The following is a 56,366-nucleotide window of genomic DNA, read 5'->3' on the forward strand; positions in this document are numbered from 1 at the left end:
ATTGGTTGATGCGTTTTTCGAGCGGTACGGCATCCCGATCCTCGTCGTCTACGGCGCGACGGAGTTCTCCGGCGCGGTGGCCGGGTGGACCGTCAAGGACTTCCACGCGCGATGGGCCGACAAAAAAGGCAGCGTCGGGCGTGCCTTTCCCGGCGTGCGGTTGCGAGTCGTAGACGAGGACGGCGCCGTCCTTGGCGCCAACGAGGGCGGCAGGCTGCAGGTCGCCACGCCGCAGGCCGGTCAAGCCGGTGACTGGGTCACCACCAGTGACCTGGCGCATCTCGACGAAGACGGTTTCCTCTACATCGACGGTCGCGCGGACGACGTGATCGTGCGGGGCGGTTTCAAGGTGTCACCCGAGACCGTGGTCCGGGCGCTGCGTGCGCACCCGGCCGTCGCAGATGCCGCCATCGCGCCCGTGCCCGATCAGCGGTTGGGCCAGATTCCGGTTGCCGCAGTCGAATTGCGTCCCGGGGCGGCCATCGAAGGCGAGGAGCTGCGCGAGCACTGCCGGGCGACGCTGACGCCCTATGAGGTGCCCGCTCGCGTCTTCGTAGTCGACGAGTTGCCGCGCGGAGCGGCGCTCAAGGTCGACCGGCGCAGGCTGCTCACGATGTTCGACGAGCTCGGCGCGAGCACTGTCCAACCAGCCGGTGCAGGCTAAAACGCCTATCAGGCAACCATCGACTTGGAGAGGAACCGTAGTGACCGAAACTGCGACCGACGTGGCGAGCTTGGCGGCCAGCGTGGAGCTGCGCGGCAACGTCTCGTTGATCACCATCAATCGGCCTGACGCGCGCAACGCCGTTAACGGGGCGGTGAGCACGGCCGTGGGTGACGCGCTCGAGGAGGCGCAGCGCGATCCCGAGGTGCGGGCGGTCGTCATCACCGGTGCCGGCGAGAAGTCATTCTGTGCCGGAGCCGATCTCAAGGCCGTCTCGCGCGGCGAGAATCTCTACCACGCGGAGCACCCTGAATGGGGCTTCGCCGGCTACGTGCATCACTTCATCGACAAACCCACAATCGCCGCAGTGAACGGCACCGCGCTCGGCGGCGGCTCAGAGCTCGCCCTGGCCAGCGATCTGGTGATCGCCTGCCAGAGCGCAACTTTCGGGCTGCCCGAGGTGAAACGCGGCCTGATCGCAGGGGCGGGCGGCGTGTTCCGGATCGTCGAACAGCTGCCACGCAAGGTCGCGTTGGAGCTGGTGTTGACAGGTGAGCCCATGTCCGCGGCCGACGCGCTGCGGTGGGGCCTGATCAATGAGGTCGTGCCGGACGGTACCGTCGTGGAAGCCGCCCTGGCACTCGCCGCGCGGATCACCTGCAACGCGCCGTTGTCGGTACAAGCCAGCAAACGAGTCGCCTACGGTGCAGACAACGGGATCATCGGCGCGGAGGAACCCAAGTGGGAGCGCACGACTCGCGAATTCACCGAGTTGTTGAAATCCGAAGACGCCAAGGAGGGCCCACGGGCCTTCGCTGAAAAGCGTCTCCCTGAATGGAAGGCACGTTGAGCATGGCGGAGAGCGTGGGACGCGTAGCAGGAAAAGTCGTTCTGATCACCGGGGGCGCCCGCAGCCAGGGCCGCAGCCACGCCGTCAAGCTGGCAGAGGAGGGCGCGGACGTCATCCTCTTTGACATCTGTCACGACATCGACACCAACGAGTACCCGCTGGCGACATCGCGCGATCTCGAGGAAGCCGGTCTGGAGGTGGAGAAGACCGGTCGCAAGGCGTACACCGCCGAAGTCGACGTCCGCGACCGGGCGGCCGTGAGCCGCGAACTAGCCAACGCGGTGGCCGAATTCGGCAAACTCGACGTAGTCATCGCCAACGCGGGCATCTGTCCGCTGGGTGCTCATCTGCCGGTTCAGGCCTTCGCCGATGCCTTCGACGTGGACTTCGTCGGCGTCGTCAACACGGTCCACGCCGCGCTCCCGTATCTGAAGTCGGGAGCGTCGATCATCACCACCGGATCGGTCGCCGGCCTCATCGCGGCCGCACAGCCCCCCGGGGCGGGCGGCCCGCAGGGCCCCGGCGGCGCAGGCTACAGCTACGCCAAGCAGCTGGTGGATTCCTACACTCTGCAGCTCGCCGCGCAACTGGCGCCCCAATCCATCCGCGCCAACGTCGTTCATCCCACAAACGTGAACACGTCGATGCTCAACAGTGCGCCGATGTACCGGCAGTTCCGGCCGGACCTCGAGGCGCCGAGCCGCGACGACGCCCTGCTGGCGTTCCCCGCCATGCAGGCGATGCCCACCCCGTACGTCGAAGCCTCGGACATCTCGAACGCGGTGTGCTTCCTGGCCTCTGACGAGTCCCGTTATGTGACGGGCCTGCAGTTCAAGGTCGACGCCGGCGCCATGCTGAAGTTCTAGGAGGACCGATGACCACCACCCAAAAGCCCGGTGCTGACGCGGGGGCGAGCGAAGCGACCGGGGATGATCTGGCCGCCGAAGAGGGCCGCATCACCGACGAGGACATCGAACGCGCCAAAGGGCAGATCGGAATTCCCGTTCACCAGCGCGACGAAGCGTGGCACAAGCTGCCGTCAGCCGATGCCATCACGCACTTCGCGTTCGGCTGCGGTGACGACAACCCGCTGTTCTACGATCCGGCCTACGGACCGACCACGCGCTGGCACGGACAGATCGCATCGCCGACCTTCCCGATAGCGACGGGCCTGGACCAAACCCCGAAATTCACCGACCCGGAGCGAAAGAAGCTGTTTCGCGGTCTGTTTCGCGGGACCGGGAAGTACTACTCGGGGGTGAAGTGGACGTGGTACCGCCCGATCTACGCGGGTCGGCCGGTGCTCGCGGAGAACTACACGCTCGACGTTCAGGTGAAGGACAGCGAATTCTCCGGTGGGCGTTCGGTCAAGGAGACTTACCGCTACCTCTACGTCGACATCGATGGCAACCCGATCGCGACCCGCGACGAGTCCTACATCAACGCCGAGCGTCACGGTTCGAAGAAGTCCGGCAAGCTCAAAGACATACAGCGCAAGCACTGGACTCCCGAGGAATTCGCCCAAGTCGAGGAAGAGTACGAGGCAGAACGACGGCGAGGCGCCGATCCGCAATGGTGGGAGGACATCTCGGTCGGCGACGAACTTCCCGGAATCATCAAGGGGCCGTTGACCGTCGTCGACATCATCTCGATGCACATGGGGTGGGGCTGGGGCGGTTACGGCGTGGGGCCATTGAAGTTTGCCCACCAACTGCGCAAGCGGATGCCCGCCTTCTACCAGCCCGATGAATATGGCGTCCCCGATGTCGTGCAACGACTGCACTGGGATGCCGCACGCGCTCAGGCCCTGGGTATTCCGGCGCCCTACGACTACGGACAGATGCGCGCAGCATGGGTGAGCCATTTGATCACCAACTGGATCGGCGACGACGGTTGGCTGGCCGAAATGGACCTGCAGCTGCGTGGCTTCAACTACCACGGCGACGTGCACCGGTGCACCGGCACGGTCACCGCGAAGGGTGACGGGCCCGATGACTTAGTGTCATTGGACGTCTTCGCCACCAGCCAGCGGAACGAAACCACCACACGGGGCACCGCCAAGGTGTTGCTGCCGTCGAAGACTTCCGGTGCGGTGGTGCTGCCGATCCCGGACGCCGACCTGCGAAGGCGGGGCGCGCAGGTCGTGTCGCGAGTGTTCGGCAAAGTCGGTGAAGAGATGCGACGACTGTATGGAGAGTGAGACCACCACATGAAAAGACTCGTTCTGGAGCCCGAGCACGAGGCGTTCCGCGAGACGGTCCGGCAGTTCATCGAACGTGAGCTGGTGCCCAACGCCGAGAAGTGGGAGAGTGACCGCATCGTCGACCGCTCGGCGTTCGTCGCCGCCGGCAAGTACGGCCTGATCGGTTTCAACATGCCCGAGCAATACGGCGGCGGGGGAGTCGACGACTTCCGGTTCAACGCCGTGATCGACGAGGAGATCGCCCGCTACGGGGGGCCGTCGCCGTCGCTGAGCTTGCAGAACGACGTTGTCGGCCCGTACTTCTCGTCACTGGCCAACGACGAACAGAAGGAGCGCTGGCTGCCGGGCATCATCAGCGGCGAATTGATTGTCGCTGTCGCGATGACCGAGCCTGGCGCTGGCAGCGACCTGGCCGGTATCCGCACCTCGGCCGTCCGCGATGGCGACGACTGGATCATCAACGGCGCCAAAACATTCATCTCCTCGGGTATCAACGCCGACCTGGTGGTGGTGGTGTGTCGTACCGACCCGGACGCCGGCCACAAGGGCTTCACGCTGCTGGTGGTCGAGGCGGGCATGGAGGGTTTCAGCCGCGGACGCAAGCTCGAGAAGATGGGATTGCACTACCAGGACACCGCCGAGCTGGCCTTCGAAAACGTGCGGGTGCCGTCGGCGAACCTGCTGGGCAAGGAGGGACGCGGCTTTTATCATCTGATGCACAACCTCCCGTCGGAGCGGCTGTCCATCGCCATCTCAGCGATCGCCGGTGCGCGCGAGACCTGGCGGCAGACATTGCAGTACGCCAAGGACCGCAAAGCCTTCGGCCAGCCGATCGGCAGTTTCCAGCACAACCGGTTCCTGTTGGCCGAGATGGACACCGAGCTCGAAATCGGCGAGCAGTACATCGACCGGTGCCTGCAGGCTGTGGTCGACGGTGAACTGACGGCGGTCGAGGCGTCGAAAGCCAAGTGGTGGTGCACCGAGACCGCGAAGAAGGTCATCGACGGCTGCGTGCAGTTGCACGGCGGATACGGCTATATGACGGAATACCGGGTTGCGCGTGACTACCTGGACAACCGCATCATGACGATCTTCGGCGGCACCACCGAGATCATGAAAGACATCATCGGCCGCGATCTCGGCTTGTGAACCCGTTGTCGTGAATGGCATCTCCGAGCGCGACGGCACTGTGCTGCGGATCCGGCTGGACCGGCCGGAGAAGCTCAACGCCGTCGACACACCGATGCTCGATGAGTTGTCGGCGCACATCCGCGGCGCCGGGTCGGATGACTCAGTTCGCGCGGTGCTGCTCACCGGCGCCGGCCGAGCGTTCTGTTCCGGTGGCGACCTCACCGGTGGTGATACCGCAGGCGCCGCCGAAGCCGCGAACCGGGTCGTGCGGGCGATCGTCGGGCTGCCCAAGCCCGTGGTTGCCGGCGTCAACGGCGCTGCAGTGGGCTTCGGATGCCCACTCGCGCTGGCCTGTGATCTGGTGGTGGCCGTACCCTCGGCATACTTTCAGTTGGCCTTCACCCGGGTCGGGTTGATGCCGGACGGCGGTGCGTCCGCGCTGCTGCCAGGGTTGATCGGGCGAGCACGCACGGCGCGCATGGCGATGACGGCTGAGAAAGTTTCCGCGGCAACGGCATTCGACTGGGGAATGATCTCCTATTTGACTGGCGAAGACGACTACCAGTCTGTGCTGGCCGACGTTCTGCGGTCGGTCTCCGGCGGTCCGACGTTGGCGTTTGGCTGGACCAAGCGCGCGTTGGCCGCAGCGACGCTCGGCGCACTCGAGCCGGTGCAAGCGATCGAAGCCGAGGGGCAGTTGGCGTTAATCGAATCTGCCGACTTCAAAGAAGGTGCGCGCGCCTTTCGGGAACGACGGCACCCCGAGTTTGGCGGACATTGATGCAAGGAGAACCGACGTGACGACCAAGAAGGTACGAGTCGACGGCTTGGACATCGAATACACCGACGGCGGAACGGGTCCGACGATCCTGTTCGTGCACGGCGTCTTTGTTACCGGCGCAGTGTGGAACGACGTCGTGGCTGAACTGGGGGATGGCTTCCGCTGCATCACCCCCACTTGGCCGCTGGGAGCCCACCGCACGGCCACCGACGGTGCCGACCTCGGCGCTGAGGCGGCCGCCCGTCGCATCGTCCACTTCATGGAAGTCCTCGATCTGACCGACGTCACTGTGGTGGCCAACGACACCGGCGGCGGCCTGGTGCTGGCGTCGCTAGGTGATCCAACGCTGGACACATCCCGGATCGCCCGCTTGGTGCTCACCAATTGCGACAGCTACGAACACTTTCCGCCTGGCTCGTTCGCGCAGATCGTCAAGCTGTGCCGTTTCAGCACCGCGCTGGGTGGTGCCGTTGTACGCATGCTGGCCAGCGGACCAGGGCAGGCATTCTTCCTCAAGGCGGTGTGCAAGCACCCCCCCGCTCCTGAGCGGCAGCGGGAGATCTTCGGAGCCTTTGGCACCAGTGCGGCGGCCCGCCGCGACGCCGTCACGGTGACCGCCTCATTGGACCCGGTTCTCACACTGCGCGCCGCGCCGGCGATCGAAGCTTTCGACCGACCCGTCACCTTGGCGTGGGGCACCGAGGATCAGCTGTTTCCCCTGGGTCACGCTCGACGACTACGCGACGCGTTCCCGCATGCCACGTTGATCGAGGTCCCCGACTGCTCAGCCTTTGTCATGATTGATGCGCCCCGGCAACTTGCAGCAGCGATCCGCAACGGATGACCGCCTGCAATGAACGTGCCGCCACGCTCACTCGGAGCGACGCAAGAGGTCGGCGAAATCGGTCAGTGCCTCAATCGCCGTCGTCACCGCGCCCCGGACCTCCATGGTCCGCGAAATGTGTGCACCGCCAAAGCCTTTCGGCGCGGCCAGCCCAGGGACGATGAAATGGCGAAAGCGACGCCGAACCTCGTCGACGGACCTATCGATCTCCTCGGCGGCGAGGTACGTCTGCTCCACCAGAAAGTCGACCATTTCGTCGGTGTCGATGTCGGTGCGTATCTGGCCGCTACGTTGGCCGTCGTCCAGCACCGGACCCATCACATCCATGGCAACCTGGTGCACCCGAGGGTCGTGCACGCTGGCTGCACCCCGGGCGATCAGAGCGGAAATCGACGGATCTGACGGTAATTCCTGAGCCGTATACACAAGAGCGGCTTCCAGTTTGGCGAAGACACCGGTCTTCGGAGCCATCAGCGCCTCTACCGCCGCTACGTGTCGGCGCGCTCGCAGCAGCGCGACCTGCACCAGCATCTCCGAGACGCTGCCGAGTTGGCGGAATGCGGTGGCTCGGGAGACGCCCGCATTCTTGGCGACCACGTCCATCTGCACGGCATTGATGCCGCAGGCGGTGATCTCTGCGTCCGCGGCGCGGATCAACCGATCCTTGACGCTGCCCTTGTCGTCGAGGGTCGTCACCAAAGGGGCGGCCTTAGGTGATGGCACCGGCGATCTTCAATTCGATGAGGCGCTCGTCGTCCACCCCGAGTTCGCGGAGGACGTCGTCGGTGTGTTCGGCGAACTGGGGGGCGCGTTGCAGTTCGGCAGGGTCGTCGTCGAACCGCACCGGATTTGTCACCAAGTGTTGCGGATTTCCCTCGACGTCAACGATGTGGGCGATCCGACCGTTGGCGGTCAGTCCTTCGTCGTGGGCCAATTCCCAGGCGTCCTGGACCGGTGCCCACTGTCCGGTGCCCCGGCTCAGTACCTCCTTGCACTCGGCGAAAGTCAGCTTTGCGATGGCGTCGTGGACGATGCCGTAGGCGAGATCAGCGTGCTCGGCCATCGCCTGCAGTGATTCGAACCGCGGGTCCTCGATGTATTGGTCCAGGCCCATCAGCCGGCAGAACTCCGGCCAGTACCGGGTGGGCTGCAGCATCGACAGCTGGACGAACCTCCCGTCTGAGGTGCGGTAGGCGCCGGTCAGAGGATTGCCCGGAGCTTGGGTGCGGCGCTCGATCTTCGGTAGCGGTCCGCCCATCAACATCGCCATGTTGACGCTGAACTGGGTAGCCCAAGCGCCGACCGCGAGCAGGGAGACGTCGAGCACCGAGGCCTCACCGGTGACGTGCCGGCCGTACAGTGCCGCTGCCACACCCCCGGCGATGGTGATGCCGCCGATGTTGTCGCCGTAGGCGCCTGCGGGCATGAACGCCGACTGATCGGCATCTGGTGGATTGAGTCCGTCGGCGCTGCCGCCGCGGGCCCAGAACGCTGTCGCGTCATAGGCGCCCGCGTCGCGGTCGGGTCCGTTCATGCCGAATCCGCTGCCCGCCACGTAGATGATGTCGGGGTTGACCTTTCGGACGTCGGCGACGTCGATGTGCAGCTTCGTCCGTGCTGAAGGAAGGTAGTTGGTGAGGAAGACGTCACTGCGGCGGATCAACTCGTCGAACTCTGGGCGCACGTCGGCGTTGTCCAGTGCCATTCCGACGCTGCGTTTTCCGCGATTGGGCGCTTCCATGATCGGCGCGAAAGTCGATCCTGGTTTGGTGGCCGCCGCGCCGAGCACCTTGACCAACCCCCGTTGTGCATCGCCGGTCACGGGATGCTCGATCTTGATAACCTCGGCACCCCAGTCGGCGAGTACGGCTCCGGCGGAGGGGACGTAGGTGAACTGCGCGACCTCAAGCACGCGAACTCCGTCGAGCGGCTTGCGCATCAGATGTCCCAGACCAGCGGAAGGCTCTCCAGTCCCAGCTGGCTGCCGCTTTCGAGCATCTGTGCGTCCGGAGCCACCCGGTAGTTAGGGATCCGCTTGTGCCATTCCTCCAGGGCAATTCTGAGTTCCTGACGGGCCAGGTGTGAGCCGAGGCATCGGTGCGGGCCAGCGCCGAACCCGATGTGGTTGTTCGGTTTACGGGTGATGTCCACCGACGTCGCGTCGGTGAAGGCGGCATCGTCGCGGGTCGCCGCGGCCAGCGGGATGTTCACCATGTCACCGGCCTTCATCGGGCAGCCCTGAATGTCGATGTCCCGCATAACCTTGCGGGCGGGGATCACGATCGCGTAGGCACGGACGAACTCCTCGACCGCGCTGGGGATGACGGCCGGCTCGTTCACGATCCTGTGCCGGTCGTCGTCGTTGCGGGCCAGATGAAGAAACATCCAGCCAAGAGTGACCGAGACGGTGTCCAAGCCCGCCATGAACATCAGCAGGCAGAAGGACAACAGATCCTGGTCGGTGACCGGCTCGCCGTCGATCTCGTAGGTCAGGGCCTTGCTGACGATGTCGTCGCGCGGTTCTTCGCGACGCTCGGCGATGACCGTTGTGAACCGGCCCATCACCGACATCATCGCGGTCATTTGCGTGCGCAGCTTCTCCTCGTCGCTACCGCCGGCGTGCAAGATGTCGTGTTCCCATGCAAGGAACTCGTCGAGTTCCTCGACAGGCAGTCCCATCATTTCCAGAAAGATCGTGGTGGGGAAGCGGGCGGCGAAGTCGGCCATGAAGTCGCAGGAGCCGCGACTGACGAGGCCGTCGATGAGGTCGATCGCGCGCTGGCGCACCGTGGACTCGAGCTTCTCGACTGCGCCAGGGGAGAACAGCGGACCTAGCTGGCGCCGCCACTGCCTGTGCTCCTCCCCGTCCAGCATCTCCGGTATCCACTTGATCGGTGGATTCGGATCCAGCGCGGTAACCACGCTGTTGGAGAAGGCCTCCGGGTTCTGCATGATCTGCAGGATTCCCTCGTAGTTGCAGACCGTCCAGAAGCCAGGCCCAAATTCGTTTCGGTACCAAGGAAACTGAGCGCGCAGCTCATCGTATTTAGCGAACCACGTTCCCTCGGGCTCAGTGGTGGTGTAGTCGAAGGTGACGACCGGCACCGTCGCCGCCTGCTCGCTCGTTGTCACGTTTCCTCCGAGGTCCTGCGATTATCGTCGATTGATGGCGCATTCCTGCGACTGGACGAGTCGAGAGTATCAGGCGCAGTGGTGCTGGGCGAGACCCAGGTCACAGCTGGCTCGACGTTGGGTCGGCCATCGGATCGGCACAGTCCAGAACGTCGCTGAGCCCGGTGCTGGATGTGTTTTCGTTGCGGTCGTGTCCCACAGGGCCAATTCGGCCGCCAATCATCCTCGGTCAGTCCTGTTTTGGCCTCGCTGGAGTGGCGAGCTCGCCGCCCAGTGAGGGCCGACGCCAACGGTTACATGGTCTACTTAGTAAGATACGTTGCTACAAAACGACAGCAGTGCCGCTGGCGACGTGCGATGCCACGAGCGGTCGAGCTGCGACGGTCGCAATTGATCGGATGGCGACAGGGCGAGCCCGTCACCGGGTGGAGGAATCACAATGGGTTGGCCGATGAAAGACGTGCCGGAGGATGACTCGATCGATCCGGATGCGCCCTTCGCGAACCAGCCGAGTGAACGACCTGCTCGCGGGCCGGAAATGATGGACCGTCGCTACCGGTGCGACGCGGCGGCCTTCTCGGTCGGTTCTCGCGATGGCACTATCGGCCGGGTCGATTCCGTCCGCAGCAGCTGGGAAAAGTTGAAGAGACGGCAACCCCGCGAGTTGGCAATCCTCATCGACAGGGCCGCCGCTGTGCGGCTGTGGCTCGACAGAAACGGGTCGGAGCCGCGTGTCATCCTCGAAGATCTCGAAACGGGCGATTACGTGTCGCTGAACGCCGTCGAGTTGTCCGACCTGATCATTGACCGCCAAGAGCACGAGGAGTAGCGCACCCATTCGAACCGGCTCGGCGATCGAGCGTAATGAGGCCGAGCCAGTCGCGGACGCTGCATTCCCAAATGCGCAGTAGCGTAAGCGCATTGACGTACATGTCGTGCGTGCCGGTGGCGCGAGCCCAGTCGGCGCTGTGGTCCGGTCAACAGCTCGCGTTCGTCAGTCCAGATCCAACACCACCCGACAGCCAGCCAGAAAAGTCATCGTCGCCTCCTACCTGCGGACGGCTGGCGCCGACCTCGGTACCATCAATGCGCCGTCCACCCGCCGTCCACGGTCAGCACCTGCCCGGTCATGTATGTCGAGGCCCGCGACGCCAGATACAGGAGGGCTCCGTCGAGCTCGTCGGGTTCACCCATTCGTCCCATCGGGCACCCCGTGCGCAGATAGCGCCGGCTTGCTTCGTCCTCCATCATCGGAGCCGAGCTTTCGCTGGGGAAGAAGCCCGGCGCCAGAGCGTTGACCCGTATTCCATGTCGTGCCCATTGGCATGCGAGGTCACGGGTGAGGCTGACCAGGGCTCCCTTCGAGGAGCTGTACGAGGCGTCCGGGATCGGCCAGGCGGCGACGAGACCGAGGATCGAGGAGACGTTGATGATCGAGCCACTTCCCGTGGCGATCATCGGCACGGCGGCCAGCCTGGCGAGATGAAAGGCGCCGACCAGATTGACCTCCAAGGTGCGCCGGAAGGCATCGATAGGTTCCTCAACCGCTGGTTGGGGGGAGCCGAAGCCGGCATTGTTCACAACGATGTCGAGCCGGCCGTAGCGCTGCATCGTCTGCGGGACGATCTCCTCGACTGCGGAGTCGTCGGCTAGATCGGCGGTGACCGGGAGCACGCGATCGAGTTCGGCCGCGAGCGCGGCGAGTCGATCCGAGCGCCGGGCCACGGCGACGACCGAGGCACCCGCGGCGTGCAGCACACGGACGAACCGGTCGCCGAGCCCGCTGGACGCTCCGGTCACGACGGCAACCTGGCCGCTCAGATCGAAGAGCTCGCCGGGAGTCTGCAGAGACGTCACGCGGACCTCCATGTCGGGCATTGCCACCACTGCGACGCGTCCGGCAGCCGGACTCGGTGCCAGACGGGATTGATCTCGACGGATCGCACTTATCAAACCTAGTTGACCATATACTCAGCCACGTGGATGGCCTGTCGGGGAAAGAGGCGTTGGTTGTCTGGCGGGGGTCAGCGCATGACTGACTGGCGCGGCGCTCCGCTGGCGCGTACCTGGATCATCGCAGCGGCAGAGCTCGTCGGCGGACTCGTGCTGGCCCGCATCTTGGTCTGGACCGACCGCCCTGCGGGGCACCGCCATGAGCAGGGCATGGCACCGACGCACGGTATGGCGCCGATGTCAGACGTGCCGAAACCGTCTGCGCCACATCTGCATTGGACGTGGCCGGTGTTCACTGTCGGTGTGCTGGCCGTAGCCGCGTTCATCTGGTGGGTGTTGCGCCGACAAATCATCGTCACCGTGGTGGGCGCCGCCGCCGCCATTATTTGCATGGCGTCTCACCCAGTTCGTGTGCTCGCTGCGCAGTCGCATTTGGTCGGCATGATTGTTCTCGAGGTGCAGTTGGTTGCGGTCCCGCTCTGGATACTCACGGTCCTGCCGTCCGCCGCAGATACGGGGCGCACCGGTTGCCGCCGTGCTGGTTAGATCTTGTTGAGCGGGGGATCGGCGCTGGCTTACGCGGCACTGCTCATCGCGATCCACCTTCCGGGAGGACATCACCACGGAGGGGCAAGGAATGTCGTGCCGTTGTGGCTCGCCATTGGCGCATCGATGATCGGCATAGCGTATTGGTTTGTCGTGCTTCGGACAGCCGCAGTCCTTCCGTTGAAGATTCGTCGCATCTCGTTACTCGCAGCGCAAGAAATCGCCGCGCTCGTCGGGCTGCTGTCCGTATTCGGTGCGTGGGGCGGCCCGGGCGCCGCTGGCCCGCTGAAGATTTCGGTCGCCTGGGATCAAGCGCTCGGCGGGCTCGTCATGCTGGTGACGTGTGCAGCGGTGGCCATTCCGATCTCCCAGGCTCTGCACACCGAATCTCGATAGGTCAGAAGACAGTCTTCGTCGGGGCTTAACTCGCTGCAAAGTCCGCTACCTCCTGGGGATCCCAGATTCGATACCGGTGGTACATGCGGCGCCGTTGCGGATACGCCTTGCCAAGGACGCTGATCTGGGGGATTAGGCCGTGAACCAGCGCGTCGGGGCGAGACATACCTTCGCTGTCAGGTCCGACACCCCGCCTCGGCGGTGACGTTGCCGATCGTAGGTCCTCGCCGAGCCGGTTCTCGGCGATCAGCCGGCTGAGGATCTCAGTGAAGGTCCACGGGGTGTTGAGCACCCATGAGTGATAGGCCTTGGGCAGCGTCACCAACAACGCTCCACTAAGACGTGCCGCATCGACTGCGGACGCGAGAGGGACGATCTTGTCCTGCTCGCCGTGGAAGATGACGACCCGAGCCTTGGCCCTACATAGCGCTTTCAGCGCGTTCGCGCTGTCGTCAGCCCGGGCAACTGCTCTCGCCGCGGAGGCGAATGTCGCCGGATGGGCGGCCGTGTTGAAGAACAGTTTGCTCAGCGTGCGCATGTAGCGGACCTGATCGCGACGGCGTAACCCCACCCGGTCGACGATTGTGTCGCCGACCGCCGCGGCGAGCGCAGCGCCGGTTCGCATCGGTGATGCGATGCGCACCCGTGACGCGTCGAAGGCCGCGCCGATCGCGGGATCGATGAGGACTACCGCGAGCGCGCGTTCCGGATGTCTCGCGGCCAGTTCTGCGGCGGTGCGACCACCCATGCTGTGACCGACGAGAACGGCCCGCTCGATACCGAGACCTTCCAGAATCCGTTCCGTGACTGCGATTCGGTGGGCGAACGTGTGCTCGCCAATTCTGGGTGCGAACGTCTCCCCGTGCCCTGGCGCATCGATGGCGACTACCAGAAATCCCAGCTGGGGAAGCCGGCTGAGCAGCTTCATGTACACGCGCCGGTTCATCCCGATCCCGTGGAAGAAGACCAAGGGGACACCGTGGCCACCGACCGAAACTCCGACGCGCCGACCGTCACCGAGTTCAATGAGGTGATGTGCGAACCTGATACGGGAGCCCGGAGGCACCTGTGTCCGATTTGTGGCCGCCATCACCATTCGGGCACCTCAACTTGGTATATCACTCTCACTGTCGGTGCAGCCAGCGCTGTACTAGTCTCGGTCGAAGCCCGCCGATGCGGTCGGCTCATCTTCGTGTTATCTGGGATCCCGCGCAAGGCAACCCTTCTCGGTGGCTGTCGAAGCGAAGGCGCGACTCGCCTCAGAACCGTGGCGCGACAGGACGAAAAGGAGACGCCGGTGGTCAATGCGCTTCGCGACGCGCTGATTCGTCGACTCGTCACCAACGCCGCGACAATCGCAGGCGGGTTTCCCCGGGGTTTGGTGCTCATGCCGTGGCGGCAGTTACTGGACGGCCCAGATTTCGCCGGCTGCGGACCCCTAGAGTCGGCCAGTAACGCTACTTCAGCTCTTGATGGCACTTGGCGTGCTGCCAATACAGAGGCTCCTTTGTGGATGTGGTGGACGGACTCGCCGAGCACTAACTCTTGACCTTGTTGCGTTGTGCGACAGCAGCCTTCGTCTCGCGGCGGGCGGCGAGACCAGTGCGTTGGTCCGAACCTTGCGCTGGAGCGTTCAGCAGCTCCGACAGATGCCGATGCACGCCCTTGACGATTGTTTCCGGGTCCGGAATGAGGTCGGCCAGCGCGGTGAACCCGAAATCAAGGCTGTCGCCGTAGCTGAGGCAGTGGATGAATAGACCGATGCCTGCTCCCACCATGGTCCGTCCGTACATGTGAGTGATTTCGGCCCCTGCGATATAGAGCTTGTCCCTCGGCCCGGGAATGTTGGATACCACGAAGTTCGCGATGGGCGGGACGGCTTCGACGGCCGGAGAATTCACCAGCTGACCCAATGCCAGCCATGCGCCGGTTGGCAGTGCGTCGATCAGCTTCATCACCTGGCTGACGGTGCCGGTGGGTTTGCGGTTGGTGCGCGTCACTGTGGCCCCGGAGCTGGCGCGTGCCGGCTTACGTTTGGCTGTCAAAGCGGACACCGTGCGGATGCGTTCTACTGGGTCGGCGATGTCAGGTACCGGCACCATCATGAACGCGAAGTGGTTGCCGCTGGCGGATTCGGCGGCTTCATCGCGAACGTTCACCGGCCCAGCGATGCGCAACGGCTCGCCGGGCAACTCGTCGCGGTCCCGAAGATAGTCTGCAACGGCGGCGCTCGTGATCGACAGCACGACGTCGTTGAGCGTCACCCCGAACCGATCCTTGGCCCGCTTCACCTCCGACATCGACAGGGACGCGACGGCAAGCGAACGTTTGGGGCTAGACGTCAACCGGTTCAGCAAGTTTCGGGATGCGGCGGGGGAAGGGCCGGTGGGCGACTTCTTCTCCGGAGGCGATGCTTCGTCCACGTCGGGCTTGGCAGTGGTTCGGCCCGCCGAGGAGGCGCGGGACAGCAAACCCTTCAACAGCGGGATGGCGATGGGAACCGAGCGCTGAGCAAGCTTGACGGGTATGAGCATCTGATCCGGAACGGAACGGAGCAGCATCTCCACTTGAGACGGCACCCGCTCCCCGTTGACTCTGTAGGCTGCCAGGTCAGGGTCCATCGGCAGGGGTGCCCTATCGAATAGCTCACTCAGCATCTCGGTGCCACCGACGCCGTCGATCGCGGCGTGATGCAGTCGGAGCAGGATTGCTGCTGACCCGTCGGCAAGTCCGTCGACGTAGTACATCTGCCAGAGCGGACGGGTTCGGTCCAGTGGTTCATCGGCGAGGGATACGGCCAACTCGCACAACGCCGACAGATCGTACGGGGCGGGGGCGCCGAGGTGTTTGAGGTGGCGGTCGATGGTGAAATTCGGATCGACGATCCAGTGTTCGTGGCCGGCGCCGAAGGGTGCGGACACCGCACGACGGGCGAACACCGGGATCTTGGGCAGTCGCGCCGCCATCTCGGCGCGAAACCTGGCGAAATCGTGCCCGTCGGGTGCGGTAGACGGGTCCAGCATCAGGATGCCGAACATGTCCATCGGCAACCTCGCTGTCTCGACATTGATGAACATCCGGTCGAGCCCATTCATCTGCTTCACGGTGAAATCCCTTCCTTTGCAGCCGCGCTGGCCTGGGTTGCCCGTGCCACCAGATGCGCGGGCAGGCGCGCTTGGTCACCGATGCGGGCCAGTAGCGTGCTGTGTTCCGCCATATCCAGAATCAGCTGCCGGCGAGCAGCCGCTGTGGGCCCTTCTTCCGTCCTGCCCTCCAAAACGAGCTGCTCGATATCGCGGACGACGCGGTCTACTTCGTCTGCGTAGGTGCGCCGCAACAGGATTGCGCGCAGTGGACCTACATGTTCGGTTGAACCGGGAGATACCCGCCAGGGCAACGTGACAGTCCTTTTGCCCAAGGAGACCACGCCGTGGGCGGCGCGAGCCATGTCCTCGAGGGCGGCCCTGCTCGACCACGCGCAGGTGAACCCCCACTCGTCGTGGAGTCGGGTGGTGTCGACGATCGGCATGTACAGCAGGCCACCGATCTCGCCGGGCGCCAGCTCGCTGACTCCGAGCTTCCAGGCCGCGCTGATTGCCGTTCGAAGGGCCCGCTCAGGGACCCGGATGAGCGGCCGGTCGATGATGTGTGCGATCTCGCGCATGGTGAGAGTGCCTGTGCCGGTGATGTTGACCGCACCGGTATGGGTGTGCGACACCGCCTCTGCGGTGAAACGCGCAACGTCGTCGGTGTGCACGAACTGTTGGTGACGGTCTGGGTCGGGAACCGGCAATGCCGGACTGGAGAAAAACCGGAAGATGGTGTTGTCGACGTCGCGTCCGGCGATGATGCCCGCACGCACTATCACCGCGTCTACCCCGCTGCGGTCGATCAGGTCCTCGGCCCGCTTTTTTGTGCGCTGCGTAGAAGTGCTCGCGAGGCGGTCGCCGCTCGTCGGTCTCGGTCAGCGTCGGTGGATGACCGGGCACGGCTCCGTACGCGAGCACTGACGATGAGAACACCAGCCGTTGACAGCCCGTTGCGGCCATCGCGTCCAACACATTCTGGGTCCCGCCGAGATTGATCTCCTCGGTAGCGGCCTCGGTCCTGAGTGGAGCGACGACCCACGCCAAATGCGCGACTGCGTCACATCCAGACACCGCGTCGGTCACCGCACGGGCGTCACGGACGTCGCCGGCCGTGAAGGCGACACCGTCAACAAGAGTCTGCGGCCGGTTGCGAGCCATGGCGGTGACGTCATGGCCTGCGGTGACCAGGCGCCGACACACGGCACGGCCGAACGGTCCCGTCGCCCCGGTCACCAGAACTTTCATCTAACGCACCCTCCGAATTCCGGCAGTGCTCAGCGCCGCCTTGTTGCCGGTCGGGTCCGGCCGCACCACGATCGGGGCGCCGATCGGTTCGCCGTCGATGAGCAGGTCGAGAAGGTCCTGGTCGCCCTCACCGGGGTTGGCCAGGAAGCGGCGGTCGTCCGCATCGACGCGGCCGACGACGATGCCGGCGGGACCCGATTTGGTGTAGCGAACCGTGTATGTCTCGATGCGAGCGTCTCCCTCCGGGGCCTGTGCCACCTCGGCGACGGGCCGAGCTTGCAGCTCTGACTGGAGGGCGGCACTTCGGTCGGCTCGCCAAGTACGAGGAGTCGTCGAGTAGATGCCGACCGAATACTTCGACAAGGTCCCGCCATTGGCGCCGACCAGCCCGTGCGAGCCCGGGCGTTCGCGCATCGCACGGACCGTCTCGGCGATGGCGTGCATCGAATAGTTATTGCCTGCGCCGCCGAAGTAGGGCAGCCCACCAGTCAGAGTCAATCCCCGAGGATCATCAGCCGAAAGACCGAGTCCCTCAAGCACATTGGACACGGCGATCGGGAAGCAGCTGTACAGGTCAAACGTAGCTATCCCGTCCACGTCGATGTCGGCGACACGCAGTGCTTCCAGCGTTGCCGCCACGGCCGATGGTGCCCGACTCAAATCAGGTCGCTCCAGCAGAACTCGTTCGCGTAGGTCTGCGTGTCCATGCAGGAACACCCAACGATCCTCAGGCACACCGAGTTCGGTGGCGGCGCTCACCGTCATTACGAGCACTGCGGCACTCTGGTTCACCTGGTCGCGGGCCACCATCAACCGCGGGTACGGGTCGGCGATCAAGCGGTTGGACGGGGTGATCGTGGCCACCTCGGTGACACTGCGTTCGACCGGCGACGCCGCGAACGGGTTTCTGGCGGCGACGGTGCTGAGCGGAGCGAACAGCTGAGCCATCTGTTGGCGGTACTGCTCGCGAGTCAACCCCAGCCGCGCCCGGCGGGCATTCTCCAGCAGTGCGTACTGCGACGCCGCGTCGACCAGCCCGTGGGCGACGAATTCCGCGCCGCTCATGCCTTCCAGTCCGTATCCGCGGTCGTTCAATTGTCCGTCGACGACTTCGGAGAAATCGGGCTTGTCGTCAGCGGACGCCAGATGACGGACAGTGGAGATGGCTTCAGACCCCAACAACAGAACGACGTTTCGCTCGCCGGCGGCGATGGCTGCCGACATTTCGTTGACGAGGTGCTGGGGGCTCTGGCCGCCCACCACCTCCAGGATGGCGTCGGCGGGACTCGCCCCGATGCGTCGCGCGACGGACCGCGGGTAGTTCGTGGCCTTCCCCAACGGCGCCGTCGCCCACGGGGTGGAGATTTCGAACTGGCGCACTCCGGCGATTGTGTCGATCCGGCGAGCAGCAGCGGTCGCGTCGGCACCGCAGTCGCGAAGTGCGGCACGCGCGGCCTCGCTGGCCAGCTCGACCGCCGACAATCCCCGGTAGTCGGGATCATCGATCCGCTCGCTGAATTGACCGACACCTACGATCACCGGTGTGTGGGGATCGATGGAATCGCTCATCCCGTTGTCCCTTCGGACAATTCGAGGACGCCCTCCCGAGCAAGCTGATCTATCTCGGTGTCACTGAGTTTCAGCACGGCATGGCACACCGATCGGGTGTCTTGTGCCATGGTTGGTGCCGGGTTCAATAGCGGTGGCGCGATCGAATCGAAGAGCGCGATGCCGGTCTCGACAGTGAGCGGCTCGTCCCAACCAGGCTGCCGCAGTTGGCCCAGCGCGTGTCGATGCGCAAGCTGCGGATCGTCGAGCAGGTCCTTGACGTGCACAGCCGCGCCGGCCGCGACGCCGACAGCCTGCAGTTGTGCGGCGGCATCCCGGGGATCGAGCGGCAACGCCCACTGCCCGACGGCTCGATCGAGCTCCTCGCGGTGAGCCAGCCTGCCGTCGGCTGAGCGCAGGTCGTCGCGACGGGCGAGATCGTCTCTACCGATGGCCGCGGCCAGATTGATCCAATCGGCATCGCCGTCGACCCCCACGACGCAGTAGGCGTCCTCACCGTCGCAGCGATATACCCCGGACGGCGCGTCGAACTCACCGACGTTGCCCCGGGCGGTCATCGTGCCTGGCTGCAGCGATTCGCGCAGATAGTCGGTGCACAACTGGACGAAAACCGTCTCCATCTGCGCCACGGTGATTTTCGTGCCCTTGCCGCTGCGTCGGCGGGCCACCAGGGCGGCGATGATGGCTGCCACAGCGACCCGTGCCGCGGCGTGATCGGGGTAGACGGTCATGTCGTCGCCGAACCCTTCGGGTGCATCCGGGTGCCGCCACAGGGTGGTCAGCCCAACTGCCGCCCGCACCAGCGGGCCGTAACCCATACGCTTGCTCCACGGTCCGCTGCTGCCGAACGCACTGCTTTCAACCACTACGATGGCGGGATTCAGCTCGCGCAGAGTGTCGTCGTCGAATCCCAGAGACTCCATCGTGCCGGGCTTGAAGTTCGTCAACAGCACATCCGACTTGGCGATCAGGCCCCGCATCAGTTCGGCACCACGCGGATCCCGCAGATTCAGGCCCAAGCTCAGCTTATTTCGGTTACCCACTGAGAAGGCATGGCTAACCCGTTCCGGGGTGTCGGCCTGACGCGCCCCATCCATGAACGCCCGGTTCTCGACCTTGATGACCTCGGCCCCCTGGTCGGCGAGCAAGCGTCCCGTTTCGGCGCCTACCACAATCACCCCGAGGTCCAGGACGCGAAGCCCTTCCAGCGGGCGCAGGCTGGCCGCAGGCGAAGGTGAACTCGCAGATCCAGCCGGCACACCGCCACCGACACCGCTGAGCACTTCGTCGGTGTGCTCACCCAAAGTGGGTGCCCGAAAACGGAATCCAGCGCGTTCGCCACCGAATTCCAGGTAACCGTTGGCCATCCGACCGACGAGCCCGGGTGCGACTTCGGCATCGACGAACGCCCTGCGGCTCGTGGCATGATCGCTGGTTGCGGCTTCGGCGGGCGTGTTCACACTTGCGATGGGGATACCGAGTTCGCTTGCCCGCGCGACGATGTGATCGCGAGTCTTGTCGGCGAACAGGTCGGCGATCACTTTGCGGAGTGTGTCCCAGGACGTGAACCGGGTGATGAGTTGCTCGAACGACGGGTCCGCGAACTCCTGGGGCTCTCCAAGCCAGATGAACATCGCCCGCCAATGCTTGGGCGCAAGCATGCACAGCCGTACGTGGCCGTCGGCGCACGCGAAGATCGGGTAGAGCATTCGCGCGTCCGGTCGCCCCGGTGGAAGCTCGGAGATCGGGCGGCCCATGGTGGCGGTGCCGGCCATCCCAAAGCCCGGGTCGAGCCCTTGCACGGCCATGTCGTGCAGGGCGCAGTCGACGTAGTCGCCGAGGCCGGACTCGAGCGCGCGATAATAGGCGATCAGCGCGGCGTACGCCGCCTGCACGGCGCCGGCCTCGGTGGCGAAATCGCCCGGCGGCAATAGGGGCTCGCGATCCGGAGCGCCGGATCGGGTCAAGGCGGACGACATCGCCATCTGCACTGCCTCAGTGCCTCGCCAGTCGCGGTAGGGGCCGGTCTGCCCGAAGGCGGTAATCGACACCACGACGAGTGCGCGGTTGCGCTCTCGCATGACACTGGGCCCCACGCCAAGGCCGTCCAGCGTTCCGGGAGGCAGGGATTCCACGACTATGTCGGCGCGATCCACGAGCGACAGCAGGGCGGCGCGACCCCGGTCGGTTCTCAAGTCGAGGACTACGCCCCGTTTGTTGGCATGTGCGGTGAGAAAAGGAAGTCCGAGACGGTCATGTTGCGGGTGTGCACGTCGTGACGCGAGTCCCTCAGGCGGCTCGACGAGCACCACGTCAGCGCCCAGCTCGGCCAGCAGCCGTGTCGACGAGGCGGCGACACCATCCGTCAGGTCGATGACCCGCGTCCCACTCAGGGGCAACTCGTGCCTCGGACCATCACCCGATGGTGTCGACATCGTCGTCCGTCTCCATGTCGTTGCGCCTCTTTCGGTCTGCGGTCGGAATTTGTCGAACATCTTGACCCGATAGTAGACCTCGACATTGCTTACCTAGTAACCTATGTTGGCACTAGGCGGCGCGGCCAGCAGGACAGAGGTGAACGGGTGCAGAAGCCGATGACCGGTGTGCGCGTCCTCGAGGTCGCGCAATTCACCTTTGTGCCTTCTGCGGGAGCGGTCCTTGCCGACTGGGGCGCCGACGTCATCAAGATCGAGAATCCGGTCACAGGAGACGCGCAACGGGGACTCGTCACCGTCGCCGGCCGCTCCGCCGCCACACCGGGAGTCTCGTTCTCACCCACGGTCGAGGCCCCCAACCGTGGCAAGCGCAGTGTCGGACTGTCTCTGGCGTTGAAACAGACACGGCCAGTGTTCGAAGAGCTCGTCCGGCGCAGCGACGTCTTTCTGACCAACCTGTTGCCGCAGGCGCGGGCGAAGCTACGGATCGACCTCGATGAGGTACGGCGTATCAATCCGGCGATCGTTTACGTGGCGGGCAGCGGATTCGGGAGCGAAGGGCCTGACCGTGAGACGCGCGCGCGCGACGCAACGGCGTTCTGGGCGCGGGCCGGCAACGCTGATGGGGTCACGCCGACGGGATCCGAGGTGCCGACGGGCATGCCGGCGGGTGCCTTCGGCGACAACATCGGCGGCATCACCATCGCCGGCGCCGTCGCCGCTGCCCTCTACGGCAGGCAGACGACCGGGCAGACGTCCGTCATCGACGTATCGCTGCTGGCGGTCGGGGCGTGGGCCAACCAGTCCAGCGTCAACCTCGCGATGCTCTACGGCTGCCCGCTGCCAAAGATCGACCAGCGGACCCAAACCCTGGGCAACCCGCTCACCGGCGCCTACCGATGCTCGGACGACCGCTTCATCCAGCTTTCGATGCTCCAGCCCAGTCGGTACTGGGCATCCGTCTGTCGACTCTTCGGACTCGACGCAGCCGCCGCGGACGAGCGATTCGCTTCGCTCGAGTCGTTGGCGACCCACGCCGATGACGCCGCCGCGCTGCTCGCAGACGCGATCGGATCGCGGACCTTCGACGAGTGCACGCGACTGCTGAGCCTTCTCAAGGGCCAGTGGTCTGCGGTGCAGGACGCCTGGGAGGTCGCCCACGACGAGTCGTTGATCGCCAACGGCCGCATCGCCGACCTTCGGGATGCCCAGGGCAATCAGCAACGGCTCGTGGCGAACCCGGTGAAGTTCGATGAGGCGGCGGCCCACCTGACCCGGGCGCCGATGTTCGCCGAGCACACCGATGAGGTGCTGCGGGAACTCGGCATGAACGATCACGACTTGATCGAACTGAAGATCGAGGGCGCCATCACCTGAGCGCTGGTCAGCCCAACACTATCGACGGTGGTGGCGTGAATCCCGGGTTCGCCAACGCCGTTGCCATACCGCTGCCGATGGGTCCTTTGTCGTCGAATAGCGTCGCCACGCCGGTGGCGACCCCTGCGTGGCTGTAGTGCGTCATCGACGCCAACCCGATGTAGACGCCTTGCGGCAAGCGACTGAGCGTGACGGTGTAGTCGGCGTTAATGAACTGCAAGCCTTCAGTGCCCCAGTGGGTTAACGAACTGGTGACGTCCCCGGCCATGACGGCGCGGGTGAAGGGCGACAGTGGCTCGTCGTCGACGAGCAGCTTGGTCTCCCGCAGCCAGACGAACTTCTGCCCATGGTGTCGCCATTCGGTGACTCCGACACCAGGACTGCCCGCGACCGGGTCCCGGCCGAACGAATGCAGCACCATGGGGACATCGTCGGCCAACGCGTCGGGTTCCGCCGGTACTGAGGGCATGCTGATCGGCGACGTCCACACCGTGTCCACGGCATGCTCGCTGCGGCGAAGGAACAACGCACTGGCGCGGGCCACCACAACGTCGTTCTGAGTCATGACCGCGTCGACCGCGCGAAGTCGCCGGCCCTCGCGCACCACCGACGAGTGCATCTGCAGGGGCTGCAGCGCCACCGGCCTCAGCAGATCCACCGTCAGCCGGGCGGGCTGCATGTCGGCGTCGTCGACTTCTTGCTCGACCGCTCGCGCCAGCAACCCGCCGATGTAGTTACCGCTGATTGACGGACCCCAGGGTCCTTGCGTCAATCGGGTTGGTACGTAAGCGTTTCCGTCGGTGACGAAGAAGCAGGTCGGCGCGGCGTGGGCCGGCTTCGCTGATGAGTCCTCCACTTGATCCCTACCCCCGTAACCGGCATCGCTCGATAAGTATCTGCGCCACACGTTCCGGATCGCTGAACATCAATTCGTGGCAGGCATCAACGGGGATGACGGTGTCCACCCCGCCCAGGGCGGCGATGCTTGCATGCTGCGATGCCACGGACAGGGCCCGGTCGCGGGTGGTCAGTATCCAGGTGCGTGGGACGTCGGCGGGTAGTCCGCTACGGTCCACCGGCTCACCGGGTATCCGCGCCGACTCGGCATGCAACTTCGACATCGCCAATCGGCGCTGCGCGGGGGTCATGCCGTTGCAGAACGCCCAGCGTGCCGCCGGCGTTGGAAGCTTCATGGGTCTGCCGATACGGGCGGCGCGCCGAGCGAAGAGCGCTAGCGGCCCACCGAGTGTGTCCGCGATGGCCGAGCCCTGAGGCGGAACGAATGCCGTTGCCAGAATCATCTCCCGGACTCTGGAGGAACCGAGCTTAGCGACGACGCCGGGGACCGTTACCCCCGCCATCGAGTGGCCCACGATCACGATGTCACCTAGCCGCGCTTCCTCGATGTCGGCGATGACGGAGTCCACCCACTCGGAGATCGTCACGGTCGCGAGGTCACCTGGCTTGTTGCCGTGCCCGGGCAGATCCACCGCGAGAGTGCGCAATCCCGGTTCTCGACGGTGTATTTCGGCGACGACGAGATCCCAACAGTCGCCGGCGTGCTCGCCGCCATGGACGAGCACCAGGTCGGGCAGAGTCATGGTCGGACCCTCATCAGTCGATCAACCGGGAGCTCAACGTGTCGATGTCGGCGCGGAAGTCGGTGTAGCTCCTGCTGGCCGGCTCGATGGTGATCCACGTGACGCCCGCCTCGGCGTAGGCATCCAGCCGGGGCCGCACCGCGGCACAAAACCCGGTGCAGTCACCGCTGGCCAGCAGGTCTGCTTCGAACGGGACGAAGGCAACGTCGGCAGCGTCGCGGCCGGACTCCGCGCGCTGCTTGTTCACTCTCGCGACCCACTCGCCAAGCGTCTCGATGTCTTCCAGGGGCCGGGAGCGGGTGATCGCAGCCATCTCGCCCGAAGCGGCCATCGGCATCCAGCCGTCGGCGACCTCGATGACCCGGCGCTGCGCGGCCGCGCCGTTTCCGCCGATCCAGATCGGCGGACCGCCCGTCGTCAGCGGCGGTGGCAGCGCGACATGTCCGCTGACCCCGCACTCCGGCCCGTCGTGGTCGACCCCCGCCCAGGTCGCCCTCCAGGCGGCGATTGCCTCGTCGAGCAGCGCGCCGCGCCGGTCGAAGTCGGCTCCCAACGCCTGGAATTCGGCCTTGAGATAGCCGGCTCCCGTGCCTAATGTGAACCGACCACCTGAGAGCAGATCGAAGCTCGCTGCGGCCTTTGCCGTCAGGTAGGGGTTGCGATAACCCGACACCAGGATGTAGGTCATCAATCGGATGCGGGTGGTGGCGGCCGCCGCGAAACTCAGCGACACGAACGGATCGAAAGCGTGGTGGCCGCCGCGAGCCAACCACTCCCGATCGGGATATGGGTGTTCGGACATCGAAAAGCCGTCGAAGCCTGCGTCTTCCACCAATTGTGCGACATCGCCGATGCCCACGCCCTCGCACCACCTGTTCCAGTGCTTGACGGCCCGCATCGGGAACATCAGGTTGTAGCGCACTTCGGCCCCTTTCAGCTCCATTGTCGCAGCGACTATTTCACCAGTGATCGCGCGATGACTTCGCGCTGCACTTCGGTGGCGCCTTCCCCGAGCCGCTTGACCCGAAGGTCGCGAAACCATCTTTCCAGCGGCAGTTCGGTGGAGATTCCCAGGGCGCCGTGAGTCTGGATGCAGCGGTCCAGAACTCGGTAGGCTGCCTCGGTGGCGAACATCTTGGCCGCCGAGGCGTCTACTCGAACGTCGCGGCCGAGGTCGGCGTTCCAGGCGGCCTGGTAGATCAGCAGCCGGGCGGCCCGCAGGTCTACCTCACTGTCCGCAAGCATCCACTTGACGCCCTGCTTATCAGCAAGTCTGCCGCCGAAGACATCCCGGTCCTTGGCCCATTGGCAGGTCATGTCCAATGCGCTCTGCGCGATGCCGATCGGGCCGGCCCCGTACACGATGCGGCCGTGTACCAGGAACTCGTTCGCCAGCGAAAGACCCTGACCCTCATCACCGATCAGTCGGTCCGCGGGTACCCGCGCATTATCGAAGTGCAACTCATACGGGGCAAACGATGCCATCACAGGGATGCGGCTGAACGTGACGCCCGGGGTGTCCTTCTCGAGAATGAATGCCGAGATACCCTGGCCCCCCTCACCGGTGCGGGCGTACACCACACCCCAATCGGCATCAGGGGCGTGCGAAATCCACATCTTCGAACCGTTGAGCACGTAGCCGTCGCCGTCACGCACCGCCTTGAGTTTGATCGCCCGCGCCGGATCCGACCCACCTGAAGCCTCGGTGATCGCGGTGTACGCCTTGGACATGGTGCCGTCGATGATGGGCCTGGCGTATCTGTCGAACTGCTCCGCAGACGCCTTGAACATGATGTTGGGCGGGTTGCCGCCGAACGCACCGAGGGCCGGAAAGAAGGCTCCCATACGGCATTTCGCGGCTTCTTCGGCGACCACGACTTGGCCGAGCACGCTGAGCCCGGCGCCGCCGTACTCGGCCGGCGTCTGCAGCGCCCACAGTCCGAGCTCCCTGGCTTTCGCCTGAAACTCCACCAGCTGTTCGCGAGGTAACCCGACCGCGTCGTGTTCCAGCTTCTCTTCGAGTGGATGCACCTGCGCAGCCATGAACCGCCGCACTGTGTCGCGCAGCATCACCAATTCTTCGGGCAGCTGCCACGCGCCAGAAGGCTCTTGGGCCATTAGACCCGTGCCGCAGCGGCAGCCCGCAGGTCCCGCGCGCTCTGCAGCTGCGGCTCGTGATTCGCCTCGTATCGCTCGATCCAGTCGGGTGGCAGTTTGCCCCACGCTTCACCGATCCGCAGCCGCTGCGCGGAGCTGAACACCTCCGCGGCCACGACGTCGCCGACGAAGATGGTGTTCTCATCATTGTCCAACGATCCGGTGATGCGGCACTCCACGTAGCTGTGGGCATCGAGCAGGATCGGCGCGCCAGTCACACCCGGCTTGGTGCGCAGCTTCGACATCTTGTCGCCATCGCGGCCCGAACTGCCGCCAAGTGTCATCAGGATTTCCATGGACTTGTCGATCTCGTCGGGACCGGCCGACAGCATATGCATCACGAAAATGCCCGAGTTGACCAGCATGTCGTGGGTCTTGTTGTATTTGGTCAGGCTGACCGTAGCGCGTGGCAGTTCGGGCACGATGCTAGCCGAGCCGGCCGACAGCGACATCAGGCCATTCAAGAATGGGGGGTCAACGCTGTCGTCAATCGTGGTTACTGCCACCGGAAATGGCCGTAGTCCGGCCAGTACCTTGTCGGCGGCCGCGAAGTCTAACGTCATGTCTTTCGCCCCTTTTGTCGTTTCAGCCGAGCGTGAACGGGTCGCGGGTCTCCCCGGACAGCTCGACCCACACCGCCTTTGTCTCGGTGAAGTCCTTGACGGCGTCGATGCCGTTCTCCCGCCCGATGCCGCTGTAGCCTATGCCGCCGAACGGAACGTGCGGCGCGACGACGCGGTACGCATTGATCCACACCGTGCCCGCGCGCAACTTGGCGGCCACCCGGTGCGCGCGGTGAACGTCCTTGCTCCACACCGCGGCGGCCAATCCGAACTCGGTGCTGTTGGCCGCGGCGACGGCCTCGTCCTCGTCGGCGAAGGTCATCACCGCCAGTACGGGTCCGAAGATCTCCTCAGCGACGGCACGCATCGAGGGGTTGACGCCGGTCAGCACGGTCGGCTTGACGAAGTAGCCGCCGAGGTCACCTGCCGGCTCGCCGCCGTAGGCGATCGTGGCTCCCTGTTCACGTGCGGAAGCGAAGTGCGACAGCACCTTCTCGTACTGCGGCTGGTTGGACACCGGGCCCATCTCGGTCGTCGGGTCCTTCGGGTCTCCCAGTTTGATGGTCGCCGCCCTGGCGACGATCTTGTCCACCAGAGCGTCGGCGACGCTGTGATCGACCAACAGGCGCGAGCCCGCCAGACACGTCTGGCCGGTGGCGGCGAAGACGCCGGCGATCACCCCGTTGGCCGCGGCGTCGAGGTCGGCATCGGCGAACACCACCTGCGCCGACTTGCCACCGAGTTCGAGTGAGAACCGGGTCATGTTCTCGATCGCGGCCTTACCGACCTCGATGCCGGTGGCCGTCGAGCCGGTGAACGCGATCTTGTCGACACCGGGGTGCGACGCCAGCGCAGCACCGGTCTCCGGACCCCAGCCGGTGACGACATTGATGACACCTGGCGGAAAGCCCGCCTCGGCGAACAGCTTTGCGAACGCGAGAGTCGACGTCGGGGTGTGGTTGCTGGGCTTGACGACGAACGTGCAGCCTGCGGCCAGGCCGGCGGCGAGTTTCCACGTCAACAGGAGCAGCGGTGAGTTCCAGGGCGTGATCGCGCCGACCACACCGACGGGCTCATGGCGCGTGTAGACGAGGTAGTTGGGTTTGTCGACCGGTATGACATCTCCTTGCAGCTTGTCCGCCAGCCCGCTGTAGTAGCGGTAGTAATCTGGCAAAGACCGCATCTGGCCGACCATCTCGCGAACCAGCTTGCCGCCGTCGCGCACCTCGAGTTCGGCGAGCTGCTCGGCCTCGCGCGCGATGATCTCACCGAGTCGCCCCAGCAGCTTGCCACGGGCGGTCGCGGTGAGCGCACCCCACGGTCCGTTCAGCGCGGCACGAGCGGCGGCCACGGCGCGATCCACATCGGCAGCCCCGCCGTCGGGCACCCGTGCCCAGGGCCTTCCAGTGAAGGGGTCAACGCTGTCGTAGGTCAATCCCGATGCGGCGGACGATGATTCGCCCCCGATCAGTAGATCGAACTGGACCAACGTCTCGGTCGCGGTGTCAGTCATGCGTCCTCATCGAGTTCGCGGCTTCTTCTTGTTGTTCAACGAGTCCGGGCTGGCTCCGGCATTGCCAAGGTCGGTGAAGAACTTGCCGTGTCGGGCGGCGACGCTGGGCGTCAAATCACGGGCCTCCCACATCGCGCGAACGGTGCCTTGAACACCATTTGGTCTGCGCCCGGCGATTTCGCCGGCGAGCTCGAATGCCCGGGTGCGTAGTTGGTCGTCGGGGACCACTTCAGTCACGAGCCCGATTCGCAGTGCGGTCTGCGCCGACATCCGCTCCTCGCTGCCGAGCAGCGCCCAGCGCATCACCTCGCCGTAGGGCACGCCGAGGGCCAGCATGCCCATCGGCTCCAGTGCCGAGACGATGCCCGCATTGGCATGTGGGTCAAAGAAGGTTGCCGTCTCGCTGCAGATCGAGAAGTCACACTCGTTGACGAAGTACATGGCACCGCCGGCCACGATGCCGTGCAGTGCCGCGATCACCGGCTTCCACACCTTGTGTGCCTTCGGCCCCAGTAGCTCCCCCGGATCCTCCTGGTTGAAGATCGGTTGGTGCTTCCACCAGGTGCCCTCGGTCACGTCGATGCCGGTGCAGAACGCGCGTTCCCCGTTTGCGCACAGCACCGCGACCCGGATGTCCTCGTCGTCGCGCACCCGTGCCCACACCGTGGCCAGCTCGGCGGCCATCTGTTCGGTGAAGCTGTTCAGCTTCGCAGGCCGGTTGAGTGCCACGGTGGCGACGTGGTCCGTCACCGAAAATTCGATGGTGGCCAGGTCGGTCTGCTCGATCACGGGCGCTCCTCGGTCGATGCGGTCGATACCGGCATCTTCGCATCCGCCTCGGCGACGTGGTTCACCTGGTTAGCGATCTCGCGTTTGAGGATCTTGCCTGCAGGGCCCAACGGGAACTCGCGCCGGAACACGAACCGGCGCGGCTGCTTGTAACCGGCCAGTTCCGCGCGACACAGCGCAGCCAGCTCGACGCTCAGAGTGTCCTCATCGTTGACGTGGGCCTTGGGAATCACGGCGGCCACCGGCGTCTCGCCCCACTCAGGGTCAGGCACCCCGACCACCGCCACCATGTCTACGTCGCGATGCTGAGCGAGCACCCGCTCGATCTCCGCCGGATAGACATTGAACCCGCCGGAGATGATGAGATCGGTTTTGCGACCGGTGATATGGAGGTAGCCTTCCTCGTCGAGGTAGCCCAAGTCACCGCTGCGCAACCCGTCGGGTCGGAACGTCTCGGCGGTCTGCTCGGGCCGGTTCCAGTAGCCAATCGCGTTGGCGGGGCTGACGATCACGATTTCGCCGACGTCGCCGGGTGGGGCATCGTTGCCGTCGACATCGACCACCCGGATCACGCACATCGGCGTTTCCCGCCCGCATGAGGTCGCAATCGAGGTTTTGCCGGCGACGATGTCGCGGTGATCCTCGGGCGTGAGAATCGTTGCTTGTCCGCCGCATTCGGTGAGTCCGTAGCGCTGCTGCAGGTCGCAACCGAGCAGGTCCATGGCCTTGCGTGCCAGGCCCGGCGGAACCGGCGCGGAACCGTAGGAGATGCGCCGCAGGCTCGACACGTCCCGCGGTGGTCCGTCTTCCAGGATCGCCAGCGTGCGGTGCAGCATCGTCGGGATGAACGTCGTGAACGTGATGGCGCTGCGTTCGATCTCGTCGATCACGGCCTGCGGGTCGAATCTCTGATGGATCACCATGGTCTGACCGAGGTAAAGCCATGACACCGTGCGGACCATGCCGCCCGCCGTGAAGAAAGGGGTGGTGGCAAGCATGACGTCCGAGCGGTTGGCCTCGGTCACCAGGTTTGTGTCCGCCGCCTGGTAGAGCAGGGCGCGGTGGGTGTGCATCACGCCCTTGGCTCGACCGGTCGTGCCGCTGGTGTACAGGATGAACGCGACGTCATCCGGCGTGACGTCGCGGTGCCCGTCGCCGGGCTGCGCCTGCGCCAGCGCCGTCTCGTAGTCGGTGACCAACTCGTTCGTGCCGAGCGTTGACCGCGCACCCACGCTCAATATCAGTGCCAGCTCCGTCAATTCGCCCAGGAACTTGTCCACGTGGTCGGCGTGGATGATGACAGCTCGTGCGCCGGAGTCGTCGCGGACGTGGGCGACTTCGTCGGGAGCCAGCCTGATATTCACCGGCACCGTGATCAACCCCGCTTTGGCCAGACCGAACGAGATCTCCGGCCATTCAAGGCAATTGCGGGCGATCACCATCACCCGATCGCCCGGTACCAACCCGCGGCCGATCAGGAAGGCGGCGAGCCGCCGGGCCCGCTCGTCGACCTGCGACCAGGTAAGCGCCCGGTCGGCGTCGACCAGCGCACGCTTGTCGGGGTAGCGGCGGCCGTTATTGGTTGCGATGTCACCGATGAGCATCAGATGAGAAGTCCGTTCAAATCAGGAAAGCGAGTGTCTCGACCGGGCCGCTTGCGTCGATCAGATGCACGATCTTGCGAATCAACCGCGGGCCTTCTGACGACAAGCGAATGGTGTGGGCTACCCGGCCGGCCCAGAAGCGTTGACGCAGACGGTATTCGAATAGCGCGAAGTTGGATTCCACCGTGACCGTGTTGGTGCCCGTTTCCACCACCTCACTGTTGGAGACCACACGCCGCATTACCGACGGCGGTGTCTGTGAGTGCCGGTTGCCGGTGTTGAGCTGCGCCACCCGGCTCTTGATCCGTCGCCGGTTGTCATTGATGTAGGCCAGCGTGTTCCGCGGGTCGTCGTCAGGGTGCATCGGGACGCGGTACTCGACCGTGTCGTCATCGTCGGCCCACAACGCTTCCCACTCCGAGTAGCGGCCCTCGTCGGCCAGCCGCGCCTCCAGATAAAGAAACGACAGGATCTCAGGGTCCGGCAGCGGACGCAGAACCGGACGCGTCTGGGCTTCAGAGTTGACGGTCATGCTCCGGTCCTCCCGCCGACGACCGAGGCCCAGTGCGAGTAGAAACCGCGCTGGGGAGTCTCGGCGCTTTTGTCGCGGTTGATGATTCCGCTTTCGTCGGTCACATCGCCGTCGACACCGCGGGCCAGCACCAGCCACTCGGGCAGCTCGGCGGCGAGCCCGGCCTGGTTGCGCATGCCGATCTCTCCGTCGTCCGCGATCAAGAAGCCGGCCGGACCCATCGCCCCCTCGGAACGGCGCAGCGTGCGCTCGTTCAACGCGTCCTGGCCGGGTATGAGGACCGCGGTGGTATAGGCGACGGTGCGGTCGGGGGCCTGCGGTTCGACGAACATTACGTTCATCTCGGCCAGGAACAGGTTGGGCCAGATCAGTGTGTGCGGCGGACCCACCACCAAAGCGTCGTGCGCTTGCTCGGGACCGTACGCACCTTCCAGTGCGTCGACGTAGCCGGCCAGCTTGGCCCGCGGGATCCGGCCGTACCAGACGAATTCCTCATCGAGTTTTCGGTATTCGTCGCTGTAGTCGATCTCGGAATGGCCATTGCCGAGATCGCGGACCAGCACGTCGACCTTGGTCGGGACGTGCGACACCTTGGCGGGCTTGATCGCGTCGTACACCGAGGCGTGCGTGAACAGTGCGTGGTAGCCGTCAACGTTGTTCTCCACCACCATCTTCCAGTTGGCGTGGTGCAGGTGCTTCATCCAATTGGCCCGCAGGTCGATCTCGCGGGTGGGGGACAGGTTCAGCAGGCGATCGATGGCGCGTGTTGCCTTACCAAGGTGCTCTTGTAGCGAGATGCCCTCGGGCGCCAGCGACGCGAAGACGAATCCGCCGTAGCTGTCCACCCGGGGCGCCTGGGCGAGACCCAGCTCGGCGCGCACTTTGTTGAACTCCTCGCCGTAACCCTCACGCATCGGAACACCCTGCAGCGCACCCGTATTGCCAAACGTCCAGCCGTGATACGGGCACCGGAACGAGTTGGCGTTGCCCTTCTCGGCGTTGCACAGCTTGTTGGCACGGTGGGTGCAGCGATTGAGCACCACCCGAACCACGCCGTCCCTGCCGCGCACCACGACAACCGGGTCATGGCCGATCATCCGGGTGAGGTAGTCACCCGGCTCGCTGACCTCGCTCTCATGCGCCACATAGACCCAGCCGGTCTTGAAGATGCTGTCCATTTCACGGCGGAAGATCTCGGCGGACGTGTACACCGTCCCGTGCACCCGGTCGCGGCGTATGACAGTGTCGACGTCGAATTCGTCTACAGCAGCGTTGGATTCGACTGTCGTCATTGATCCTCCAGAATGTCGATGGCCGGGATGGCGACGTCGCCCAGTCGGCGGAAGCCGATGCGCACCGCTGTGCCGATGGGCGGTGCGGTGTCCGCGGGTTGCACGGTGGTCATCACCATCCGGTGCCCGCTTGCCAGCTCGACGTCGACGATGGGGTACGGCGCCCCGCCGCGCACCAGGCCGGGCTCACAGCGATGCATAAGTGTCGCCGCGTGTACAGTGCCGTGTAGATCGACTGTGCGCCAATCATTTTCGGTGTTTCCGCAGCCGTCGCAGACTTCCTGATCGAGCTCGAGCGGCAGGGCGCAGGCCGCGCAGAACGGTAATGCGAGCTCATTGCGCGCGGCCGCTCGGTACAGCGGCGCCAGCACGTCGTCGTCGGCGGTGGGTGCCAGCGCGCTGTCCAGCAACCAGTCCTCGACCGCCGTGGCGGTCATGCGGCGCGCTCCAGCACCAAGGCGGCGTGGTGGTCCATCCGGCCGCCGATACCGCCGACCAGTGCGACCGTCGCCCCGGCAACCTGACGTTGCCCGCCGGCGCCACGCAGCTGAATCATCGCCTCCGCCAACGGCGTCATACCCTGCAGGTAGAAACCGGACAGCTGGCCACCACCGGTGTTGGTCGGCAGCGTGCCGCCCGGCCCGGTGTGGCCGTCGCGCACGAATGCACCCGCCGGAACGTCACCGGTGAGCCGGTATTCGTCGAGCAGCGCCAGCGTGACGATCGAGAACGGGTCGTACAGTTCGGCGACGTGCAGGTCTGATCGGGCCATGCCGGCTTGGTCGAGGGCGTCCTGTACCGCGCGGCCACCGCCCCCGAACCACGACTCGGCTCCCGCGCGGCGGCGCCGCACCGGGTGTTCGCGCCCGGCTCCGCGAACCCGCAGTCGGGTGACGCCGACCGAGGGCCGCCCGGTGAGCACGACGGCGACCGCCCCGTTCACCGGCCGGGCGCAGTCCAGCAGCCGAAGTGGTTCGGCGATCATCGGGGAAGAGTCATAGTCGGCGTCGTCGAGCGGCTCTCGGTTCACCGCATCGGGGTTGCCGCGCGCCCATGCCCTGGCCGTGGTGGCGACGGAGCGCAACGCTTTGGCAGGGGTGCCTGAGACGTGCAGCCAGCGCTGGGTCATCAGCGCATACGTCGGCACCGAGCCAAGCAGCCCGGAGGCGCGCTCCAGGCCGCGCACCCCGACGTTGCCGCCACTGTGTGCGTAGGTCGAGCCGGCACCGCGGCCGGCCACCAGGGGTGCGTCAGCGAAGACGCACAGTATGGTCGACGCCTCGCCCGCGACGATCGCGTGGCGCGCGCGCTGGATCATGGCGATCGTCGTGGCGCCCTTGATCTCGACGTGCTCCAGCAGGCGTAGGTCCGAGAAGCCAGCCGCGGCGGCGAAGCCGACGCCCAGCCGGTCCGGCCGGACGCCCTGCGACGAGCCGACCAGGATCCCGTCGATGTCGGCATGCCCGAGTCCGGCGTCGGCCAGCGCGGCGGCGCTCGCCTTGACGGCCAGTTCTAGGGGCGTCGCGCCGGGACGCAGCGACATAGGGGTCATGCCCAGGCCGACCAGGTCGGCGTCGGCGGCGCTCACGGCCGCTCCGTTGGCCGGCGTTCGCCGCGGTAGTTGCCTACCCTGATCCACTCCTCGCGGTCTTCGGCGGTGGCCAAGGTGAAGCTGGCCAACTCCAAGGGGCACAGGAAGACCTGCTCGCCGCCCTCCAGGTCCTCAACGAGCAGGCGGGGGCCGTTGCCGTTGACGTCCAGCGACAACCGCACGGCCGCGAACTCGTTGACCAGGTCGGCGAGGACGCGGCGTCCGGCCGGAGTATTCACCTGCCCAGTATTACCGCATACAAGTGTCAGAATCAATGGAGGAAGAAGGAATGACGGCTGGCGGATCACGTCCGGGTCGAGCGCTGTAGGCCGTTCTCCACATGGGAACATAGAGCTTGTGCGACGATGAGAAGAATGGATGCTGATGTCAGCGATAGATGACATGTATGTCAGATACGGAAGATTCGAGAAGGTGAGATGAGCCAAGCACAAGCTCCGGCCGCTGCGGTCGATGTGAGCCGAGTCGACACGCAGAACTACCGCAGCATCTGGATGTATCTCAAGGAGCTCGAGTTCCGGCAGGGGTTCGTCGATGTCCCGGTCAAGGGAGTCCCTGTCCGGACCCGTTACGCCGAGGCGGGCGGGCCGGACAAGCCGCACGCCATCCTGCTGCACGGCACCGGCGGGCATTGGGAGACGTTCGCGCCCAACCTCGCCGCACTGTCACAGCACTTCCACTGCGTGGCGATCGACATGGTCGGCAATGGGTTCTCCGGCAAGCCGGACTACGACTACGAGATCGCGATTTACGTCGAACACGTGCTGGGGGTGATGGACCACTTCGGCATGACGTCAGCCAACTTCATTGCAATGTCGCTGGGCGCGTTCGTCGCGTCCGCGATCTCCGTCGGCCACGCCGACCGAGTCGACAAGGTGATCCTGATGTCGCCGGCCGGGCGGGAAGCGTCGGCGGCGAACATGGCGCGCATTCGGGCGGAACGGACCAAGGCGGTCAACGAGCCGACGTGGGAATCCCTACACGCCGTGTTCGCCCACCTGATCGCCGACGAGGCTAATCGCCTGCCCGATCTCATCGGTTTGCGTCAGGCCGTGTATCGGCGCGAGGACACCCGGAACACCATCGACCGGCTGCTGATCCTGCAGGACGAGAAGGTGCGCCACCGCAACCTGATTCCCGACGACAAGTGGCGCGGCATCGAGGCGCCGGTGATGATCGTGGCGTCGGGCAAGGATCACGGCGTGTACCAGGACACCGCTCGTACGATCGCGAACCTGATTCCGAACTCAGAGGTTTTCGAGATGCCCTCGGTGCGGCATTGGCCGCATTTCGAGGATCCGGAGGCGTTCAACGCCGCGGCGATCGAGTTCCTCACCAGATGACCAGACCCGCCGAGGACGAGCTCGCCGACATTGCCCGGCGGCTGTACGAGGCCGAGCAGAACCGCACGCCGATCCGGCAGTTGTCGCTGGACTATCCCGACATGACCATCGAGGACGCCTACGCGGTGCAGCGGGCACTCGTCGCGCTGAAAGTCGCCGACGGGCGAGAAGTCAAGGGCCGCAAGATTGGTCTGACCTCGAAGGTGATGCAGCGGGCGGTGTCGATCGACGAACCGGATTACGGTGCGCTGTTCGACGACATGTTCATCGAGGATGGCGGCCGCGTCCCGCTGGGCCGGTACATCCGTCCGCGCGTCGAGGTCGAGTTGGCTTTCGTGCTGGGCGAGCGGCTATCCGGCCCGGGGGTCACGTTGTTCGACGTGCTGCGGGCCACCGAGTTCGTGACTCCTGCACTGGAGATCCTCGACGCCAGGGTGCAGATGTCGGACCCCGAAACCGGCCATCTGCGCACCATCGTCGACACCATCGCCGACAACGCCGCGGACGCCGGCCTGGTCCTGGGCGGCCGGGTATTCCGCCCCTTGGACGTCGATCTGCGCTGGGTGGCGGCCCTGCTGCTGCGCAACGGCACCATCGAGGAGTCCGGGGTGGCGGCCGCGGTGCTCAACCATCCCGGCAATGGTGTGGCCTGGCTAGCCAATCGGCTTGCCCCACATGGTGTTTCCCTTGAGCGCGGCGAGGTCATCCTGTCCGGATCGTTCACCAAGCCGGTGTTCGCCGAACCGGGGGACAGCTTTGTCGCCGACTATGGACCGCTGGGCACGGTCTCGGTGACGTTCGATTCGGGGGCATCGTGACCAACCGGTGGACGCAGCGCATCAGCGATGGCGACCCGCGGATCGGCATGTGGGTGGCCTCGGGCAGCGGGTATGTCACCGAGATCTGCGCGGGGTCCGGAATCGACTGGCTGCTGTTGGACCAGGAGCATGCGCCCAACGATCTGCGCACGACGCTCGAACAGTTGCAGGTGTTGGCGGGCTACCCGGACGTCGACGTGCTGGTGCGTCCGCCGTCTGCCGATCCCGTGTTCATCAAGCAACTGCTCGACATCGGCGCGCAGAACATCATCGTTCCGATGATCGATGGCCCCGGTGAGGCAGTCGCGGCGGTTTCCGCCACCCGGTACCCGCCCGAGGGGATTCGCGGGGTGGGCAGCGCGTTGGCGCGGGCGTCGCGTTGGAACCGCATTTCTGACTACCTTGTCACCGCAGATGCAACGGTGTCGTTGACCGTCCAAGTGGAAAGTGCGGCCGGTCTGACCCAGCTCGGCGAGATCGCCGACGTCGATGGTGTGGACGCCATCTTCATCGGTCCGGCCGACCTGGCGGCCTCAATGGGCAAACTTGGGCAGCCGGAGCATCCCGAGATCGTGAGCACCATAGAGGCTGCGTTAGCGACTATCGTGGACCACGGCAAGCGCGCCGGTGTGAATGCGTTCAGCGAGCCGTTGGCACGCCGCTACATGATGGCCGGCGCGAGCTTCGTGCTAGTAGGAGCGGACGTCGCATTGCTGGCTCGCGGTGCCGAACAACTGGCCGCGAGGTATCGAGGTCAATGACTGACGCATTGTTTCTGACTATCGTGTCACCTAGAATTCCGGACCATGGATCTCGACTTCACGCCTGACCAGCTCGAGTTCCGCGACCAGGTCCGCACGTGGCTCGACGAGAACAAGCCGACCGAACAAAGGCCGCGCGACGATGCGGGTATCCGGGAATACGACCTCGCGTGGCAGCGCACGCAATGGGAAGGCGGCTGGGCCGGCATCGCCTGGCCGACAGAATACGGCGGCAAGGGGCTGACGCTGCTTCAGCAGTTGATCTGGTACGAGGAGTATGCCGCGCGGGGGTTCCCTGGGATCGATGCATGCTTCGTCGGTAACTCGCACGCCGGGCCGACCCTGATCACCAGGGCAACCGATGAGCAGAAGTCGTTCCACTTGCCGAAAATCCTTGGCGGTGAGGTGATTTGGTGTCAGGGCTTCTCCGAGCCCGACGCCGGGTCGGATCTGGCGGCGTTGCGCACCAAGGCGGTGATCGACGGCGAGCACCTGGTGGTGTCGGGGCAGAAGCTGTGGACGAGCTTCGCCACCGTCGCCGACTACCAGGAACTGCTGGTGCGCACCGACAACACCGGCAGCAAGCACAAGGGCATCACCTGGGTGATTTGCGACATGAGCACTTCAGGGATCGACGTCCGCCCGATCGAGACCATCGAGGGCGGCTCGGAATTCTGCGAAGTGTTCTATGACGACGTGCGCATTCCGCTGAGCAACGTGGTCGGCGAGGTGGGCGAAGGTTGGTCGGTCGCGATGGCGACGCTGTCCTTTGAGCGTGGCACCGCGTTCACCGCCAACCAGGTGCGGCTGGCGAAGATCATCGAGGACCTCATCGACTACGCCCGCGACCACGTCGGGCCGGACGGCCGCAGGCCCGCCATCGCCGATGACGACATCGCGCGACGGCTGGCGAGGGCTCGCGCCTCGGTGGCGTCACTGCGGGCGCTCACCTACACCAACATTTGCGAGGCCTTGAAGACCGAGACACCCGGCCCGCGGGGTTCGATCGTCAAGTTGATGTACGCCGAATTGGCCAAGGAGATCGGCAGATTGGCGATGGACATCGTCGGTCCGGCCTCAGTCCGGTATTCGTCGCGCTGGGACGTCGACGGCTGGGTCGGTTACTACTACTACAGCTTCTCCCAAGCCATCGGGGGCGGAACGTCGGAGATCCAACGCAACATCGTCGGCGAGCGCGTGTTGGGGCTGCCCCGATGAATACCGTGAGGAGACGGCCATGAACCTGCTGCCCGGAGCTGAGCAGCTTGAAATCATCACGGCGGCAGGGGAATTCCTCGCTGAGAGGATGCCTGTCGAGCGGATCCGTGCTAATCGGCACGCGGAAGCGCCGATTCCCGGGTCGGTATGGCGAGAATGCGCCGAGTTGGGCCTTTTGACTCTCGGGCTCGACGAGGAGTTCGGCGGATCGGGCCGGCCGCTGGACGACGAAGCGCTGCTGTTCGTCGAACTCGGCAAGCGGCTCGCGCCCGGGCCGTTCCTGGCGGGCACGTTGGGTGCCCGGGTAGCCGCCCGATCTGGCGACGACGCGCTGGCCCAGCGGATCGGCTCCGGGGTGGCGGTGGTGGCCCTCGCGGTACTGCGTGGCGACGGCGACGTGCGGCCAGCGCGGCCCATTAAAGGGACCTTCGATTTGTTCGAGCCGGCGGGTGCCTCGCACGCCCTGCTGGTGGCCCGCAGCGGTGCCGCTCTGCTCGACATCGATTCCTTCGGGCCGCTGACATCCGTGGCCGCAGCCGACCCGGGTACTCGGATATCTTCGGCCACAGTCGAATCCGCCGAGCCGGTGTATTGGCTGCCGGTTGAGGACGAATGGATCTGGGGCCGCGCCATGGTGCTCGCGGCGGGCTATCTGGCCGGGCTGGCCGCGGGCGCGGCCGGTTTGGCGACCGAACACGCCAAGACGCGTGAGCAGTTCGGCAAACCGATCGGGGTCCACCAGGCGATCAAGCACGCCTGCGTCGATATGGAGATCGCGGCCGAGGCCACGCAGGCGCAGACGTTCTTCGCCGCAATCGCGGTGGCGAGTGGCCGCGCCGACGCCCTGCTGCAGGTGCTGTCGGCCGCAACGGTGGCCGGCTCGGCGGCCGTCGACAATGCCGCAGCAGGCATCCACGTGTTCGGTGGGATGGGTTACACGTTCGAGAACGACATGCACCTATACCTGAAGCGTGCGCACGTGTTTCGGCATCTGTTCGGCGAGCCCACCGACGTGCTGGCCGAGTTGCTGGCCCAGGACCGCGCCCAGTGAGCGGCACCGTTGCGATCGCCGGTGTCGCCCTGTCCGACGTCGGCCGAGTCGACGACAAGGGCCCCTACGAGCTGATCGCGCAGGCCAGCCGCCGCGCCTTGGCTGATGCCGGGCTGACGCCCGATGACGTCGATGGGTTGGCCTCTACCGGTCAGGGCACACTGCCCCCGGTCGATGTCGGCGAGTATCTGGGGCTGCGGCCCCGCTGGATCGACTCCACCGCGGTCGGGGGAGCGTCGTGGGAGGTGATGGCCGCCCACGCGGCCGACGCGATCGCCGCCGGGCATGCCGACGTGGTGTTGCTGACCTACGGCTCGACTGCCCGCTCTGATCTTCGAAAGGGGTTGCGGGGGGCCAACATCAATTGGGGCGCGCGCGGACCACTGCAGTGGGAGGCGCCCTACGGCCACACCCTAATCTCCAAGTACGCCATGGCCGCACGGCGGCACATGTTCACTTACGGCACCACGATCGAGCAGCTGGCCGAGGTCGCTGTGTCCGCGCGGTTCAACGCGGCCGACAATCCCGAGGCCTACTACCGCGATCCGATCACCGTCGACGATGTGCTCGGCGGACCAATGATCGCCGACCCTTTCACCAAGCTGCACTGCTGCATTCGCAGCGATGGCGGGGCGGCGGCCGTCCTCGTCAACGCGGAACGCGCAAAGGATCTGCGGAGTAAGCCGGTGTGGGTGCTCGGCTCGGGCGAGACCACCTCGCACATGCTCACCTCGCAGTGGGACGACCTCACCGTCGGCCCGGCGGCGGTCAGCGGACCGCTCGCCTTTGCGCGCGCCGGGGTCTCCCCGTCCGACGTCGACGTCGCCGAGATCTACGACGCGTTCACCTATATGTTGCTACTCACCCTCGAAGACCTGGGCTTCTGCCCGAAGGGGGAGGGCGGCGGCTTTGTCGAGAAGGGCTCGTTGCGTTTGGGCGGCGAACTTCCCACCAATACCGACGGTGGCGGCCTGTCGGCATGTCACCCGGGTCAGCGGGGGTTGTTCCTCTTAGTCGAGGCGGCGCGCCAGTTGCGCGGCGAATGCGGGCCGCGGCAGGTGCCGGACGCCCGGATCGCCTGTGTCAGCGGCACCGGCGGCTGGTTCTGTTCCAGCGGCACAATGATTCTCGGCGCCGAGGAGCCGTAGGTGGCCCGTGCACCGCTGAGCGCCGACGTCAGCGACACCCGGTCGATGCTGGAGTGCGCTGCTACCGTGCACGGTGACCGTGAGGCCTACGTTGAGCCGGGAGGGCGCATCACCTTCGCGGACTGGATCGGCCGGGCCCGTGGTGTCGCTTCGCAGTTCGCCGACCTCGGGGTCGGCAAGGGCGACGTAATCGTGCTGTGGCTGCCGTCGGGCATCGACTATGCGACGTGTTATGCCGCCGCGGCGATGCTCGGCGCCATCACCGCGGGTCTGAACCCCCGACTCGGTCGTCGAGAGATCGAATCTGTTCTGCAACAAGCTGATCCCGCGTTGATCGTCGCCGATGAACGGCTTGGAGCGCTACCCGATACCGGGCACCGGCTGTTGTCGCGGGATGCGCTGTGCAGCGACACGTCGTCATCGGCACCACCTGCCGTGGAGCTCAACCGTCGGGACCTGGTTGCGTTGATCTTCACCAGTGGCACGACTGGGATGCCGAAGGGCGCGGCATTCGATGCCGACCGACTGGCGGCGGGCGCGGCAGCATCAGGGGTGATGAGCGCGCCCTACGACCGGCGCCTCACATCGACACCGTTCTCCCACGCCGGCTACATGTTCAAGCTCTGGGATCAGTTGGTGTGGGGCAGCACGCTGGTGGTGCCGCCGACTCCGTGGTCGGCCCAGGGCATGTTCGACATCCTGCGCGACGAGCGGGTCACCGTGGCGGGTGCGGTTCCGACCCAGTGGGCCAAGCTGCTCGATGTCGATGGCGTGAGCCGGCAGGCGTTGTCGCACTTACGGATCGGGGTGGTCGCCACGGCGCCGGCGCCGCCCGAGTTGATACGTCGGGTCGCCGAGCGGATCGGGGTTCCGCTGGTGGTGCGGTATGCGATGACCGAGTGCCCGACTATTTGCGGCACCGAACCGAACGACGCCCCCGAGATTCAGTTCCGCACGGTCGGGCGGCCGGCCGCCGGAATGGAGGTCCGCGTCGGGCCCGACGGCGGTGTCGAGGTACGCGGTCCCTGCGTGATGCGCGGCTATTGGTGCAACCCGGAACTCACCGAAGAGGTGCTGCGCGACGGCTGGCTGCGCACCGGCGACATCGGCGCCCTCGGTGCCGACGGGAATCTCACCCTGGTTGGGCGCAGCGGCGACATGTACATCCGCGGCGGCTACAACGTGCATCCCGGTGAGGTGGAGCGTGTGCTCGCCGGTCACGCGGGTGTGAAAAATGCTGCCGTAGTGGGGTGCTCGGCCCCGGTTATCGGGGAGATCGGCGTCGCGTGCGTGGTGCCGGCTGACGCCGCTAGGCCCCCGGGGCTGGCCGAGTTGCGCACTTATGTGGCGGACGAGCTGGCCGATTACAAGGCGCCCGACGAATTGCTGATCGTCGACGAGTTACCGCTGACAGCGATGCTCAAGCCGGACCGGCTTGCCCTACGGGAGCTGATCAGATTGCACGACAAAGACATTCAACGTCGACGACCGACGGAACAAGAGAGTCATGGCTGATCCGGGCGCAACTCGATGAACAGGCCCTCGGCTTCCGCGCATAGTGTGTCCCCGTGGGTGAGCTCCGCGCGCAGCAGCCTCTTGCGTCCCTGTTCGCTGACGAACCAGGCGCGCACCACGAGTTCTTCGCCGACGGGTGTGATGGACCGGAAATCGGTGTGCAGATATGCGGTTCGCGCAGGCGCACGGCCGCCGCTACTGGCCAGCCGGCCGAGCACCTCATCGAATAACAGGGGGATGGCCCCGCCGTGGACGGCTCCGCCTCCACCGAGAAAGTAGCGGCCGAACGTGACGGTGCCCTCTACCTTCTCCGGGTCGCCCGCGATCGGAATAAAGCTGGGGGCCATGGTTTGTCCGCGGCCGGGCAGATCGAGTCGGCGAGCGAAGATCTGCCTGCGCTCGGGGACGGCGGCTGGGGCCAACCGGTCGGTCCAGTCCTTGAGGTCCTTCGTCAGCGCCACGGTTGTCGCCCTATCCGGGGCTGCGGCGGCCACGTCGTCGAGGAAATCGCGCAGCGCCGCGATCATGTCGCCGTATTCGGCGCCCCCGCCCGGGCTCCGTACCGTCGGCTCCTGCCAGGTACGCATCGGCGGGAACCCCCCCCGTGACTCCGCCTCATGGGGCTCCGTCATCTCGCAAGACTAATACATTGACATTAATATTGATCGCTGCGATGCTGACGTGACGTGTGCCACTTCACGTCTTCACGAGATCCGCCCGCAGGCGCTAGGGAGCGAACATGCCGAAAGTCGGTTCAGCGTCGGACGGTCCGCTGGCCGGCCTCGTGGTGGTCGACCTGTCGACGACGCTGCCCGGCGCGCAGGCAACGCAGTTCCTCGCCGACTGCGGCGCCGGGGTGATCATGGTCGAGCCCCCCGACGGCAGTCCGCTGCGCGAGCTCGCCGGCTGGCCGGCGCTGCTGCGCGGCAAGCGCAGCGTGACTTTGGACCTGCACGACGACGCAGACCTCGACCGGTTGCGGGCACTGTTGCGGCGCGCCGACGTGATGGTGAACACGCTGCGGCCGCACACCGCCGAGCGCCTCGGCCTCACTGCCGAGTCGCTCTCGCGCCGGTATCCGCGGTTGGTGGTCGCCAACGTCACCGGCTGGGGCTCGCCGGGGCCGTTCCGCAACTATAAGGGCTGGGAAGCGCTGGTCATGGCCAAGACCGGCGTCATGCACGAGAAGCGCGGACTCGCGCCGCGTCCGGGCCCGGCGTTCACCACGTTCACCTATGCCTCGTGGGGCGCCGCCCATGCCGCTGTTCAGGGTGTGCTGGCCGCGCTCCTCGAGCGGGAGAGCAGTGGGCGTGGCCAAACCGTCGAGACCAACTTGGTGAGCGGCATGGGTTCGATGGATCCCTACAACTGGTTCTACGAGATGGTGCTGCAACGGTATCCGGGCGCATTCGAACCGATGGACGCCGCATACGACGATCAGGGTCGGCCCCAGGCGTACCTCATTTACGCACTGCTGGTGTGTCCGACGAAGGACGGCCGCTGGCTGCAGTTCGCTCAGGTGTCGCCCAAGCTGATCGGCGCCTGGCTGACCGAACTCGACCTGCTCGGGGAGCTCGCCGACCCGAAGTGGCAGGGCTTTCCGATGCTGCCGACCCCCGAACTTCGCACCGAGTGGTGGGACATCATGATCGAACGGGTCGGCGCCCGCACGCTCGCCGAATGGCAGCAGGCCATGGCGGAAAACCTCGACCTGAGCGGGGAACTGTTCCGGAGTCCCGAGGACTCGCTGAACCACCCGCAGACCGCGCACGAAGGGCGCGCCACCACCGTCATCGACCCCGATCTCGGACCCGTACGACAGCCGTCGACCCTTATTCATGCAGACGGCAAGCCGCTGACCCGGCTTCGGCCGGCCCCGCGCATCGGCGAGCACAACGACTCAGTCACCTTCGATCAAGTAGGCGGCGCCGCCCCGCCCGCTCCGCAGGGAGACCACGACGAGCCGCCGCTGAAGGGTGTGACGGTCCTGGAGTTCGGCAGCATGTTCGCCGGACCGTACGGCGCGACCCTGCTGGCCGACCTGGGCGCCCGCGTGATCAAGGTCGAGCCGCTCGACGGCGACAACATCCGCAACCTGGTCGCGTTCCCCGAGGCGGGTGGCGCAAAAGTGCTGCAGGGCAAGGAAAGTGTCGCGATCGACTTCACCAAGCCCGAGGGCCTCGAGCTGGTGTACGAGCTGGCCAAGCGGTCCGACGTCGTCCTGCAATGCTTCCGGGGCAAAGCGGCAGAACGCTCGAAGATCGACGAGGCCTCGCTGCGGGCGGTCAACCCGGACCTGGCGTTCGTGACGACCTCCGGTTACGGAGTCGACGGGCCGTTCGCCCATCGCGCGGCCTACGCACCATCGGTCGGCGCGGCGTCCGGCCTGGCGCAGGTCGACAGCCACGACACGGGCGAGCCGCCCGCCGACCTGGATGACTTGCACCGCCGGGCGGTCAGACTCCACGCGGGCGGGGCCGTCCCAGCCGTGCAGTCCGACGGCATCGCGGCACACGGTGTCGGTTCGGCGCTGCTGGTCGCGTTGTACGCCAAGCGCCGTGGCAAGATGCTGACGAACGTGGTCACGACCATGCTCGCCCCCGCGCAGCAGGCGATGATCGCGTACAACGCGAGCTATGCGTCCCGACCCGCCGAAACGCCCGCGGACGAACAGTTTTTCGGTATGAATGCTCTGTATCGGATGTACCCGGCGGCCGACGGTTATGTCTTTCTTGCCGCGCCGTTGCCGCGCGAATGGCCGGCATTGGCGAAAGCGATGTCGCCGTACGTCGACTTGCACGCCGACGAGCGCTTTGCCGATGCCGACTCCCGAACCCAGCATGATGACGAGTTAATCGCTGCACTAACAACGGTTTTCGTGACTAAGACCAAGCTGGAGTGGGAGCACGAATTGTCCGCTCAAGACGTTGGTTGTGTCGAGGTGGTGGAGGCCAACTCCGAATTGGTGCTGCAGACCGATCCGTATTACGAGGCAGGCTATGCAGTCGACGCGCACAGCCCGATCTTCGAGGAGCACCGTCGGCTCGCGCCGCTGTGCACCTTCTCGCGATCACGGACACGGGCTGATGCGGGATGCACTATCGGGCAGCACACCGATGCGGTATTGCGCGAAATCGGGTTGGACGAAGCGGCGATCGCCGCCCTGAGAGCCAGCGAGGTCGTCGGCGGTAGCTGAGCCTTCAGGTCTCGTCGCGCTCAGCGATCAGCGCGCGGGTCTCGTAAGACACCGGCGCGGTGAGCATTCCGACCCAGGTGTCCACGTAGTTGTGCAGCTGCGCTTCGCTGAGTCCATGGCCCGAACGGCCTGCCGCAGCAAGGACGTTGATCAGGCTGATGTAGAGCTGAAACGTCCGGCCGCGCCGGATCCGCTCGGGCAGATCCTGCAACGCGGCGTCGACCAGCTCTTCCAGCTTCTCCTGGGTCCACTCATCATCGAGGTGATCCGGCCAGTAGTCGCTGCGCGCCCGCGGATCCTCCATGAGCCGAGCCAGGAACGGCGCGAACATCTCGCCCGCGGCGATGCTGTTGGCCAGCGGTCGCACCAGGAGCCACACCACGGCGCGGGGGTCCGCCTCCTTGCCTTGCTCGCGCATCCGCGCGAGCATCTCTTGGCGGTCGATTCCGAGTGACGCCTGGCGGTAGGCGATCAGCGCGCGGATCAGTCCCTCGCGGGAGCCGAAGTGGTAGCGGATCACCGAGGTGTTGGACTGTCCGGCCGCCTGTTGGATTTCCCTGAGCGTGACCGCCTCGATGCCGCGCGTGGCGAACAGCCGCTCGGCGACCTCCATCAACATCACCCGGGTCGACTCACCCGATGCGTTGCGCCTCCGCTCGCCCGCGGGTGACTCCGTTCCCAGCTCCGGCATGGGCCTCCTCCAGTTCGCCTCAGTCTTACCGGCGTCGCCCCTCCATCCAAATAATAATGGCTAGTCATTAGAAATACTGGACTTGCGTCAGGGCAGCTGGCATCATTCGAGTGAGTGGCGGATCCAATGGAGGGCCGATGAGCGTGATCTGGACGAATTCGGGCGACTCCCACTTCATCGAGCCCGACGACCTGTGGAAGTCCCGGTTGCCGAAGGCGCTTGCCGACCTGACGCCGCGCGCCGAGAAGGATCCCGACGGCGAGTACGAGACCGTCTCGGTCGACGGGCAGATCTTCAGGCGCAAGCTGCCGTCGTCGGCGGTGGTGGCCTTTGCCGAGATGAGCTCGAGGCCGCAGGGCACTCGCGATGCGAAGGCCCGGCTCGGGGATCTCGACAACGAGGGCGTCTGGGGCGAAGTCATTTTTCCGTCCCTGGGCATGTGGGCGTCCACCTTCCGCACGCCGGCGCTGCTCAAGGCATGCATGCGGGCGAGCAACGAGTGGGCTATCGAGGAGATCTGCGCGGTGTCGCCGCGATATGTGGTGACCGCCCAGGTGTCGACGCTCGTGGTGGATGACGCTGTCGAGGAGTTGCAGTGGGCCGCGGACAACGGCTTTAAAGCGGTGTTCCTGCCGACCACGCCGCATCCCAGTGCACCGGACTGGCATCGCAAGGAATGGGAACCGTTCTGGGCGGCGGCCGAGGAGGCCGGCATGGTGATCGCGTTCCACATCGGCACCGATCCGGTCGAGGTGACGGCCAGCAACAGCGCGACCGGTGGCGCAGGCCAGGTGTACCGCGGCCCGGGTGGTGCCACCATGAACTACGCCGAGACCACGTTCTCGGGTCAGCGGGCGGCGATGAAGATGGTCGCATCCGGCGCTCTGGACCGTCACCCCAACCTGAAGGTGCTCATCTCCGAGGGAGGTGCGACGTGGGTACCGTTTCTGGGTGACCGGCTCCTGGAGGGATACCGCCAGCACCATCTCGCGGTGCGGCCCAAGCTCACGCGCAGCCCCAAGGAAATCCTGTTCAGCCAGGTCTACGCGTCATTCCAGCACGACGAAACGGCGGTCGCGGCCTATGAGCACATGGGCTACAAGAACGTGATGTTCGGCAGCGACTACCCGCACATGGAGGGCACCTTCGGGCACACCCAGGACACCCTGAAGGGGCTCTTCGACGGCGTGAGCGACGCGACCCGACTGCGCATCACCCAGGGCACGTTCTACGAACTCTTCCCCGACGTTCCGCCAATTCCCGTCGAAAACGTTTGAGCGCGTGCCCAATACAAAGGGTTTACGCGACGTCGCCATTGTGGGCGTCGGTGCCACGCCCTACTACAAGCGTGGCGGGTCGCTGCCTCAATCGATCACCGAACTGGCCGGCGAGGCGATCCTGGCGGCGTGTGCGGACGCCGGCCTACCCGTGACCGAGGTCGACGGCTTCGCCTACTACTCGGGCGCCAGCGCGGGCTACACCGAGAAGATGGACACCGCCGACTTCGTGGAAACGCTTGGGATTCCTGAGATTCGGTTCACCGCCGCGTTGACCTCCGGCGGGGGCGGGTCCGCGGGTGCCATCGGGCTGGCGCGGGCCGCGATCGTCGCCGGCGATGCCTCGGTTGTCGTGACGGTGATGGCGCTGCAGCAGGCGAAACAGCGCCTCGGGTCGGTGTTTTCGGCACTGGAGCCCGATCCGATCAATTCGTTCCTGCAGCCGTCGGGACTGTTCGGCCCGGGACATCTGATGTCGGTGATGGCTCGCCGGCACATGCATCTCTACGGCACCCGCCGCGAGGCGTTCGCCGAGATCGCGTTGTCCACGCGAGCCAACGCGGCGAATCGGCCGAAGGCGATGCACCCCGAACCGCTGACGTTGGACGACTATTTCAATGCGCGAATGATCGCAGAGCCCTTGTGCCTCTACGACTTCTGCCAAGAGACCGACGGTGCCGTCGCGGTGATCACCACCAGCATGGACCGGGCCAAAGATCTGCGGCAACCGCCGGTGCCGGTGGTTGCTGCAGCCCACGGTGGGGTCCGGGACTGGGGCAGGGCGTTCGCCTGGATGGGCATGCCCGACGAATACTTCGCCTCCTCGGGCAACGCGCCCATCGCCAAGCGGCTCTACGAGCAGGCCGGCGTCGGCGCCGCTGATATCGACGTCGCACTGCTCTACGACCATTTCAGCCCGATGGTGCTCATGCAGCTCGAGGACTATGGGTTCTGCGGCAAGGGGGACGGCGGCGAGTTCGTCGAAAGTGGAGCGATCCGGTACGACGGCGGCTCGATTCCGGTCAACACCCACGGCGGTCAGCTCTCCGAGGCCTACATCATCGGGATGACTCACATCATGGAAGGAGTCGAGCAGATGCGCGGGACCGCCATCAACCAGGTCGCCGACGCCGAACTCGCCCTGGTCACCGGTGGCCCCGCGAGCCTGCCCGTGAGCGGCCTGATCCTGGGACGCGCCGCGTGAGCACCGCCGCCGCCACCCTCGCCACTACGATCCCCGGCGAGCACGTCCGGATTGCGATGAACAAGGACACCGAGCCGTTCTGGATCGCCGCGAAACAACGGCGTCTGGTGGCGCCGCAGTGCGCCGACTGCCGGTCCTTCCGGCTGCCCCCCACCCCATTCTGCCCCAATTGCCAGTCGAGACAAGTAAATTGGATCGATCTCAGCGGCGATGCCGTCGTTTACAGCTTCGCCGTCGTGCACGGTTTCCCCGGCATGCCGGATCTGGTGCTGGTGCCGGCGGTCCTCGACCTGCCCGACGCACCCGGTGCGCGACTGGTCTCCAACGTCGTCGACATCGCACCCGCCGACGTCACGATAGGAATGCCTGTGCACGTTGACTTCTCACCGATCGCCGATGGCTGGCTACTGCCCGTCTTCCGGGTCCGCGCTCGGGGCGAGGAGTAACACCGTGTCCGACGACAGCGCTCTGCATGAGAAGCCCCTCGAGTTCCTCAGCAGCATCGCCAACACCGGCGGATCCTGTGACGGTCAGGCGATCCTGCCCCTGAATGGGCATTTCCGCTGTACGTGCTCGTGCGGCGCCTGGGACATCGAGGTCGACGACCCGCAGGAAGGCTTGCGGCAAGCAAGGATTCACACCGGCAGCATGACTGGCTAGATGTTGAGGAGCAGGGGACCATGGGTAATCTAAACGGCAAAGTCGCCTTCATCACCGGAGCAGCGCGAGGCCAGGGCCGCGCGCACGCGGTGCGGCTCGCGGCGGACGGCGCGGACATCATCGCGCTCGACATCTGCCGCGACATCGACTCGATCGACTATCCCAATGCCAGTCCCGAGGATCTCGACGAGACCGCCAAGCTCGTCGAAAAGGAGGGCAGACGTATCGTCGCCCGCCAGGCCGACGTCCGCGACGCCGATGCCGTCGAGCAGGCGGTGGCCGACGGGCTCGCCGAGTTCGGCCGCCTCGACATCGTGATCGCCAACGCCGGCGTCATTCGGCTGGGCCCGGGCGGCGATCGGCGACAGACGTTCCGCGACATCATCGACGTCAACCTCATCGGCGTATGGAACACGGTGGAAGCGGCGATCCCAGCCCTCATCGACGGTGGACGCGGCGGTTCGATTGTGTTGACCAGTTCGAGCGCCGGCCTGAAGGCCCCGAATACCGATCGCGCAGGCGGGCAAGCGTACGGCGCGGCGAAGCGCGGTCTAGTCGCTCTGATGCAGACCTGGGCGAATAACTTGGCGCAGCATTCGATCCGCGTCAACACGATTCACCCGACTGGGGTTGCCACCGGAATGGTGATGAACGACGTGATGGCGGCGATGTTCGAGGCCAATGATCCGTCGCTGGCCACGATGCAGAACGCGCTGCCCATCCCGATCCTGATGCCCGAGGACATCGCCAACGCGGTGGCGTTCCTGGTGTCCGACGAGGCGAAGTTCATCACCGGTATCGCCTGGCCGCTCGACGCCGGCTTCGCGGTCCGCTGATAGCCCGCCAGGCTGCACGGACTATTGCGTCCGTCCCACAACATAGTTAACCTAGTTTGACGAGTTTTCTTTGACCTGTCGCGTCATTCGGTCCAGATTGACAGTCGACTGTCGTATTATGCGAGCCGCGAGTGCTTCGAGTTCGCGCCCGTTCGAAGCCGCACGGAAGGACATCATGATCCAGAATCAGCCCACGGCAACGTGTCCCATGAAGCAGATTGACATGAACGCTCCGGACTCGCCTGCGCTGGCTCACTTCCATTTGCTCGACGAGTGCCAGGACGAGGCCAGACCGGTCTTCCGCAACACCGAGGCCGGTATGGAGTACTGGGTATTCACCGACAACTCGGTGATCCTGGACGGGCTCCAGCACCCGGAGCTCTGGTCCAGCAGCGTGATCGTGCCGACGGATCCGGAGCCGCCGTACAAGTGGATCCCGATCATGCTCGACCCGCCCGACCACACTAAGTGGCGTCATGTGCTGGCGGAGTACTTCTCGCCTGGCCGCGTCAAGGGCCTGCGCGACGCGCAGCAGAAGTTGGCCGCGGGACTGATCGAAGAAGTGGCCGGCGAGGGTGGGTGCGATTTCGTGACGCGGATCTCGCGGGTGTTCCCGTCGACGGTCTTCCTGACCATCATGGGCATGCCCGTCGAGGATCTCGAGAAGTTCCTGGCCTGGGAGGACATGATCCTGCACCAGAGCGGGGCGGGAGAGGAAGTCAACGCGGCCCGGCTCGAAGGCATGACGCACGTGATGGGCTACTTCTCCGGCCTGATTGCGGAGCGGCGCGAGAATCGTGACCCAAGTGCGGACGACATCGTCAGCAAGGCCATTGACTGGACGCTCGACGGCGAACCCATCAACGACCTGGAACTGCTCAACTGTCTCCTGCTGCTGTTCATGGCCGGGCTCGACACGGTCTCCAACCAGCTGTCCTACGCGATGCTGCACCTGGCCACCCATCCGGCCGACCGCGCACGGATCGTTGCCGAACCCGAGCTCATTCCAAAGGCAGTGGAGGAACTTCTACGGGTTTATCCGATCGTGCAGACGGCACGAAAGGCAACCCAGGACATGGATTTTCACGGATGTCCGGTCAAGGCGGGCGACATGGCGTCGTTCTCCCTCGCGTTCGCGGGCCGGGATAAATCGGCCTATGACGATGCCCGCACGGTCAACTTCGACCGCGGCGTCACACGTCACCTATCTTTCGGCGGCGGCCCGCACCGCTGCCTCGGTTCGCACCTCGCGCGGCAGGAGCTGGCGGTGGTGCTGGAGGAGTGGCACAAGCGCATTCCGAACTACGAGGTCTCCGGGCAGCCTATCGAGCACGGTGGTCAGGTGTTCGGCGTCGATTCGCTCAAGCTGACCTGGAGCTGAGCTGATCGGGACCGTCCAAGTTTTAGCGAGCGCAGTGCCTAACACCGTCGGATTCCTTGGCGCCGGACAACTCGGCGAGCCCATGGTCGAGCGGTTGCTCGGCGCCCAACACGACGTCCTGGTCTACGCCCGGCGCGAGGAGGTCCGCCTGCGACTGGAGTCGAAGGGCGCGGCAATGGCCGATTCGGTGGCTGACCTGGCGCGCCGTAGCGACATCCTCATCGCATGCCTGTTCTCGGATGCACAGTTGCGCGAAACCGGGCTGGGCGCAGACGGTTTCATCGCCAACGCTAAGCCGGGTGCAGTGTTGGTGTCTCACACGACCGGCACCCTGTCCACCCTCGAGGCGTTGCGGGATAGTTGTCTTTCGCCGCCGGTCATCCTCGATGCGCCCGTCAGCGGCACCGCGGACGACATCAACGCAGGCAGCATGACCGTGCTGATCGGGGGACCGAGTGACGCCGTCGCCGCAGTAACGCCCGTCCTCAACGCCTATGCCGACCCGGTGGTGGCGACCGGTGCACTGGGCAGCGCGCTGGCGCTCAAGCTGATCAACAACCTGCTGTTCGCGGCCAACGCCCAACTCCTTGCCGCGGCGACGCAACTGGGAGACCGGTTGGGCGTCGCGCCGGACGTGTTGTTGTCCACGCTGCAGGTGTGCAGCGCCAGGAGTCACGCGGCGGAACAGGCGCACCGCGTCGGCGGGATGGACCGGTTCGCGGAGTTGGCCGGGGCGTTCTTGCGCAAGGACATCGCGGCGTGCCGCGAAGCTGCGGTCGAGGCAGGTGTGGAGCTGGGGCTGCTGGACACCGCAGTACGCGAGGGACCGCTGGCGTTGGACCACGCGAGCGCGGGGACACCCTGATGACGGGTCGACTCGCCGGGAAAGTCGCGTTCATCACCGGCGCCGCTAGGGGACAAGGCCGCGCACACGCAGTGCGAATGGCCGTCGAAGGTGCCGACATCATTGCCGTCGACCTCGCCGCCCCGCTACCCGAATCAGTGCGTTACCCATCGGCCACCCCCGACGACCTCGCCGAGACCGTGGAGATGGTGAAGGCCGCAGGTGGTCGAATAATGGCCACCGCAGCCGATATCCGCGATCTGGACGCGCTGCGTCGCGCCGTCGACGCGGGCGTCGAGGCCTACGGACGACTAGACGTCATCGTGGCCAACGCGGGAATCTGCATCCCGTCACCGTGGAACGAGATCACCCCGGAGTCGTTCCGCGACATCATGGACGTCAACGTGACCGGTACGTGGAACACCGTGATGGCCGGAGCGCAGCGGATTATCGACGGCGGCCGTGGCGGGTCGATCATACTGACCAGCTCTTATGCCGGGGTGAAGGTACAGCCGTACATGGTGCATTACACCGCGAGCAAGCATGCCGTAACGGGGATGGCGCGGGCCTTCGCCGCCGAACTGGGAAAACACGACATCAGGGTCAACAGCGTGCATCCCGGTCCGGTCAACACTCCGATGGGGGGTGGCGACATGATCGCCGCGCTGTTCGCCGCGATCGAGACCAACCCGACGCTGAACAACATGGGGACCCCGTTCCTGCCGCAATGGGCCTGCGAGCCGGAAGATGTTGCCGCCGCGGTGTGTTGGCTGGCCTCCGACGAGTCACGCTTCGTCACAGCCACCCGGTTGTCGGTCGACCAGGGCATGGCGCAGTTCTAATGCTGTCGCGTGATCCCCTCGTGCCGGCCCCGTCAGAGCTGGTCGAGATACCACTCGACCAGCGCGACTGACGTCTGCGGATAGCTACGAGCCGTGGCGGCATCGAGTCCGTCGCGCACCAAGAGCCGGGCGAGTCGGTTGTTGATCAGCGACAGGACGAAGGCGGCTAACAGTTGGTAGTAGACGATGTCGCCGGTCACGGTCCCGCCGAATTGCACATAGCGCCTGACGGTTTCGCCGTCGTCGGGTACACCGGGCAGGCGAGCGAAGCCCAGTGCTTCGCAGAGGAAACGTTCGAACATCAGCCACCAACCGAGGTCTATGTCCGGTGGACCAGTGCCTGCGGTCTCCCAGTCGAACAATGCGACCACCGACAAGTCCTCGCCGAAACACATGTTTCCGACGCGGGCGTCGCCCCACACCACCGTCTCGGCATCGGTGTGCGGCGCTGCGGCGAGAATCACCTTCAGGGCCTGTGCGAGCACATCCGCACCGACCACCAAATCGGCGCGACACCACTCGTACCAGCCGCTGAGTTTGTCGAGGTAGCGCTGCAATGCCGTACGGGTCTGGTCGGCGCCGCCTCGGAGGAAACGCAACGTCTCTGGGTCGTCGACGCGGTGCACGTCGACGAGTGCGCGTAGTCCGTTGCTGCACAACAACTCCCGATCGGCAGCGGAAAGGTCGACAGTCCAGCCGCGCTTGTGCCAACTCGGAACGTCCGACGGTGTGCGCCCCCGCACTCGGCGCATCACATAAAACGGCGACCCCAGGACCGCGGCGTCGCGTTCGATGCCAACGATGTGCGGAACTCGAATCCCCTGCGCGCCAAGTCGTTGCATCACTTCGGCCTGTCGCGGGGCGTCGGGTACGGTGAACAACTGGTGGTCTTCTGCCTGTGCGCGCAGTACCAGATCCTCGGAAAGGCGCACGCCGGCCCGGTCGGTCCAGGCGGCGGTGAAGAACACCGTTCGCCCGGAGTAACCGGCTGGCGGAGCGGTGAAATCGGAGACCACGAAGGCGGTCGCTTCCGTACCCGCCAGCCGAAGTGGCAACCAAGCCTGGAGTACCTCGCCCACCCGGTCGCCGACGTCGCCGCGCGTCGAGGTGTACGCCATCTGAAGAACCCCTTGCCCAAGTACTGAACACTACTGTCAGAATAGCGGTCATGGACAACAGTCGGTGGAGCAGTCCGGCGCTTGGAGCCTACGTGCTTCCCGGACGTGTCACCGATTCCGGCGCCGTGATCGGCCAGGCGCAGGCCGCCGAGCGTCTCGGCCTGCGCACGGTGTGGCTCAGCGAGCGGTGGGGCACCAAGGACCTCGGCGTGATCGCCGGCGCGATCAGCCAGGTCACGTCGGGAATCCGAATCGCTTCGGGCATAACGCATTTGCAATCGCGGCATCCCGCATTGCTGGCGTCGCTGGCGATGACGGTGCAGGCGCTCTCGGGCGGGAGGTTCGTCCTCGGTGTCGGCCGCTCGGTGGACGCCATGTGGAAGGCCGTCGGGTTGCCGACCTCTACGAACGCCTCGATCGTCGACCACGCCGACATCTTCCGTCGGCTGTGCCGCGGGGAGAAGGTGCGCTACGACGGACCCGCGGGCACCTACCCGTCCTTGCGGCTCAACGACTTACCCGATCAGCCGGTGCCACCTGTCGTCTTCGCGGCGATCGGGCCCAAGGGCCTGGAGCTCGCCGGCCGTCACTTCGACGGGGTGCTGCTGCATCCATTCCTGACCACTCCCGCCGTGCGCCGATCGGTTGAGCTCGTCCGCCGCGCCGAACGCGCGGCTGGGCGGCCGACGGGCAGCGTGCGGGTGTACGCCACCGTGGTAGTGGCCTGCGAACTCCCTGCCGACGAGGAACTCGCGCTCGTCGGCGCCCGCGCGGTGACCTACTACCAGATTCCGGGCTTCGGAGAGCGACTGGCGGCCGTCAACGGATGGGATTCAGAGCCGTTGAGCCGGTTGCGATCCCACCCCCTGCTCGACGGGATCAGAGGCTCGGCGGACTCCGTGCTCACCCGGGAGCAACTCGTCGAGGTCGCGTCGCTGTTGCCCGCGGCATGGACCGGCGAGGCGGCGGCGGTCGGATCGGCGTCCGCCTGCCACCAGGTATTTCACCGCTACCGAGCGGCAGGGGTCGACGAGCTGGTCTTGCACGGGAGTACACCCGAGCGGCTCGGCCCCCTCTTCACGCGGGCGGGCTGATTAGGCCCACCAGTCGCAACGACACTCACCGGGTGTCAGTGTGACCGGACCCCGAAGTCGATGTCCGCAACGCCGGAGAACGGCGTGAAGCCGGCCTTGTTTAGCCACGACGGGGCTGCGTGGTGTCCCGGTTCCGGACGCGCCCAGTCCACCCACGAACCCCAGTCCTCGCGACGGAGCTTCTGTTCGAGCGTCTGCGGGTGGGCGGCCTCGGCGGCCGCGTAGCGAGCAGCGAAGCCCTTCATCTCGGGCAGCAGCCAGACGTCTTCCTCAGAACGCCATTTGCCGCCGCCGGCGTATTCGATGAATTGATACGAGGGGAAGTCGATGGGCGCCCCGCCCGGCTCCGGGTTATCGGCGCGGTTGACCACCTTGTACGCGACGCGGGCGCCGTCGACGACGTACCAGACCAGCGGGCTGTAGACCTGCGGTGCGGCGCCCATCGTCCCCTCGAGGAACTTGGTGATTTCCGCCGGACCGGTAAACGTTCCGTAGAAGTGGTCGAAGTAGGTCGCGTCGTCGGTGAACAGGCCGGCCCAGGCCTGCCAGTCCTCGAGCACTGGGCCGGTCATGAAGTAGCGCCGAAATTCCCGCTCGACTTCCGCAATGTCTGCCATCGCGCTCAGCCGCCGAGTCGCAGGCCGGTATTGCGGGTGCCGAACACGTCGGTGGCCATGATCGCGCCGAGTTTCTCTGCGTCCCAGCGCTTCTGGCCGTTGGAGACCGATGCCGCCGGATGCCAGCCCTTGAGAAGTTGGAGATGTTCGCCCATCGCACGGATCACCTGACCGCTGACGTGACCGGCCTCCGGGCTGGCCAACCAGGCCACCACCGGCGAGCCCAGTGACGGATCCTTGGGGTCGAACTCGTCCTCGGCGCGCTCATCCGGCTCGATCGGGGCCTGCGCGCCCGGCATGGACGCTGACATCCGGGTGCGCCCACCCGGGCTGATGGCATTCACGGTCGCGCCGATCGACGCCAACTCCAGGCTCAGCGTCTGGGTCAGGCCGACGATCGCGGCCTTCGCGGCGCTGTAATTGGTCTGCCCGAAATGGCCGTGCAGACCGGCGCCGGAGGTGGTGTTGATGATGCGCCCGTAGACCTTTCCGCCGGATTCCTTGGATTCGGCGCGCCACTTGCGGGCGACCGCGCGGCTGGTGAGCCAGCTACCGCGAACGTGCACTCGCATCACGAGGTCGAAATCGTCGGCGGACATGTTCCAGATCGCCTTGTCCCGAACGATTCCCGCATTGTTGACGACGATGTCCAGCCGGCCCAGCTGCGAGTAGGCTCGCTCGACGGCGAGGTCGACCTGCTCCTCATCACCGACATCGCTGAAGTCGGAAACAGCTGTGCCGCCGCGACTTTCGATGATCGCCACCACTTCGTCGGCGACCTTGCCGGTGCCCTCGCCGGACAAGCTGGTGCCCAGGTCGTTGATGATCACGGTGGCGCCGTGCTTGGCCAGCTCGAGCGCGTGGCCGCGGCCGATGC

General features: G+C 65.6%; 55 protein-coding genes and 1 pseudogene (2 of these 56 only partly in view). 28 read left to right on the forward strand and 28 right to left on the reverse strand.

From position 1 onward, the window contains the following. The 7 genes in view from MAAFP003_RS28160 to MAAFP003_RS28190 are tightly spaced (at most 46 nt apart) and all read left to right on the forward strand, a layout consistent with a single transcriptional unit that may run on beyond the window. Positions 1–664, forward strand: partial view of a class I adenylate-forming enzyme family protein gene (locus MAAFP003_RS28160; protein ID WP_036473758.1) — the 3' end only. The gene continues 854 nt to the left of window position 1, outside the view; 664 of the gene's 1,518 nt are visible here — the last part of the coding sequence; its start codon lies beyond the left edge, outside the window; it ends in the stop codon at positions 662–664. Between the two features lie 40 nt (positions 665–704). After that, complete coding sequence (locus tag MAAFP003_RS28165; protein WP_036473760.1) at positions 705–1,514, forward strand: enoyl-CoA hydratase-related protein; 810 nt, start codon at positions 705–707, stop codon at positions 1,512–1,514. A 14-nt stretch (positions 1,515–1,528) separates the two neighbouring features. Continuing rightward, positions 1,529–2,380: a mycofactocin-coupled SDR family oxidoreductase gene (locus MAAFP003_RS28170; RefSeq protein ID WP_036474138.1), complete on the forward strand. Its 852-nt coding sequence runs from the start codon at positions 1,529–1,531 to the stop codon at positions 2,378–2,380. A gap of 8 nt (positions 2,381–2,388) precedes the next feature. Continuing rightward, the gene (locus tag MAAFP003_RS28175) at positions 2,389–3,714 is read left to right on the forward strand and encodes an FAS1-like dehydratase domain-containing protein (RefSeq protein ID WP_036473761.1); all 1,326 of its coding nucleotides are present in this window, start codon (positions 2,389–2,391) and stop codon (positions 3,712–3,714) included. 9 nt (positions 3,715–3,723) lie between these two features. Continuing rightward, on the forward strand, positions 3,724–4,866 hold the full coding sequence (locus MAAFP003_RS28180) for an acyl-CoA dehydrogenase family protein (RefSeq protein WP_036473762.1): 1,143 nt from the start codon (positions 3,724–3,726) through the stop codon (positions 4,864–4,866). 10 nt (positions 4,867–4,876) lie between these two features. Continuing rightward, on the forward strand, positions 4,877–5,629 hold the full coding sequence (locus tag MAAFP003_RS28185; RefSeq protein ID WP_036473763.1) for an enoyl-CoA hydratase-related protein: 753 nt from the start codon (positions 4,877–4,879) through the stop codon (positions 5,627–5,629). 46 nt (positions 5,630–5,675) lie between these two features. Continuing rightward, complete coding sequence (locus tag MAAFP003_RS28190) at positions 5,676–6,473, forward strand: alpha/beta fold hydrolase (RefSeq protein WP_084163691.1); 798 nt, start codon at positions 5,676–5,678, stop codon at positions 6,471–6,473. Between the two features lie 27 nt (positions 6,474–6,500). Here MAAFP003_RS28190 and MAAFP003_RS28195 read toward each other — a convergent pair whose 3' ends face one another. From MAAFP003_RS28195 to MAAFP003_RS28205, 3 genes are read right to left on the reverse strand one after another with little or no spacing between them, the layout of a single operon-like run. Next, the gene (locus MAAFP003_RS28195; protein WP_232232253.1) at positions 6,501–7,169 is read right to left on the reverse strand and encodes a TetR/AcrR family transcriptional regulator; all 669 of its coding nucleotides are present in this window, start codon (positions 7,167–7,169) and stop codon (positions 6,501–6,503) included. 13 nt (positions 7,170–7,182) lie between these two features. Then, positions 7,183–8,412, reverse strand: coding sequence for a CaiB/BaiF CoA transferase family protein (locus tag MAAFP003_RS28200; RefSeq protein WP_036473769.1), 1,230 nt, complete (start codon positions 8,410–8,412; stop codon positions 7,183–7,185). After that, positions 8,412–9,605 (reverse strand): cytochrome P450, encoded by a 1,194-nt coding sequence (locus MAAFP003_RS28205; protein ID WP_036473771.1) that lies wholly within the window; start codon positions 9,603–9,605, stop codon positions 8,412–8,414. Before MAAFP003_RS28205 ends, MAAFP003_RS28200 begins: the two co-directional genes overlap by 1 nt. 439 nt (positions 9,606–10,044) lie before the next feature. On the opposite strand from MAAFP003_RS28205, the gene MAAFP003_RS28210 reads away from it, so the two are divergent. Next, positions 10,045–10,434 (forward strand): hypothetical protein, encoded by a 390-nt coding sequence (locus MAAFP003_RS28210; protein ID WP_133160897.1) that lies wholly within the window; start codon positions 10,045–10,047, stop codon positions 10,432–10,434. Positions 10,435–10,688: 254 nt separating this feature from the next. On the opposite strand, the gene MAAFP003_RS28215 is transcribed toward MAAFP003_RS28210, so the two are convergent. After that, positions 10,689–11,462 carry an SDR family NAD(P)-dependent oxidoreductase gene (locus MAAFP003_RS28215; RefSeq protein ID WP_330981754.1) on the reverse strand — a complete coding sequence of 258 codons (774 nt, stop codon included), beginning with the start codon at positions 11,460–11,462 and terminating at the stop codon, positions 10,689–10,691. Positions 11,463–11,636: 174 nt separating this feature from the next. On the opposite strand from MAAFP003_RS28215, the gene MAAFP003_RS28220 reads away from it, so the two are divergent. Then, positions 11,637–12,104, forward strand: a complete 468-nt coding sequence (locus tag MAAFP003_RS28220; protein ID WP_036473775.1) for a hypothetical protein — start codon at positions 11,637–11,639, stop codon at positions 12,102–12,104. Between the two features lie 96 nt (positions 12,105–12,200). Beyond that, a complete protein-coding gene (locus tag MAAFP003_RS28225) occupies positions 12,201–12,500 on the forward strand; it encodes a hypothetical protein (RefSeq protein ID WP_036473777.1) in 300 nt (99 codons plus the stop codon). Between the two features lie 25 nt (positions 12,501–12,525). On the opposite strand, the gene MAAFP003_RS28230 is transcribed toward MAAFP003_RS28225, so the two are convergent. The 6 genes and pseudogenes from MAAFP003_RS28230 to MAAFP003_RS28255 all read right to left on the reverse strand — a co-directional run bounded on the left by MAAFP003_RS28230 (position 12,526) and on the right by MAAFP003_RS28255 (position 20,838). Continuing rightward, positions 12,526–13,596 (reverse strand): alpha/beta fold hydrolase, encoded by a 1,071-nt coding sequence (locus MAAFP003_RS28230; protein ID WP_051641703.1) that lies wholly within the window; start codon positions 13,594–13,596, stop codon positions 12,526–12,528. A gap of 442 nt (positions 13,597–14,038) precedes the next feature. Then, complete coding sequence (locus tag MAAFP003_RS28235; RefSeq protein WP_232232268.1) at positions 14,039–15,595, reverse strand: wax ester/triacylglycerol synthase family O-acyltransferase; 1,557 nt, start codon at positions 15,593–15,595, stop codon at positions 14,039–14,041. Positions 15,596–15,600: 5 nt separating this feature from the next. Then, positions 15,601–16,368 carry a hypothetical protein gene (locus MAAFP003_RS28240; protein ID WP_232232254.1) on the reverse strand — a complete coding sequence of 256 codons (768 nt, stop codon included), beginning with the start codon at positions 16,366–16,368 and terminating at the stop codon, positions 15,601–15,603. 46 nt (positions 16,369–16,414) lie between these two features. Then, a pseudogene (locus MAAFP003_RS30205) lies at positions 16,415–16,834 on the reverse strand (NAD-dependent epimerase/dehydratase family protein); the annotation flags it as partial. Then, a complete protein-coding gene (locus MAAFP003_RS28250) occupies positions 16,835–18,403 on the reverse strand; it encodes an acetyl-CoA acetyltransferase (RefSeq protein WP_036473782.1) in 1,569 nt (522 codons plus the stop codon). After that, positions 18,400–20,838: a CaiB/BaiF CoA transferase family protein gene (locus MAAFP003_RS28255; protein ID WP_036473784.1), complete on the reverse strand. Its 2,439-nt coding sequence runs from the start codon at positions 20,836–20,838 to the stop codon at positions 18,400–18,402. Before MAAFP003_RS28255 ends, MAAFP003_RS28250 begins: the two co-directional genes overlap by 4 nt. A 147-nt stretch (positions 20,839–20,985) precedes the next feature. On the opposite strand from MAAFP003_RS28255, the gene MAAFP003_RS28260 reads away from it, so the two are divergent. After that, positions 20,986–22,215 (forward strand): CaiB/BaiF CoA transferase family protein, encoded by a 1,230-nt coding sequence (locus MAAFP003_RS28260; RefSeq protein WP_036473786.1) that lies wholly within the window; start codon positions 20,986–20,988, stop codon positions 22,213–22,215. 7 nt (positions 22,216–22,222) lie between these two features. On the opposite strand, the gene MAAFP003_RS28265 is transcribed toward MAAFP003_RS28260, so the two are convergent. The 13 genes from MAAFP003_RS28265 to MAAFP003_RS28325 are packed head-to-tail and all read right to left on the reverse strand — an operon-like array spanning position 22,223 to position 34,096. Next, positions 22,223–23,071, reverse strand: a complete 849-nt coding sequence (locus tag MAAFP003_RS28265; protein WP_036473788.1) for a thioesterase family protein — start codon at positions 23,069–23,071, stop codon at positions 22,223–22,225. Between the two features lie 7 nt (positions 23,072–23,078). Continuing rightward, a complete protein-coding gene (locus tag MAAFP003_RS28270) occupies positions 23,079–23,816 on the reverse strand; it encodes an alpha/beta fold hydrolase (protein WP_036473789.1) in 738 nt (245 codons plus the stop codon). A 13-nt stretch (positions 23,817–23,829) separates the two neighbouring features. Further along, the gene (locus tag MAAFP003_RS28275; protein WP_096290769.1) at positions 23,830–24,759 is read right to left on the reverse strand and encodes an LLM class F420-dependent oxidoreductase; all 930 of its coding nucleotides are present in this window, start codon (positions 24,757–24,759) and stop codon (positions 23,830–23,832) included. 11 nt (positions 24,760–24,770) lie between these two features. Further along, complete coding sequence (locus tag MAAFP003_RS28280) at positions 24,771–25,934, reverse strand: acyl-CoA dehydrogenase family protein (protein WP_036473791.1); 1,164 nt, start codon at positions 25,932–25,934, stop codon at positions 24,771–24,773. After that, the gene (locus MAAFP003_RS28285; RefSeq protein ID WP_036473793.1) at positions 25,934–26,536 is read right to left on the reverse strand and encodes a flavin reductase family protein; all 603 of its coding nucleotides are present in this window, start codon (positions 26,534–26,536) and stop codon (positions 25,934–25,936) included. Before MAAFP003_RS28285 ends, MAAFP003_RS28280 begins: the two co-directional genes overlap by 1 nt. A gap of 22 nt (positions 26,537–26,558) precedes the next feature. Beyond that, positions 26,559–28,049 carry an aldehyde dehydrogenase gene (locus MAAFP003_RS28290; RefSeq protein ID WP_036473795.1) on the reverse strand — a complete coding sequence of 497 codons (1,491 nt, stop codon included), beginning with the start codon at positions 28,047–28,049 and terminating at the stop codon, positions 26,559–26,561. Positions 28,050–28,055: 6 nt separating this feature from the next. Beyond that, positions 28,056–28,838 carry an enoyl-CoA hydratase/isomerase family protein gene (locus MAAFP003_RS28295; protein ID WP_036473797.1) on the reverse strand — a complete coding sequence of 261 codons (783 nt, stop codon included), beginning with the start codon at positions 28,836–28,838 and terminating at the stop codon, positions 28,056–28,058. After that, positions 28,835–30,442, reverse strand: coding sequence for a class I adenylate-forming enzyme family protein (locus MAAFP003_RS28300; protein WP_096290770.1), 1,608 nt, complete (start codon positions 30,440–30,442; stop codon positions 28,835–28,837). The genes MAAFP003_RS28295 and MAAFP003_RS28300 overlap by 4 nt, the downstream gene beginning before the upstream one ends. A gap of 16 nt (positions 30,443–30,458) precedes the next feature. Then, a complete protein-coding gene (locus MAAFP003_RS28305) occupies positions 30,459–30,974 on the reverse strand; it encodes an aromatic-ring-hydroxylating dioxygenase subunit beta (RefSeq protein ID WP_036473799.1) in 516 nt (171 codons plus the stop codon). Next, a complete protein-coding gene (locus MAAFP003_RS28310) occupies positions 30,971–32,266 on the reverse strand; it encodes an aromatic ring-hydroxylating oxygenase subunit alpha (protein ID WP_176234842.1) in 1,296 nt (431 codons plus the stop codon). Before MAAFP003_RS28310 ends, MAAFP003_RS28305 begins: the two co-directional genes overlap by 4 nt. Next, positions 32,263–32,703 (reverse strand): Zn-ribbon domain-containing OB-fold protein, encoded by a 441-nt coding sequence (locus tag MAAFP003_RS28315; protein WP_036473801.1) that lies wholly within the window; start codon positions 32,701–32,703, stop codon positions 32,263–32,265. Before MAAFP003_RS28315 ends, MAAFP003_RS28310 begins: the two co-directional genes overlap by 4 nt. After that, positions 32,700–33,818, reverse strand: a complete 1,119-nt coding sequence (locus tag MAAFP003_RS28320) for a thiolase family protein (protein WP_036474152.1) — start codon at positions 33,816–33,818, stop codon at positions 32,700–32,702. The genes MAAFP003_RS28315 and MAAFP003_RS28320 overlap by 4 nt, the downstream gene beginning before the upstream one ends. A 32-nt stretch (positions 33,819–33,850) precedes the next feature. Further along, the gene (locus tag MAAFP003_RS28325; protein WP_036473804.1) at positions 33,851–34,096 is read right to left on the reverse strand and encodes a hypothetical protein; all 246 of its coding nucleotides are present in this window, start codon (positions 34,094–34,096) and stop codon (positions 33,851–33,853) included. A gap of 198 nt (positions 34,097–34,294) precedes the next feature. Here MAAFP003_RS28325 and MAAFP003_RS28330 point away from each other — a divergent pair, with 198 nt between their 5' ends. The 7 genes from MAAFP003_RS28330 to MAAFP003_RS28360 are packed head-to-tail and all read left to right on the forward strand — an operon-like array spanning position 34,295 to position 41,729. After that, entirely contained in the window at positions 34,295–35,218 is a 924-nt protein-coding gene (locus tag MAAFP003_RS28330; protein ID WP_036473806.1) for an alpha/beta fold hydrolase, read from the forward strand. Beyond that, the gene (hpaH, locus tag MAAFP003_RS28335) at positions 35,215–36,036 is read left to right on the forward strand and encodes a 2-oxo-hept-4-ene-1,7-dioate hydratase (RefSeq protein ID WP_036473808.1); all 822 of its coding nucleotides are present in this window, start codon (positions 35,215–35,217) and stop codon (positions 36,034–36,036) included. Before MAAFP003_RS28330 ends, hpaH begins: the two co-directional genes overlap by 4 nt. Beyond that, positions 36,033–36,797, forward strand: a complete 765-nt coding sequence (locus tag MAAFP003_RS28340; protein ID WP_036473810.1) for an aldolase/citrate lyase family protein — start codon at positions 36,033–36,035, stop codon at positions 36,795–36,797. Before hpaH ends, MAAFP003_RS28340 begins: the two co-directional genes overlap by 4 nt. Before the next feature lie 45 nt (positions 36,798–36,842). Next, positions 36,843–38,015, forward strand: coding sequence for an acyl-CoA dehydrogenase family protein (locus MAAFP003_RS28345; protein WP_036473813.1), 1,173 nt, complete (start codon positions 36,843–36,845; stop codon positions 38,013–38,015). Between the two features lie 19 nt (positions 38,016–38,034). Beyond that, a complete protein-coding gene (locus MAAFP003_RS28350) occupies positions 38,035–39,066 on the forward strand; it encodes an acyl-CoA dehydrogenase family protein (protein ID WP_036473815.1) in 1,032 nt (343 codons plus the stop codon). Further along, a complete protein-coding gene (locus MAAFP003_RS28355; protein WP_036473816.1) occupies positions 39,063–40,214 on the forward strand; it encodes an acetyl-CoA acetyltransferase in 1,152 nt (383 codons plus the stop codon). Before MAAFP003_RS28350 ends, MAAFP003_RS28355 begins: the two co-directional genes overlap by 4 nt. After that, complete coding sequence (locus MAAFP003_RS28360; RefSeq protein WP_036473818.1) at positions 40,215–41,729, forward strand: class I adenylate-forming enzyme family protein; 1,515 nt, start codon at positions 40,215–40,217, stop codon at positions 41,727–41,729. It abuts the gene before it with no gap. On the opposite strand, the gene MAAFP003_RS28365 is transcribed toward MAAFP003_RS28360, so the two are convergent. Beyond that, entirely contained in the window at positions 41,720–42,256 is a 537-nt protein-coding gene (locus tag MAAFP003_RS28365; protein ID WP_036474155.1) for a hotdog domain-containing protein, read from the reverse strand. The genes MAAFP003_RS28360 and MAAFP003_RS28365 overlap by 10 nt on opposite strands. Before the next feature lie 212 nt (positions 42,257–42,468). On the opposite strand from MAAFP003_RS28365, the gene MAAFP003_RS28370 reads away from it, so the two are divergent. Continuing rightward, on the forward strand, positions 42,469–44,925 hold the full coding sequence (locus tag MAAFP003_RS28370; RefSeq protein ID WP_096290771.1) for a CaiB/BaiF CoA-transferase family protein: 2,457 nt from the start codon (positions 42,469–42,471) through the stop codon (positions 44,923–44,925). Positions 44,926–44,929: 4 nt separating this feature from the next. Here MAAFP003_RS28370 and MAAFP003_RS28375 read toward each other — a convergent pair whose 3' ends face one another. Beyond that, entirely contained in the window at positions 44,930–45,616 is a 687-nt protein-coding gene (locus MAAFP003_RS28375) for a TetR/AcrR family transcriptional regulator (RefSeq protein ID WP_036473822.1), read from the reverse strand. A 137-nt stretch (positions 45,617–45,753) separates the two neighbouring features. On the opposite strand from MAAFP003_RS28375, the gene MAAFP003_RS28380 reads away from it, so the two are divergent. From MAAFP003_RS28380 to MAAFP003_RS28415, 8 genes are all read left to right on the forward strand, one after another. Next, a complete protein-coding gene (locus tag MAAFP003_RS28380; RefSeq protein WP_036473823.1) occupies positions 45,754–46,893 on the forward strand; it encodes an amidohydrolase family protein in 1,140 nt (379 codons plus the stop codon). A gap of 4 nt (positions 46,894–46,897) precedes the next feature. Continuing rightward, positions 46,898–48,097, forward strand: coding sequence for a thiolase C-terminal domain-containing protein (locus tag MAAFP003_RS28385; RefSeq protein WP_036473825.1), 1,200 nt, complete (start codon positions 46,898–46,900; stop codon positions 48,095–48,097). Next, entirely contained in the window at positions 48,094–48,543 is a 450-nt protein-coding gene (locus MAAFP003_RS28390) for a Zn-ribbon domain-containing OB-fold protein (RefSeq protein ID WP_036473827.1), read from the forward strand. Before MAAFP003_RS28385 ends, MAAFP003_RS28390 begins: the two co-directional genes overlap by 4 nt. 4 nt (positions 48,544–48,547) lie before the next feature. Beyond that, the gene (locus MAAFP003_RS28395; RefSeq protein WP_036473829.1) at positions 48,548–48,757 is read left to right on the forward strand and encodes a hypothetical protein; all 210 of its coding nucleotides are present in this window, start codon (positions 48,548–48,550) and stop codon (positions 48,755–48,757) included. A 20-nt stretch (positions 48,758–48,777) separates the two neighbouring features. Then, a complete protein-coding gene (locus tag MAAFP003_RS28400; protein ID WP_036473831.1) occupies positions 48,778–49,593 on the forward strand; it encodes a mycofactocin-coupled SDR family oxidoreductase in 816 nt (271 codons plus the stop codon). 208 nt (positions 49,594–49,801) lie between these two features. Next, positions 49,802–50,974, forward strand: coding sequence for a cytochrome P450 (locus tag MAAFP003_RS28405; protein WP_051641732.1), 1,173 nt, complete (start codon positions 49,802–49,804; stop codon positions 50,972–50,974). 34 nt (positions 50,975–51,008) lie between these two features. Then, positions 51,009–51,839 (forward strand): NAD(P)-dependent oxidoreductase, encoded by an 831-nt coding sequence (locus MAAFP003_RS28410; protein ID WP_036473833.1) that lies wholly within the window; start codon positions 51,009–51,011, stop codon positions 51,837–51,839. Next, a complete protein-coding gene (locus MAAFP003_RS28415) occupies positions 51,839–52,660 on the forward strand; it encodes a mycofactocin-coupled SDR family oxidoreductase (RefSeq protein WP_036473836.1) in 822 nt (273 codons plus the stop codon). The genes MAAFP003_RS28410 and MAAFP003_RS28415 overlap by 1 nt, the downstream gene beginning before the upstream one ends. 32 nt (positions 52,661–52,692) lie before the next feature. On the opposite strand, the gene MAAFP003_RS28420 is transcribed toward MAAFP003_RS28415, so the two are convergent. Beyond that, complete coding sequence (locus MAAFP003_RS28420) at positions 52,693–53,778, reverse strand: phosphotransferase family protein (protein WP_036473838.1); 1,086 nt, start codon at positions 53,776–53,778, stop codon at positions 52,693–52,695. Between the two features lie 50 nt (positions 53,779–53,828). Between MAAFP003_RS28420 and MAAFP003_RS28425 the strand changes: the two genes are divergently transcribed. Next, positions 53,829–54,872: a TIGR03857 family LLM class F420-dependent oxidoreductase gene (locus MAAFP003_RS28425; RefSeq protein ID WP_096290772.1), complete on the forward strand. Its 1,044-nt coding sequence runs from the start codon at positions 53,829–53,831 to the stop codon at positions 54,870–54,872. A gap of 35 nt (positions 54,873–54,907) precedes the next feature. Here the strand turns inward: MAAFP003_RS28425 and MAAFP003_RS28430 are convergent, their stop codons facing one another. Together MAAFP003_RS28430 and MAAFP003_RS28435 are read right to left on the reverse strand one after the other, a co-directional pair. Continuing rightward, a complete protein-coding gene (locus MAAFP003_RS28430; protein ID WP_036473842.1) occupies positions 54,908–55,489 on the reverse strand; it encodes a nuclear transport factor 2 family protein in 582 nt (193 codons plus the stop codon). Positions 55,490–55,494: 5 nt separating this feature from the next. Next, on the reverse strand, positions 55,495–56,366 hold the 3' portion of the coding sequence (locus MAAFP003_RS28435; protein WP_036473844.1) for an SDR family NAD(P)-dependent oxidoreductase. 52 nt of this gene lie beyond the right edge of the window; only the last 872 of its 924 coding nucleotides appear in the window; its start codon lies beyond the right edge, outside the window; it ends in the stop codon at positions 55,495–55,497.

It is taken from the genome of Mycobacterium ahvazicum (assembly GCF_900176255.2).
Taxonomy (GTDB): domain Bacteria; phylum Actinomycetota; class Actinomycetes; order Mycobacteriales; family Mycobacteriaceae; genus Mycobacterium; species Mycobacterium ahvazicum.

Excerpts from the sequence above, each read along its gene's own strand:
- MAAFP003_RS28280 (WP_036473791.1), bottom strand. The coding sequence starts at position 25,934 with ATGGCCCAAGAGCCTTCTGGCGCGTGGCAGCTGCCCGAAGAATTGGTG.
- MAAFP003_RS28350 (WP_036473815.1), top strand. The coding sequence starts at position 38,035 with ATGAACCTGCTGCCCGGAGCTGAGCAGCTTGAAATCATCACGGCGGCA.
- MAAFP003_RS28220 (WP_036473775.1), top strand. The coding sequence starts at position 11,637 with ATGACTGACTGGCGCGGCGCTCCGCTGGCGCGTACCTGGATCATCGCA.
- MAAFP003_RS28210 (WP_133160897.1), top strand. The coding sequence starts at position 10,045 with ATGGGTTGGCCGATGAAAGACGTGCCGGAGGATGACTCGATCGATCCG.
- hpaH (WP_036473808.1), top strand. The coding sequence starts at position 35,215 with ATGACCAGACCCGCCGAGGACGAGCTCGCCGACATTGCCCGGCGGCTG.
- MAAFP003_RS28270 (WP_036473789.1), bottom strand. The coding sequence starts at position 23,816 with ATGACTCTGCCCGACCTGGTGCTCGTCCATGGCGGCGAGCACGCCGGC.
- MAAFP003_RS28365 (WP_036474155.1), bottom strand. The coding sequence starts at position 42,256 with ATGATCGCGGCGCTGCGCGATTTCCTCGACGACGTGGCCGCCGCAGCC.
- MAAFP003_RS28315 (WP_036473801.1), bottom strand. The coding sequence starts at position 32,703 with ATGACCGCCACGGCGGTCGAGGACTGGTTGCTGGACAGCGCGCTGGCA.
- MAAFP003_RS28310 (WP_176234842.1), bottom strand. The coding sequence starts at position 32,266 with ATGACGACAGTCGAATCCAACGCTGCTGTAGACGAATTCGACGTCGAC.
- MAAFP003_RS28420 (WP_036473838.1), bottom strand. The coding sequence starts at position 53,778 with ATGGCGTACACCTCGACGCGCGGCGACGTCGGCGACCGGGTGGGCGAG.
- MAAFP003_RS28275 (WP_096290769.1), bottom strand. The coding sequence starts at position 24,759 with ATGGAGCTGAAAGGGGCCGAAGTGCGCTACAACCTGATGTTCCCGATG.
- MAAFP003_RS28345 (WP_036473813.1), top strand. The coding sequence starts at position 36,843 with ATGGATCTCGACTTCACGCCTGACCAGCTCGAGTTCCGCGACCAGGTC.
- MAAFP003_RS28415 (WP_036473836.1), top strand. The coding sequence starts at position 51,839 with ATGACGGGTCGACTCGCCGGGAAAGTCGCGTTCATCACCGGCGCCGCT.
- MAAFP003_RS28330 (WP_036473806.1), top strand. The coding sequence starts at position 34,295 with ATGAGCCAAGCACAAGCTCCGGCCGCTGCGGTCGATGTGAGCCGAGTC.
- MAAFP003_RS28405 (WP_051641732.1), top strand. The coding sequence starts at position 49,802 with ATGAAGCAGATTGACATGAACGCTCCGGACTCGCCTGCGCTGGCTCAC.
- MAAFP003_RS28230 (WP_051641703.1), bottom strand. The coding sequence starts at position 13,596 with ATGGTGATGGCGGCCACAAATCGGACACAGGTGCCTCCGGGCTCCCGT.
- MAAFP003_RS28305 (WP_036473799.1), bottom strand. The coding sequence starts at position 30,974 with ATGACCGTCAACTCTGAAGCCCAGACGCGTCCGGTTCTGCGTCCGCTG.
- MAAFP003_RS28320 (WP_036474152.1), bottom strand. The coding sequence starts at position 33,818 with ATGACCCCTATGTCGCTGCGTCCCGGCGCGACGCCCCTAGAACTGGCC.
- MAAFP003_RS28300 (WP_096290770.1), bottom strand. The coding sequence starts at position 30,442 with ATGCTCATCGGTGACATCGCAACCAATAACGGCCGCCGCTACCCCGAC.
- MAAFP003_RS28370 (WP_096290771.1), top strand. The coding sequence starts at position 42,469 with ATGCCGAAAGTCGGTTCAGCGTCGGACGGTCCGCTGGCCGGCCTCGTG.
- MAAFP003_RS28285 (WP_036473793.1), bottom strand. The coding sequence starts at position 26,536 with ATGACGTTAGACTTCGCGGCCGCCGACAAGGTACTGGCCGGACTACGG.
- MAAFP003_RS28430 (WP_036473842.1), bottom strand. The coding sequence starts at position 55,489 with ATGGCAGACATTGCGGAAGTCGAGCGGGAATTTCGGCGCTACTTCATG.
- MAAFP003_RS28175 (WP_036473761.1), top strand. The coding sequence starts at position 2,389 with ATGACCACCACCCAAAAGCCCGGTGCTGACGCGGGGGCGAGCGAAGCG.
- MAAFP003_RS28290 (WP_036473795.1), bottom strand. The coding sequence starts at position 28,049 with ATGACTGACACCGCGACCGAGACGTTGGTCCAGTTCGATCTACTGATC.
- MAAFP003_RS28400 (WP_036473831.1), top strand. The coding sequence starts at position 48,778 with ATGGGTAATCTAAACGGCAAAGTCGCCTTCATCACCGGAGCAGCGCGA.
- MAAFP003_RS28255 (WP_036473784.1), bottom strand. The coding sequence starts at position 20,838 with ATGTCGACACCATCGGGTGATGGTCCGAGGCACGAGTTGCCCCTGAGT.
- MAAFP003_RS28375 (WP_036473822.1), bottom strand. The coding sequence starts at position 45,616 with ATGCCGGAGCTGGGAACGGAGTCACCCGCGGGCGAGCGGAGGCGCAAC.
- MAAFP003_RS28235 (WP_232232268.1), bottom strand. The coding sequence starts at position 15,595 with ATGAATGGGCTCGACCGGATGTTCATCAATGTCGAGACAGCGAGGTTG.
- MAAFP003_RS28250 (WP_036473782.1), bottom strand. The coding sequence starts at position 18,403 with ATGAGCGATTCCATCGATCCCCACACACCGGTGATCGTAGGTGTCGGT.
- MAAFP003_RS28200 (WP_036473769.1), bottom strand. The coding sequence starts at position 8,412 with ATGCGCAAGCCGCTCGACGGAGTTCGCGTGCTTGAGGTCGCGCAGTTC.
- MAAFP003_RS28380 (WP_036473823.1), top strand. The coding sequence starts at position 45,754 with ATGAGCGTGATCTGGACGAATTCGGGCGACTCCCACTTCATCGAGCCC.
- MAAFP003_RS28180 (WP_036473762.1), top strand. The coding sequence starts at position 3,724 with ATGAAAAGACTCGTTCTGGAGCCCGAGCACGAGGCGTTCCGCGAGACG.
- MAAFP003_RS28425 (WP_096290772.1), top strand. The coding sequence starts at position 53,829 with ATGGACAACAGTCGGTGGAGCAGTCCGGCGCTTGGAGCCTACGTGCTT.